We start from the raw sequence: 53,466 nt of genomic DNA, 5'->3' as shown, positions 1-53,466 counted from the left end.
TGTGCTCTTCCGATCTTGGCGTGATCGTGGTGGATGCCGAAGGCGTGGAAGAAGAGGAGCTAATGGAATTGGCTATTGAGGCTGGTGCGGAAGACGTGGTCGAAGAGGAAGGCAGCTTTCGAATCCTCACCACTCCCGAGGACTTCAACGATGTGGTTGATACCTTGGAAAAAGCCGAGATTAAGATGGATGAGGCATCCATCTCAATGGTACCGCAGAATACTGTGGAAGTGGCTGAAGAGAAACCGGCCAAGAATCTGCTGAACCTGCTGGATAATCTGGACGATCATGACGATGTCCAGAAGGTTCATGCCAACTTCGACATCCCGGATGAAATCATAGAGGCCCTGTCATAGACAATTTCCGGCCTCTTTATCGGCAAGGCGAGCCGGTACGGATTATCGGCATTGATCCCGGCTCCCGGATTACCGGCTACGGCATCATTGATAAGCAGGGGGCAGGGCTTGGCTTTGTCACCTGCGGCACCATCCGCACCGGCACAGAAAAAGATTTTTCCCGGCGCCTCCTCATCATCTTTCAAGGGATCTCTGAGGTTATGGAACAGTATAAGCCGGAGGTTGCAGCAGTGGAAGATCTGTTTTCTGCCCATAATGTGCGCTCAGCCCTTAAGCTGGGCCAGGCTAGAGGTGCTGCCGTGACAGCAGCCATGAACCAGGGTTTACCGGTGGATGATTACACGCCTCGGGTGGTCAAACAGGCCGTGGCTGGCTACGGGCATGCTGAGAAAGAGCAGGTGCAACACATGGTGCGCACCTTGCTCGGTCTCAGCGGCGCACCGAGTAGCGATGCTGCTGATGCCTTGGCTGTGGCTATCTGTCATGCCAATCATATGGATCGGTTGTAGTTCTTTCGAGTCAAGGAGGTGATTTATGGGTACTGTTCAGCGCAACCTGCTGGTTTATCTTCCATTGATCGGCGTAATCATTGCCCTTGGACTGCCTGCCCGTCTTGTTCCTCATTTCCTGCCCAACTGGTATGTCACCTATGCCGGTGATTTTCTCTGGGCCATGCTGGTCTTTTTTCTTTACGCACTCCTCTTTCGCTTTTCCACGAAAACATGCATCGTTGTTGCGCTGCTGACTGCCTACCTTATCGAACTTTCCCAGCTCTTTCATCCGGCCTGGCTGGACTCTCTCCGTTCCATCCGCCTCTTTGGTTTTATCCTTGGCTTTGGCTTTCTCTGGTCTGATCTTGTTGCCTACACCTTGGGGATCTCCTTGGCAGCCGGTATTGATTGGTTGTTGCTCAATACGGTATGCAAAGATGCTGATTATTAGTGTGGGAATACTGCGGGGGAAGAAAAAAGAATGTTTTCGGGGTGAGAGGGCAATGTGTTTTTTTTACATGGTAGGCGAGGCGGGATTCGAACCCGCGACCTTCGGCTTCGGAGGCCGACACTCTATCCAGCTGAGCTACCCGCCCGTACTCTGGGTAAGGAATGCCTGTACGATGAATAAGTATGAGAATCAATATCCAACCTCTGGCATTCGCTGACCCAATATAGTATTATTACTGTACGTCTGTAAATAAAAAAAAGCTCTATCCAATAAAGAAAATCCAGCGTTCTTGTTACTTGCCCCTCAAAAGAGGGGAAATCTGTTGACCCTTTTGTTTTTTATGCAGAAAAAAAGATTGACCGAGTTGGCAGCAGTGACTGTTGCCCTCCTGTTGGTGACCGCCGTTCTCTGGCTCACCGATGCTGATCGTTTTATCACCTCGCTTGTTCCCCGTGACCTTACTATTGCTGCTGTGCTTCCTGAGTGCAACAGGGCCTGGCCTGTGGGAAATCTTTTTCCCTGGAATATCCTGTATGAGGTTGCGCCGATCCCGGCAGTTATCCTTGCTGTTTCAGCCGTATTTGTTCTGTTGATGGGTTTTTTTCGTGAGCGCTTTGCCCATTGGCGTAAAAAGGCTCTTTTTATCCTGTTGTTGCTTGCCATAGGTCCAGGGCTGGTTATCAATGTCCTGCTTAAAGGAGAGCTTGGCAGACCCCGTCCCCGTCAGATCGTTGAATTTGGTGGAGAGCATCAGTTTACCCAGTGCTGGCAACCGGGCGGCGGAGGCAGCAATAGCTCGTTTCCTTCCGGTCATGCTGCGATTGCTTTTTTTCTCATGGCCCCTTGGTTTGTGTTACGGGATGGAAAGAAACGGTATGCAGAGGCCTTTTTGGTTACTGGCCTCCTGTTTGGCACCCTGGTTGGCGTTGCCCGGATTCTTCAGGGAGGGCATTTTGTCAGCGATATTCTATGGGCTGGAGGGATTTTATATCTTGTAGGCAGTCTGTTAGGGCTTGCCTTGGGAATGCATAAGGATGGTGTGGCTGATTAGGGATGCAAGTGAGGAGGCTTGTTGCTGCGGATTGAAACGATAATGCCTGGAAGTGATGCAGCCAGCGTGACCAGCCCGTAGAGCAGGGATAAGGTCAGTATCTGTGATTTTTCCGCTCCGATCAGGAGGAAAAAGGCCACCATCGCTCCTTCGCGGACTCCCCATCCAGCCAGTGATATGGGTAAAAGAGTCAGCAGGATGACTGGCGGAACCATGACAAAATAGGTCTGTATAGAGAACGTCAACCCTATCCCTTGACCGAGAAAGAAAAAGGTACTCATGGAGAAAAGATGAACCAGGAGGGAAAGACTCATTTGACTGGAGATGGCTGGCAGCGAAGAGTAAACTTGAAAATAACGCTCTGAAAGGCGACCCAGAAAGCCCAAGTATTTACCAACAGTAAAAAAGGAAAAATTACGCAGAAAAAAGAGGAGAAAGAGACCGGTTACCAAGATAATAAGAATGAGCAGGAGGGGATAGTAGACTTGTGTTGGTAACAGGTTGTGATTGAGCAGGATGGCAGCAATATTCAGAAGCAAGAGTCCGGCTAAGCCTATAATACGATCAATAAAGACACTAAAAAAGGCATCTTCAGTAGAGCTGGTGACTTGGGCGCAATCATAGATACGTACCCCATCTCCGCCAATACTGGTGGGAAGCCCTTGATTGAAAAAGGCCCCTTTAAAATAGCTGCCAAGGTAAAAACTCAAGGGAGCGTTGAAGCCCAGGCGATCAACGATGAGCTGCCAGCGATACGCAGCCACTGTGAGACTGGCCAGCTGGGTAAGCAGGGCAACAAGGAGATGGAGCGGAGAGATTGTTGTGACTGCTTTAAGAACCTTTTCTGGATGGATACTACGAAAGATCAGGAAGAGGAGCAGACCAGTGACCACGAGTTTCAGACTGTATTGCAGACTTGTCTTGGCCATTGATCAGGTATGGTATGTATCAACCTGGATTTTGCAGTATGGACAGGGGGCAAAACCAGCCTCATAGGCAACAAAGGTGCTGTTGAACTGAAGGGTGCAGTTTTTACAATGGTATTGTTCGCAACCCGGTAGGTGAAAGACCCGTTCCTGGGCATCAGCATGGACCAGCATTCCTTGCCAATCCGGCTCGTTTTCTGGTTTCTTATTCCCTTTACTCCGGCGTATGCTCAGGATCTGGTGGAATAAAGTGGAGAGTCTCTTTAGTGGGTTGAGGAAGAGGACATCAATAACATATTCTATCCACAGGGTCAGGCGTTCAGAGAAAATCGGGCGTTCCTGCTCAACCCTCCAGAAAATAATTCCTGTGATAATTGCAAAAATAACATTGGGCAACCACATGCCTGTCAGCAGGGACACGGCCATATCTTCTACCATGACTCTGAACAGGGTAAAAACAATATAATAGAGGACAAAGAATCCTAATCCCAGAGGGATGCCAACGGCCTTACGTCCTGGGCCAGCCTGCAGGCCTAAGGGTAATCCTAAGAGGCTGAGGATGAGGCAGCCCACGGGCAGGGCCAGGCGATGGTGGTACTCTGTCAGATAAATGATGCCAGCCGGGGTATCAACTCCGTACTTCTTGGCAGCGGCCTGGAGCTGTTCCTGTGACATGCTGCCCCGGCTCAGAAGGGTGACATCATCCCCATCAATACGGGTAGGCGGTTTTAAAGGGATATTGAGCTGGTACCGTTGGAAGCGGACGATCTGGCTATCCAGTGCATCGGTATTATGCAAGGTACCCCTGCTGAGCACGATGGTGACAGACATGGTACTGATATCTGCCTTCATCCGGCCTTTTTGGGCCATGATGATAATGGGTTGCTCCCGGCCACGCATGTCTGAGACATAGACACCGTTCCAGTGCTCGTTCTCATCAATATCATCAACATACACAACAAGGTCGCCCAAGGCCTCGGTGAATTTTTTTTCCTTGATTCCACTGTCTATCTTTTCCTTTGCCAGCTGGAACATAAGTTGGTGCATAGCAGTTTCACCAGCCGGAATAAGGCGGACTGAGAAATAGCCTGTCAGGGCTGCGATAAAGGTAGAGACAATAATAACAGGTGGAAGCATCTGCCGCAGGCTTATACCACAGGCCTTGAGCGCGAGAATTTCCCGTTCATTGGTGAGACGGGTAAAACCGATAATCACCCCGGCCATGCTGGCCATAGGAATAACATAGAGCAACATGTGCGGGAAAATATAAGAAAAAAGCCGGATGAAATCGGGAAAATTTATTCCCAGTTCAAGGACGACCTCAAGCAGCGGAATGAGTCGGATAAGGAAAAAGACCCCGTACAGGATAAGAAAGCTGGCAAAAAAGGGAGCAAGCAGTTCTGTTGCCAGATAGCTGTACAGAAGAAAAGGGATACCGTTGCGCTGCATGGTGTTTTATAAGATGTGAGTGGCTTTTTATTGGATAATATTGTTAATATTCACATCAATCCAGTGCTGATCCCACCATTCAACCGGGGTGACAAAGATGCCGTGGACCAGCATGGAAAAGTGAAGATGATCGCCTCCAGCCATGCCTGTGGTGCCTGAGTTGCCAATAACCTCTCCTTGTTCCACGAATTGCCCTGGTTCAACCCCAATTCGGCTGAGATGAGAGTACAGGCTGGTCAGGCCCTGGCCATGATCTATCATGATCATGTTACCGTAAATGCCAAGATAATTTGCAAAGATGACTTTTCCTCTGTTTGCAGCTTCAATAGGGGCCTTTGCTGTTGAAGCAATGTCCATGCCCAGGTGGGTTTGGTAATCAATGGCCTCTCCTTGGTAATAATAGGTCCGTTGATCAGCAAAACCAGCCTTGCCAGCTCCGGCCATGCGGAGGAAGCGACCCTGCCATAATTGTTCACTTGCGGTGTTTTTGCAGATGTCAGCAATTTTTTCCGCATTGCGAATGCGAACCTTCCTGTTGACAATAAGATATTTTTCCAGGTTGCTTCCTGTGAGTTCCGGGTAGCTGTTTTGGAATTCCGGAATTTTTTTATTGAGAAAACCGTCTGAAACGTAAATGCGGTCTTTCCTTTCTTTTGCAGCCTTTATATGCATGGAAAAGATACTGCTTCCTTCATTACCAGCCTGATCCACTCCTACAACCCGCATCTGTTCTGGTTTGCCACTATCCCAAGGCAGAGCAATGTATGCTATAAATCGTTTTTTGCTGCCTGCAAGAGGGTATCCCTGAAAAAAGCTGTCATCCAGCATAACCCCATGACGTTTTGAGGGCTCGGAGATGCTGTAGACCACAATGCCACTTCCACCTGGTGACATATATTGCTGAGCATGTTCAATATGAACCCGTGGAGGACTGGTGTCAATAGTTACCGGGAAAACATGGGTTGTCACATTACCCTGTAAATTGCCGTTCAAAGAAAAGTCATGGACAGAAACCTGAAGTTTGGCCTTGCCTTCTTGGGCCTCGGTCTTTTGAACATCCAGAGTAAAGGTTTCCTGAATTGTATCAGGACCTGCTTTTGTGAGCCAGGCCTGACGGGGAAAGCTTTTGCTGAAGAGCTGGAATTCTTTTTCGTTTTGTTGAAGAACAATAGAGACGTGTTGAATACCACTTCGTTGATCTGCTGCCTGTACCTGAATTTCCTGGGGGCTACCAAGAAAGAGCAGGTCTTTATTCAAGGTTATTGTTGGTTTTTCTGTCTCAAAGAGTATGAAACCGGCTGCCACACCAGCAAGAAGAATAAGGAGGATGAGGGTGATGAGGACGTTGCGACCCAGTCTTTTTTTGCTGGAACGGGAATTGCCTATTCTGCGTTTGTTTTTTGAGATCATGGTAGCAGGTAAGATAAGGAGTGATCGTTTGAGGGTTTAAGCTTTTCTTTGAAAAGATTATTCGTCCCAGATAATCTCATATTGTGGTTTATGAAGATTGTACTCTGGAGATACAGTAATTTTTTTACCAGTGGTTTTTTCAAGATGGTGAAGGTGATGCGCTTCCTTTTGGGACAGAGTGTTCGCAATATGAGGATGCACCTTAATCGTTATATTTTTGCCATCAGCATGACGGTTGTCTCGGTATATTTTACGAAAAATTTCATAACAAACAGTCTGTCGTGATTTGACAATACCTTCTCCGCCGCAATGATAACAGGGCTCGCACATCAGTTGGGACAGGCTTTCACAGGAGCGTTTCCGGGTCATCTGAACCAGGCCAAACTCTGAAACCTTGAGGATGTTTACCCGGTTTTTATCCTTGCGCATAGCCTCCTGAAAGGCATTATATAGTTCTTCTCTATGCTGTTCTGTTTCCATATCTATGAAATCAATGATAATAATTCCACCGATATTGCGAAGTCTAAGCTGGTAGGCAATCTCTTTGACTGCCTCCATGTTTGTTTTAAAGATAGTCTCGTTGAGATTATTTTTTCCAACATAACGGCCTGTATTGACATCGACCACTGTTAACGCTTCTGTGGTTTCAATAATAAGGTATCCACCAGAACGGAGCCAGACTTTTTTGTCAATAGCCCGGGCAATATCCACCTCAATGCCGTAGGCATCAAACAGGGGAACCTCACTGTCATAATAGACTATCCTGTTTTTCAGCTTGGGCGCAAAGGTAAGGACAAAGTTGAGAAGGCGCTCATGCATACTTTTTGAATCAACAACAAGCTCATTGACACTGTCTGTAAAGAGGTCTCGCACTGCCTTGAGAACCATGTCCAGATCTTTATAAATCAGGCAAGGTGCTTTGGCTCGTTGGGCCTTGGAGTGAATATCATCCCAAAGCAAGAGAAGAAACTCCATGTCTGCTTCAATTTCAGCCTTGGTAACATTTTCAGCAACAGTGCGGACAATAAATCCTGTTCCTTCTGGTCGCAGTTGCTCAATTTTTTGCCGGAGTTCCTTTCGAATACTTTCGTCTTCTATTTTACGTGAAATGCCGATATGATCGGTAAAGGGCATAAAAACCAGGTTGCGGCAGGGAAGGGTGATATGACAGGTCAGCCGGGCACCCTTGGAACCGATGGGCTCCTTTTCAATTTGCACTAAAATGGTTTGCCCTTTTTTGACCAGATCTTCAATAGCAGGATGAGATGAGGTGTTGGATTCCCCATTCTTTTCTGACCATGAAGAATGCTTTCCTGAATGTCTCTCTGAGGTGGAGAGCTGTGACATTGATGTGTCAATATCATCAACATATAGAAAGCCTGTACGATCAAGACCAATGTCAACAAACGCAGCCTGCATACCTGGCAGTACCCTGACTACTTTGCCCTGGTATATATTGCCCACCAACCCTTTTTCTGTCAGACGTTCAAGGTGGAACTCAAGCAGGTTGCCACGTTCCACCACCGCAATACGGTTTTCATAAGGTGTTGCGTTTATTACAATGTCTGTATACATATTGCGATATTGCGAGTACTGTCAGGATACTTTTTTCGGACAGGGTTTTTATTGTAAAGAGTCAGAGCAAAGTTTTAGCAGATGTAGAAACTTATTTCCTGAGCAAGCATCAGGGTACTTTTGTAAATGCGAAAAATGCTTTATGATACTCGACAACAAAGGAATTTCCCAGAAGAAATTTTTTACTGCATTGGCCAGTGAAGAATATAAGCAAGAATTGTTCTATAGTTACGTCTGGCTTGAAATTTTTGAAATGTATCCTATGCTGTGTTGTTGTCCCTTATCACCAGAGGGATGAAAGTTGGAGGTATTGCCATGCCTGTTTATGAAAGAAAAACACTGCCCACCCTTTTACAGCAGATCAAAAAAGGGGAGGTTGTTCCTGCTTATCTGTTGATCGGAGAACGTTATCTCTGCCAACAGGCCGCAGACCAGATAGCCACCTTGCTCTGTACTGCTGGAGGAACGGTCCATAGTATTGACGGTGATACAGAGGATAGCAACCTGACTCTTTCTAAGCTCAGAAGTTTTAGTTTGCTGGGAGGCCGGCAGATTTTCAGAGTGAATAATACAAGATTATTTCATTCTAAGAATGTTGCCCAGGCAATTTGGAAACGGGCCGTACAGGCCCATGAAGGTAACAAGCCTGAGAATGCCTTGAAGTATCTCCGGGCCATGATGGAAGCGGGCGGTTTAGAAGCCAATACAGCAGAAAATGATCCTGCCAGCCTGACTGCTGCCCAATGGAAAAAATGTTTTGGTTTTGCCAAGCCTGCTGAAAAATTAGAATGGACAGGAGAAATTCTTACCCGTTTTTCCGGTCAACAAGAAGCAGAATCAAGCAGGATCAATCTTTCCCAAAATAACGGAGAAATGGTGCTGGCAACCCTTGAAGGAGGAATACCAGAGAATAATATTTTGATGCTGTTGGCTGAAGAGGTTGATAAGCGTAAAAAACTGTTTAAATCCTTTAAGGAAAAATATGCAGTGATCAATCTGCATGTGGATACCGGAGCAAGTACACAGGCCAAAAAGGTGCAACAGGCAGTCCTGCAGGAACAAGTAGCTGCTGTGCTGGGGAAGATGAACAAGACAATGGCCCCAGGAGTGATGGAGCAATTACTTGAGCGGGTTGGCTTTCATCCAGTTGCTGCAGTCATGGAAACTGAAAAACTGGCCTTATCTGTGGGAGAGGCTGAAAAAATTACCATGCCAGACCTGGATCGTATGGTTGGCCGTACACGACAGGAGGCTTTTTTTGAGCTGACCCAGGCAATCAGTGAGAAAAAGCCAGAACAGGCCCTGCTTATTGCTTCACGGCTTCAGGAAAATGGTATTCATGCCCTGGCTCTTGTTGCAACCTTGCGTAACTTCACCAGGAGTTTATTGCTCTTTCGCATTCTTCTGGAACAGCGACAGTATCATTTTCGCCCTGGTATTTCAGCAAATGCGTTTCAGGAACAATGTTTGCCAGCCTTAAAAGAAAATGAGCGTTGGAAAGCAGAGCTTTCTGGTCATCCTTTTGCTGTGTACATGCGCTTTAAAGCAGCTGCTTGTTTTTCCATTCCTTTTCTTCGTTCCTGGTTGCAGGATATTTTGGCAGCAGATATGCGCCTGAAAGGGTCTTCTGTGGATACAGAGACTATTATCCAGCATTTGATTCTTTCTATGATGACTGCCTGATATTTGAAGTCAAGAAAGGAAGCTTGCAAAATCATCCTTGGGCATTACAATACAAGAAGGTAAGGAGAAGAATCTTTATGAGTAACGCCGGACATATCGGGCTGTTTTGTATTGACCCGAAAAGCATGTGTATGCTGAAGAATGGATGGCAAAAGATTGACATTTGAGATTTTAACAGCATATAATCAAGAAGATGGGAAAAACAGATTCAGGACATAAGGAAGAGATACTGACCAGGGATAAAAAAGATTTTCAAGAACCTCCCTTGTATAAGGTGCTTCTCCATAATGACGATTATACAACCATGGAGTTTGTGGTTATGGTGCTGGAAACGATCTTTGGTAAGGATACCTCAGAAGCAACCACGATTATGCTTAATGTCCATCATCAGGGGATGGGAGTAGCTGGAGTATACTCCCGGGAAATCGGAGAGACCAAGGTGTCTGAAGTGCATCAGACAGCCCGGAAAAATCAATTTCCGTTGAAATGTTCGTTAGAAAAGGCATAACTGACCTTTCTGCATTGAGACGGTGTACTTTACCCATAATACTGCTATGTTGAGTAGAGAATTAGAATTAGCCTTGATCAAGGCCATTAAAGAGGCTAAGGCAAAAAAGCATGAATATGTGACAGTTGAGCATATGCTCTGGGGGCTTTTGTATGATGATCTTGCCGCTCATATTATCAATAAATGCGGCGGTGACAATAATTCAATCAGAGAACGGCTCCAGTCCTTTCTTGCTGGTGGTGTGCCGCTCTTAGGTGCAGGCAAAGACGAGCCCTCTCAGACCGTTGCCTTTAACCGGGTTCTGCAGCGGGCTGTTAATCATGTCCAGAGTTGCGGAAAAAAAGAAGTGGATACCGGCGATGTCCTGGTTTCAATTTTTGCTGAGCCAGACTCTCACGCCGTTTATTTTCTGGGCAGTGAAGGTGTTGGCAGAATGGAGGTTGTGGAGTATATCTCTCATAATATTCCGGAAAAAATACAGAAAAAACCTGCTCCTCAACCAGATGACTCGGCGTCTGCTGCGAAAAAGCAAAAAGGCAAAGAGGATGTTCTGGAACAGTTCACAGTGAATTTTGCAGAACTGGCTGAGCAGGAGCGCATTGACCCCCTGATTGGGCGTAGCCGTGAACTTGAGCGGATGATGCAGGTGCTTTGTCGTCGACGAAAAAATAACCCCTTGCTGGTTGGTGAGCCAGGGGTGGGGAAAACAGCCATTGCTGAGGGCTTGGCCCTGCGTATCTATGAGGACGGCCTTGCCCGAAAAGGAGGAGAGGAAAAGGAAGAGCCAGACCCTGAAAAACTGGTACCGGATTTGCTGCAAGATACCACTATCTATATGTTGGATATGGGTGCCTTGGTTGCCGGAACAAAGTACCGCGGAGATTTTGAGAAAAGGCTCAAGGCTGTGGTGACAGCTGTGGAAGAGAAAGATAATGCTATCCTCTTTATTGACGAGATGCATACTATCATTGGAGCGGGTGCCACCAGCGGGGGGTCTATGGATGCCTCCAACCTTTTGAAGCCTGCTTTACAGGCCGGAACCATTCGCTGTATTGGCTCAACAACCTATGAAGAGCATAAAAATTATATTGAAAAAGACCGGGCCCTGTCCCGTCGGTTTCAAAAAATTGATATTGAAGAGCCTTCGATTGAAGATACCTGTGAGATCCTGAAAGGTTTGCAATCCCGTTACGAGGAGCATCATAATCTTTCCTATTCTGCGGAAGCAATCGAAATAACAGCTGAACTTGCTGAGCGATACATCAATGATCGTTTTCTCCCGGATAAGGCTATTGATGTTATGGATGAGGTCGGAGCCTCTTTGCGTCTGGCAGGGAAGATTGGTGAGACAGTAACTGTTGAAGATGTGGAGAAAATTGTCTCTAAGATGGCAAGGGTTCCTGTGGTATCTGCAAATAACGATGAAACCGATGGACTCCGTCATTTAGAGGATGAGCTCAAGTCTTTAATTTATGGTCAGGATGAGGCTGTGAGCGAAGTGGTACAAGCCGTGAAACGTTCTAAGGCTGGTTTGGGCAATCCGCTCTCACCCACAGGGTGTTTTCTTTTTGCCGGTCCTACTGGCGTGGGGAAAACCGAGGTGGCCAGACAGTTGGCCCAGTCTATGTCTATCCATTTTGAGCGTTTTGATATGAGTGAATACATGGAAAAACATGCTGTGGCACGGCTTATCGGTGCTCCTCCGGGCTATGTTGGTTTTGAGCAGGGTGGTTTGTTGACAGATGCCATCCGCAAGCATCCCCATACTGTGCTCTTGTTGGATGAAATTGAAAAAGCCCATCCTGATGTTTTTTCTATCTTGCTTCAGGTGATGGACCACTCAACCCTGACTGATAACAGTGGACGGCGGGCTGATTTTCGCAATGTCATCCTGATCATGACTACCAATGCCGGTGCCCGTGAAATGAGCGAGAGAAGCATTGGCTTTATCGGCGATTCCAAAGGAAGAGAGCAAAAAGCCCTGAAAAATCTTTTTACCCCGGAATTCAGAAACAGGCTTGATAGTGCCATCACCTTTCATGCCTTGGAAATGGGTGCGGTTGAGCGGATCGTTGATAAGATGGTGATTGAGCTTCAGGCCCAGCTGGCAGATAAAAATGTCGAGATCTCCCTGACCCCGGCAGCCCGGCGTGGTCTGGCAGAAGAGGGGTATGATCCGGCCTATGGTGCCCGTCCGTTGCGCCGGCTGATTATGAAGGAAATCGGCGATGTGCTGACAGAGGAGATTCTTTTTGGTAAACTCAGCAAGGGGGGCAAGGTACGTATTGGTCGTCGGAGGGGAAATATGACGTTTTCTTATCCTGAATAATTTATTTTTTCGTCATGAAGAAGAGGTGTTGGGGTCAGCCTATGGGATTCATAGTATCTACTTTAATATATCCTGTGCATTAACTGTGCATTAAGGATGAACCGAAAAGGGGAGAAAAATGGTTAAGAATATTATTTATATTGTTATTGTTGCGGTGATTGGAGTGCCATCCTGGCAGATTGGCACCGTGATGCTGGAAAAAAAGAAAACAGGCTATATGCTTCAGGAGCAGGCCAATAAGATTAAGAAATATGACAATCCAGAGCTTATAAAGAAAAAAGTGGAGGAGAATCTGGAGCTTATGGGGTTGCCGACCAAGTTTTCTTTGAAATCTCTTGAACGAAGGAAAATCCAACTTAATTACACCTATCATGGGGATGCCACGATTTTTGGCTATACCTATTATCAGGTAGAAGAAGAGATGGAGAAGATAACCGAAGATGGTGAGTTTGATCGGTAACAGGAGAGAGTAAATTCGAGTGATATCCGCATTACGGAATCCAGGGCAAACAGATCAGTCCTCCCCTGTTTGCCCTGTTTTTTTATCCCTCTCTTTTGGTAAATACTTCAGCCTCTCCAGCCCAGCTTTTTTAGCCAATTTTCCTTGCTTAACCCACCATGCCTGTCCGAATATTGAAATTTTTTATTATCTGCTGTTGGCTCGCCCTTCTTGTTACCTTGGTGAAACGGGATTTTTTGATTAATGCTCTGAAGAGTGATGAGCAGGAGGTCTTGATTCAAGCAAAACATCAGCAGTACTATGGTGTGCATCTTCATGATAAGCGCATAGGCTATGTCATGGAAGATATCCGCCCTGACGGAGAAGATCGTTTGCGTGTCCGTCAGGAGGCCTCACTGCGTCTTAAGGTACTTAACTCAGTGCAACCGATTCGGATGGATCTCACAGCGACAGTGGGCAAAAGTCTCCAGCTCCGTACCTTTGAATTTCTTTTTTCTTCACCATTTTATACGACCAAGGCAGAGGGAGAAGTTCAGGGTAATACGGTTCACTTTACCTTAGATACCGGGGCCACAGTTATTCAGGATACTATCACTCTGCAAGGCCCACCTGTGTTGCCTTTGAATCAACGGGGTTATCTCTTGGGAGCAATGGATGAAAAAGGAGATAAAGTAAAGATTCCCTTTTTTGACCCTTTTTCCCTTGCTGCCCGATCTTCTGTGGTCACCTATAATGGCCAGGGAAAGAAGCTGTTGAACGAACGAATATACCATCTGCATCATTTTACAGAATCGTATTCAGGGATGCAGGTTAATTTTTGGCTGGATGATCAGGGCAAGGTTATCCAGCAGCGCTCACCAGCTGGTTTTGTTTTTCAGGCAGAACCTAAATTTAAAGCAATGGATATTCGGGATAGTGGCGATGAACTTTTGTCCACGGTTGCTGTGCAATATACAGGCAAGCTTTTTCAAAAAGATGCCCGGAAGGCGGTATTTCAGTTGCATTTACCAGAGGGAGCAGGGGTTGCACTTAATGGTGGGCGACAGCGTTTTGCCGATGGTCGTCTTGTCTTGACGCAGGAAATTTTTCCTCCGCTTTCAGAAGATAAAACAGGTGAGTCTCTTGACCTGCAACAGAGCTGTGGAGGAGATGGCGCAAATATCCGTGCCAGCCGCTATGTTCAGGCTGATGACCCGGCTATTAAGAAAAAGGCCAGAGAGATTGTTGGAGGTGTGACTGAGCCTGCACGTCAGGTCGCCCTGCTGGCAGATTGGGTGTACAAAGAAATTGAAAAACGACCGGTTATTGGTTTGCCTGATGCCCTCACAACCCTGAAGAGCGGCAAAGGGGATTGTAATGAGCATGCCGCCCTTTTTGCAGCTTTGGCCCGGAGTCTTGATATTCCCACGGCTATTGCTGCTGGCGTTACGCTTCAAAATGATGCCTTTTATTATCATGCCTGGAATGAGGTCTGTCTGGATGGGCAATGGATCAGTCTGGATACCACCGTTAATCAGCTCCCAGCTGATTTGTATCATATCCGTTTTACCCGTGGGGATCTGGAAGGTCAGCTTGCTATTGGGGCCTTAATCGGCAAGTTAGAGATTGAGATTTTGCCGCCTCATGAGTAACAGGAGCCTTTCCTATCCCTCCTCAAAAGGATGATTGCGGAGAAAAGATTGTGCCTTTGGGGGAGGATATGCGTGTCTGCCCGGCATAAAAGAAGTGGTGAACACACAGGTTCGCCACTACGACATGCGAAATAATGGGCAAGGTGTTTCTTGTTGAGTCCCTTATATTTTAAATTTTAACTGCCTGTGTTAGTCACCTGCTTGAGGTGATTTTACTGAGGGAGGTTTTTGGGTGCCTCTCGACTAAAAAAGATCAAGTATTTTTCTAAGTTTATTTCTCTTTGAAATAAAAATTCTATTGCAAACTAAATTATCACTAAAGCAGAAAAAATCTCGTCGTGCAATCTCATCCTTCAAAATAAGAGGATTAGTGCTGTGAGTGGAAATGTCAGATTTTAGAGCTTTGTAGCTAGCTGTTTTCATAGCAATAAATTCAACCCCGATGCCGCTGTCAGTCTTTCTGGTTATTACTCCAACACTACGGATAGCAGAATCTGAATAGCCATTCGCAGTTCTGATTGCTATTTTACAAATATCGCCTTTTGCTTGTTCGAATGAACCGTTAATAAAAAGACCGCTGAGGCTGATATTTTCAAGAACGCCATGATATTTTTTTTTAGAAAAATCAATATGTACTGCCCGTTGAATTGCTATCCGGGAAAATTTACGCTTATTCCCATTCCTCATCTCTCTATACGAGTTTTCAATATCTTGGAGCTCTTGATTCAACCTTTCAAGATAATAAAAATTAGTCTGATAAAGAAATGGATGACTGTCCCTATACGTATCAAGTGTTGCTTCAGTACAGCCTATCTTTACTTTTAACTCTTTAAGACGATTAAGCTTTGTTTTTGGGTCATTCATGATGAACTCGTGTATAACTTGAGAGTTGTTATAATCGTGAAAAGCCCAACACGATTATGAGATGTTATTTGAGCGTTTTTTGTGAAGATAAATTTCAGTGACAGTGCAACGAGTAATTTACCACATTCCTGATTGATTGATAACAACTATAATGAACCCATATTTAGGACAGCTATTTAAGGTAGATTTTTTCTAAAAATGGTGATTGCGATTTTGATCACTCGGCAACGAGTTTACAAGTTATACCGGGAAGATACAGTGACTATCATTTCGTGCATGTTTCATGATAAAAAATGAGGTGATGTATGAACAGCCGAGAAATACTATCATGGGCTTTAGCCCTGGTAGCTTCCTGAATCCCAGCGATAAATCAATGGGCTATGAACAAATGTCCCTTCATGATTAAGAAGTCCCAGAGGGACGAACCGAACATAGCCCACCGTTTTAACGGTGGTTGTATTTTTCTTTCCCCGGCAAGATATTCCGACTGACTGATGTGTTGCTGCTCCTGTGCCTGCATCATTGTGTCTCCTTTCTTAATGGTTACTGTTCCAAGACAACACGAAAAAGCTGCACCAGGCCAGTTTGCTGCTCTCTGCTGAGAAACCACGGAGCACAACGCAGGTTTTCAAGGCTGTCTGGAAAATAACCGTCGCAATAAATGCGAAAGACCGAATCTGCACTGAAGTGTACGCTCTGGTCTTTCAGCCACTGGCAACAGCCTCCTGGTTATGGTAGGTGATCTGCGGGACAATGCCTTTGAGTTTTTCTGTGTTGTGTGTGTACACAGGAAAAAAGTACGTTGAAGTCCTTGCAGGATGAAAAGTTTTTTGTTTAGGTGTAACCTGATAATAAATACCCCAGACAGAAAAAAAACACAACAATTCATCAATTCCAATCTGATAGAATCAGATTTCGCCTTCAGATCGTGGTGAGATCAGATCAGGTGATTGAAGGGGGCAAACTTGATGGTGTCGTAAAAAGATCGTTTTTTTTTCGGAATCTTATTCCGTAGTTCGCTGAATTGCTGTTAGCAATTCGCCATTTTCTGACTTTTTACTAAATCATCAAACTCGAATTCAAATAAGAAGAGTAAGGGGAATGAGTATTAAAAAATTACTGCTTGATCCCAAAACAGTTCTTATCGGAGTCTGTGCAGGATTCATTATAGGGCTGTTTATGAAGCCATTGGGAGCTGCACTGTTTCCGTTCGGCAGCATTTATGTGTCGTTTCTCTCGATGTGTCTGGTGCCTATTTTAATTACAGCTATTATTGAAGGTATTGCCGGGCTGCTTCGGGATCCAGACACACGGCTGCTGTTCAGAACAATTGCAGTCTACTATATATTCGGACTGATTCTGCCGTGCGCCGGTGGTATTTTCACTGCTCTGCTGCTTGGTCCGGGGGTGGATCTGGGAGCAGAGGCAGAAAAAAGTATCGGCGCATTGATTATTCAGGCCCCTGTAGAATCAGGACAGGAACTCGGTGTGCTCGACTTTCTTGCCACCATAATTCCTACGAATATCTTCGAAGCACTCAGCACAAACCAGGTGATGAGCATTGTTTTTGTCAGCATCTGCACAGGACTGGCTATGGGAATAATTGAAAGCAAAGGGATCGACCGGGCACTTGAGCTGGTTGAAACCATAAACGAAACTTTTATGCAGCTCTTCCGCTGGGCTATTGTCCTTCTTGCTCCCGGTCTTTTATTTCTGGTCGCCGGAGTTGTATCCAGGATTGATCCTAATACGCTTATTGCACTTGTCAAATTTGTTGTTATGTTTTATGCAGGAGGAGCCGTACTCATGATGCTGTACCTCCTGCTCTTCTGGGCCGCTGTGCGCGGCCCTCTGATCCCTGTATTGGCAAAATTGAGTAATCCCAATATGCTCGCACTCATGACCAACAATCCCGTGCTCGCTCTTCCCGTCACCCTGGAAACACTGGAGCAATCTTTTAAAATTGACCGGCGTGTTCCTGATCTGATTATTCCTTTTGGCATTTTTGCAAATCAGCACGGTGCGGTATTTCTGCTTTCCTTTCTCACCGTCTTTCTATCGCAAATCTATGTTATCGACTTGGGATTACAAGAATATATTATTATCGCAATCGGTAGTATAATTGCTGGCTCTACAGCGGTTGGAGGCGGTGCAGTACTGATCCCTACAGTTGCACCGATTCTGGGTGCAATCGGGATACCGACACCTGTAGCGCTGGTTGTTCTGGCAACTACAGATAACATCATTGGTCCGGTACGAACTGTACTCACATTGCAGGCGAATATTACTCTGACCGCTCTGACGACACGCAGCAGCAAAGAGGTGTCCGAGCCAGAGTACTGTCCCGAAATAACAGAAGAAACATGAAGAAAATAAATATATTGACAGCAGTATATCTCCTGCTGTTTCTGGTACACAGCTCTGTATCTTCAGGAACTGAAGGCTCCTCTTTTTCTGATATTCAACGAATACTGGATAACGACAGATTGCTTGTGGCAATACTCGCCAAGGATGCTCCTCCTATGATCATGACAGACTCTCAGGGAGGAATGACCGGTTTTGAAGCGGATCTTGCGCGGGATATCGGGGAAAAAATAGGCGTACCGGTCGAATTCATCCGCACTGCGGAAACATACGATGAGGTAATTGATATTGTTGCTCAGAAAAAGGCGGATATCGCTGTATCCTTTCTGAGCAGTGATGTTCGCCGGGCAAAAAAAGTACTCTTCTCAAAGCCATATGTAAAACAAAACCATAAATTTTTTTTTAACAGGGAGCTGTTTGTTCAGCTCAAACGTAAATACGGAATAGAATCTGTAGAGGAGATAGCAGCGAAACCGGGTGCTGCAACAGTCACGTTTGGAGTTCTGCAAGGCAGCGTTTATCAGGCGGCACTGCAAAGAGAGTTTCCCAGGTTACAGATCCAGCTCTATCAAACTCTTCCAGAAATCATGCAGGCTGTCAGAACCGGAAAAATTCTGGCTGGTTTGCATGGTCAGCTTCAGCTGGAATTCTTTATGCGTATGCATCCTGAAACGGCAATCTATGTCGGGATTGATCCGAAAGTAAGACATCCGAGCGACATCAGTATCGCAGTACGTCCGGATGCTCCCCATCTGCTGCAATGGATCAATATTTACCTGACCAACCAGATAGGTACACTTGATGTCATGTCAGTCGTGAAAAAATATCAGCAAATTTTACCTTAACGCTACTAAGATTGTTCGTTTTCTGTATGCATTCATACAGTTAAGTGGATCGTACGTAATTTCTCAATAATTGGTAATATTGAACGATTTCAAGAGGTTGCATGTCATGTTTTACGGGCGGTTTTATACGATGCCATTAGACGTGAATGCTCAATTATTTGATATATCAACTTTGCTTTTTGGCTCGAATTTTGCTAAAAGTGAGTTTTGTCGCTAGTGTAACATCCTGATTTTATTTGCTACCACCACTTATTGAGAAGTTACTTATTAACACAGCAACCACCCGAAAGAAATTATTTTCTGCACCCGGAGTTTAGAAATTTTCTCTCAGCAACTCCCTCAACGCCGTCTGCCGCAACCCCGTATCCTGATTATGCACAGCCATAGCCAGGGCCTTTCTCGTCCCGACAAACACGGCCAGTTTCCGCGCCCTGGTCAGGCCAGTATAGACCAGGTTACGGAAGAGCATCCGAAAATGCTGGGTCAGGACAGGTATAATCACGACCTCGAACTCCGATCCCTGGGATTTATGAATGGTAATAGCGTAGGCCAGCTCCAGTTCAGTGATCTGCTCGCGTTGGTACTCCACCTCCCGCTGATCCGGGTGAAAGCAGACCCGCAGGGTCATGGCCTCATTATTGACTGCAATAATCCTGCCGATGTCGCCGTTAAATACCCCCAGATCATAATTATTGCGTCGGTGAATCACCCGATCCCCGACCCGAAAGACCCGTTCCCCCACCAAAATCTCCGCCTTGCCCTGCCCACCCGGATTGACCGCCTGCTGAAGCGTATTATTGAGCGCAGCTGTGCCCAGGCTGCCCCGGATCATAGGGGACAAGACCTGAATTTCGCAGTCAGGGCCGCAGTATTTGGGGATCCACTCGGTGTAGAGCCGCTGCACCACATCCACCGCTGTCATGCCGTAGTAGAGGGATGACCAGGGATGCACCTTCTTGGCCACCACAGCCAGTTCTCCGGCCGGGCCTTCTGCTGTGGTCAGGGCCTGAAGATTTACATGCTGAAACTGTTCAGGGATCTCAAAACCCTGGTACGAGTTGTTCGGCCTTATTGTATCAACGGTATCAACAGGATCAGCGGCAAAGGGATCATCTTTGCCTGCTGCTTCCCGAGCCTCAATGGTTTGCAGATGCTGCCTGGTGCGAGCAATAAAGCTCAACTGAGCCTTGGTGGCCTCGTCTGAATCAATAAAAAAGCAATCTGCTTCCTGCCAGATCTCCGGTTGTTTAAAAGGCGAGGCAATCCGTGGGGATGTCCCTTGGTTGATCTGATGGGCATAGGTGATAATCCTGGATTCCCTGGCCTGGCGGAAGATGGTCTTCAGGGTGTGGGTGGGGATAACCCCGGAGGCGATCATATCCCGCAGCACGTTGCCCGCCCCTACTGAGGGCAGCTGATCCGCATCGCCGATAAAGAGGATGGCGGTCTCGTCAGCCACGGCCCGGAGCAGGGAGGCCGTCAGGCTGATATCCAGCATGGAACATTCGTCCAGAATGAGCACATCGGTCTGGAGGGGATTCTCTTCATTGCGCTTAAAGCCGGTGCCCTGAAATTCCAGGAGACGGTGGATGGTCTTGGCCTCTATGCCAATGACCTCGCCCATACGCTGGGCTGCTCTACCAGTCGGCGCGGCCAGCAACACGGAACGGCCCATAGCCCGGAGCAGGGCCACCAGCACCTTGGTGGTGGTGGTCTTGCCGCAGCCCGGCCCGCCAGTGAGGATGGCGCATTGATATCCGGCAATGGAGCGAACCGCAGCAGCCTGTTCAGCAGAGAGTAAAACCCCGGTTTGTTCAGCGTAGCGTTCCAGCCAGGAGGTAATCCGGGCCGAATCATGTTCCAGCGGGTGTGTCAGCCTGCGCAGGCGTTTGGCAACGTAGTCTTCATCGTAATACAGGCTTTTGGAATAATAGCAACGTTCCGGCTCCTGCATCGCGTCAGGGTTGGGATAGGGAATCAGGAGGCGGACTCGCAGGGCGTCATCCTGTTCCATCTCGTGGAGAAACAAGGCGATCTGATCAGTCAGGTTCATCTCCAGCAGCTTATTGACCTGCTTGCCAATCTGCTCCTGGGTGAGATAGCAATGCCCCTGTTCCCGACTGGCGGACAGGACATGACGAATGGCCGCTGTGATGCGCAGGGGTGAGTCCGGGGCAAAGCCGATGGACAGGGCCACCTTGTCAGCAGAGAAGAAGCCGATCCCGTAAAAGTCCGCTGCCAGCCGGTAGGGATTTTCCGAGACCAAGGCGATGGAGTTGTCGCCGTATTGCTTATAGATGCGCACGGCAAACAGGGTGGAGATGCCGTGGGATTGGAGAAAAAGCATCACATCACGAACGGCCCGGTGCTCCTGCCAGGCCGCGCTGATAGAGGTGAGCTTCTTTTCGGCAATGCCGGGAACCTCGGTGAGGCGTTGGATTCGTTCTTCAAAGACCTCCAGGGTGTCTTTGCCAAAATGACGGACAATCTTCTGCGCTGTCTTGGGGCCGACCCCTTTGATCAGGCCGGAACCGAGATACTTCTCCAAGGCCCCGGCAGAGGCCGGTTTCAGCTCTGTGGCTTCGTTGGCCTTGAACTGACGACCGAACTTGGGATGGACAGTCCAGGAACCGGAGAACTCCATAGTGGCCCCGGCAAAGACCTGCATCTGATGCACGGTGACTGTGACGGTCTCGCCGTGGGCATCAAAGGGGTTGACCCGCAACACCGACCAGCCGTTATCCCGGTTATGGTAGGTGATCCGCTGGACAATGCCTCGGACTTTTTCGGCTATATGGGCGGGCAGGGAAGGGCGCATCAGTTATCTCGGGCTGTACAGAAGGTCTGTCGGGTTGCTCTTTCTTGTTTCTATTTTTTCGAGCACACGGTTTGCTTATCATAAATAAATCAATTAATTGAGTCAATGATATTTTTTGTGTGCAGATGAGGAATGATAACCGTTCATCTTTTTTAAACTTCAGTTATTGTCATTGCAATAAATCGATTTCAAACTTCCTTTTGACTTATTTTGTAAAACAAAAAAAGCAGGATTGTTTCCATCTTTTTCCCAAAAAAGACATAAAAGGTAATTATTTTTAATAAAATTATTTACTATGTAATATTAAATTTTTTATGAAATATAGACAATACTACAGGATGTCTACAGTATATATTGCATTAGGATTACTACTATCGTTTAAGCGCAATATGAATGGCAATGTAATATTACAGATTGACAATAAAAATAATATGATTAGTTTTTATCGGCAAGATGTTAATTCTAAAATGGCAGGCAATAATGCCTGTCGCTTATTCATTTAGAATTACAACCATCAGGACAAGGATTGTTATGAACGTATTCAAAACGCATTCCAACAAGTTGTTTATTGCCGCAGTACTCGCCATTTTCGCAACCGGAGTAGCGAACGCCAGCGGTCCGGCACCGGTCGATTTGGGCGATGCCGAGGGTTTCGCCATTCTGAGTAAGACCGGCATCACCAATGTGTATCAATCAGAAATTGTCGGTAATGTCGGAACAAGTCCCATCACCGGCACATCTCTTCTTCTCACCTGCGAGGAAGTAACAGGGAAGGTCTACACTGTTGACGCCGCCGATAATCTGCCCTGCGCAACAGTTGACGCCACTTCCCTGACCTCGGCTGTAGGAGATATGGGGCTTGCTTACGACAATGCGGCAGGAAGGGTTTCTCCCGACTTCACTGAAATGGGTGCTGGTGAAATCGGTGGAATGACCCTCGTGCCCGGTCTCTACAGATGGAGTTCGGATCTTAAGATCAGCACGGATGTTACCTTGGCGGGTGGCCCGAACGATGTCTGGATCTTCCAGGTGGCGGGAAATCTGGAGCAGAGCAACTCGACGCAGGTGACGCTGGCTGGTGGTGCCTTGGCCAAGAATGTTTTCTGGCAGGTGGCTGGCTCGGTAACGCTGGGAACCGATGCCCACTTTGCAGGCATCGTCCTTGGTAAAACGCTGATCGCCGTGAACACGGGAACATCGGTTACCGGTCGATTACTGGCGCAGACCGCTGTTACCTTGCAGAAGAATGCAATTACAGCACCGTAAGGTTTGTGCGGTGTGTTGTATGGCAGTTGCTCTCTCGCCTGCTTTGGCTTGAAGGATTCAGTGGAAGAGTCGGTGATGGCAGGTGCGTTTGCCTGGAGAGACTGTGAAGTTCGGTTATTTTCTGATAAATAAAAATGGAGAAAAAGAGGGCAGGATGGAAAAAAAATATACGTTGTTCCAAGCAGCGGATCGGGCGAAACGGATGATGACAGGTCTGCTGGGACTACTCTTCGCGCTTGTTGTCCTGTTCTCCTCGGACTCATTTGCCGTTCCGGTCTCGACCACGATTACCAGCGCTGCTTCCGACCCGACGGTCTCCCGAGTTTCTCCGGTACCTTGGCTGTACTTGTTATTACTGAACAGCAACAGTACTCATCGCGGCCCCTCTCCGGTCGATCTGGGTGACGCAGGAACGTTCGCTATTCTGAGTAAGACCGGGATTACCAACGTGCCTCAATCCAGCATTGTCGGTAATGTCGGAACAAGTCCCATTACCGGCAAATCTCTTCTTCTCACCTGCGAGGAAGTAACGGGAAAGATATATACCGTTGACGCAGCTGGCCCTTCGCCCTGCTCGATAACTGATGCCACCTTTCTGACCTCGGCTGTGGGCGATATGGAACTCGCCTACAACGATGCCGCAGGGCGTATTCTGCCCGATTATACCGAGCTGAATGCCGGTGAAATCGGCGGATTGACCCTTGTGCCCGGTCTCTACAACTGGAGTTCGGATCTTAAGGTCAGCACGGATGTTACCTTGGCGGGCGGCCCGAACGATGTCTGGATCTTCCAGGTGGCGGGAAATCTGGAGCAGAGCAACTCGACGCTGGTGACGCTGGCTGGTGGTGCCTTGGCCAAGAATGTTTTCTGGCAGGTGGCTGGCTCGGTAACGCTGGGAACCGATGCCCACTTTGCAGGCATCGTCCTTGGTAAAACGCTGATCGCCGTGAACACGGGAACATCGGTTACCGGCAGACTGTTGGCACAAACCGAAGTCACCTTGCAGAAGAATGCAATTACAGCACCGTAAGGTTCGTGCGGTGTGTTGTATGGCGGTTGCTCTCTCGCCTGCTTTGGCTCGAAGGATTCAGTGGAAGAGTCAGTGATGGCAGGTGCGTTTGCCTGGAGAGACTGTGAAGTTCGGTTGTTTTCTGATAAATAAAAATGGAGAAAAAGGAGTGCTCACCCAATTTCGTCGTATTGGACCAAAGGGATAGAGGAGTGTTCGGTGCCCATCAATCGCATTGCCGGGCATGCTTTTTTCGAGACAGCAGTTTTTGCATCATGGGAAAAAGCTGTTCAACATCAACTGGTTTTTGAAGAGATGTATCTGCGCCTGCTTCAAGACATTTTTTTTGGTCGCCCTTTGAAGACTTTTCTGACAGGATAATAATCGGCAGGCTGGAAATAGATTTATTTTCTCTGATCTTCCCAATGGTTGTATGAGCATCTATTTCCGGCATAATGCAGTTTATCAGCATAATATCCACCTTTGGATCCTGAGCAAGCATATCCAAGGCCATGCCACCGTGTTCTGCAACGCTGACCTCCATGCCTTTGGTCTGCAAAGCAGCGGAAAGGGAAAAGACGTTCCGCATATCATCATCCACCAGCAGTACCTGTTTATCCTGCAAGACAGAATCCTCATTAGCCTCTTTTTCAGGCATTTCCGTAGTGGTACCTGACTCCTGTTCCTGCGTTGGTTCTTGCGCCCATTCCTGCTGTTGCGCCAGCTCTGCCTCATCTTGAAGCTGTTCTCTGGAGCAAAATTTGTTAAGGATAATGGGGGTTGAATATTTGTTTAGTTTTTCTTCCTCCTTCCAGGTCAGGTTGCGACCTGAGAAGATAATAACCGGTGGCACAGAGACATCTGGATCTTCTGATAACTCTCTGAGCAGCTCAATTCCGTTGTAATCAGGCAGATCCACATCCAGAACCATGCAGTCAATACTCTGTGTTCTGAGGATATTCCAGGCTTGCAAGTCGGTATTTGCCTCCAGTATCTCAATATTTCTGCTTTCAGCAAAATCAACCAGTATGCTGTGTATCCTGGTATCTTCTGTCATCATCAACAGCTTTTTGATCGGACCCTGATTCTGGTTTTCAGCACGACAGAATGCTGTAATAATGTCTCTCTGTTCCACAGGGATATTGACACCGATGGAGTCATTTTTTGAGTTATTCTCTGTATTTCTCGAATCAGTAGCCAGCTCAGCTGATTTTTGTTGAGTTGAGTATTGCTGATTTTCAAGGGGATTGGCTTCGCTGTCTTCCTGCTCTGCTGGTTCACGGGCGCAGGTACAGTTTTTCTTTGGCTGTTTTTTCTCTGCCTGCAGAGGGAGGAACAGGGAAAAGACGGCCCCTGCTTCGGGTTCACTACGGAGATGGATTTCACCGCCCAGTACGGTGGCAAGCTGTTTTGCTATGGAAAGCCCAAGCCCCATGCCTCCGTATTTACGGCCAGTTGAGCCGTCTGCCTGTTGAAATGCCTCAAAGACAGCCTCCTGTTTTTCCGCAGGAATGCCAATGCCGGTATCTGCAACGCTGACAGCAAGGGTCTTTGCAGGAACAAGGGTCTCTGAATGGAAACGAACATCTTCTGAAGCCTGGGTAAAAGCAAGGCTTATCTTGCCCTGTTCCGTGAATTTCAGGCTGTTGTCAATAAGATTTTTCAGGATTTGTTCCAGACGTCTCTGGTCGGTGAACAGAGTCGGAGGCAAGCCTGGATCAACAGAGACACGGAAGGCAAGTCCTTTGGCTGCTGCTGCATGGAGGAAAAGATTCTCCATATTGTCGGCCAGATCAGCCAATGCAACCTCTTGGACCTGTTTTTTTTACTATCCTGTGCGAAGAAAGAAAGTCAGGCACTTACTTGTATAAATACATATCATATCGGAAAACTTAGCGCAAAGAAATAAAAAAAATTATACTTATCTACTCCCTTTTTTTACTCCTGTACCTGTAACTATATTCTTAAAATTATGATTCAAGAATTCACTTTCCGCCGGAGTCAGGTCAAAACGGAGCTGAGCCTCAGTGATTACCTGATTACGTTGCTTGTTCGGTTTTTTTTGTGTAATCTCCCCAATCCATAGTACAGCTTTTTGTAAATTGGTTGACAGGGCTGCTGTGGGACGTTGTGTCATAGATCGTCTCCGTTCTTCCTTTTTGTATATTGTTTAACATACATTGTTTTATTTTGGTGCTTTTTTTTGTTCGCTCTATCTTACAAGTTCCCTCTTGACTGTCAATCATAAGCAATGCTAACATAAAGATATATAAAGAACCTTGGAGGAGAGCCAAATGGAAGATTTGAGCGGACATTTCATCATATCAACACCGCAGATGCCAGATCCACGATTTCAGGAACAGGTTATTTTACTGTGTGCGCATAATAAAGACGGCGCAATGGGAGTGGTTATTAATAAGCCGAATGAGGAGATTTCCATGATGGAGGTGCTGCTCAGCACCAATATTTCTTTGCCTGAAGGTCCATTGCCGCCAGTGTATAATGGAGGACCTGTGGAAATGGAGGCAGGTTTTATCCTGTACAGTTCGGATGATGAGGCAGGCAATGCGCTCAAAGTCAGTCCGGGTGTGTATCTTTCCCGGGAATCAAGGCTGCTGGAAAAAATATCCAGAGGTGAGGGGCCTGAAAAGTATATGTTTCTTCTGGGTTATGCAGGTTGGGGCCCAGGACAGCTGGAGGAAGAGTTAATGGATAATTCCTGGTTGACCGTGCCTGGTGATATGAATGTGCTGTTCAACACACCAGATGATATGAAGTGGAAACAGGCAGCCCTTCGTTATGGCATTAATATTTCTATATTCAGCAATATTGTTGGTAATGCCTGATGAGCCTGCCGTATCCAGTCGGTACCTGACGTTTTCTTTTTTCCCATCTTGTTATAACCTCTGGGCCTTGCACAGAGGTTCTTTCTGAATTTTTCTAAAGTAGAAGGAGGTATGTGCTGTGAAGAAATTTTTTTTCTTGCTGGTCGGTTTGGTCCTGCTTTTTGGTCATCCTGCTGCAGCAAAGAACATCAGCGTGGAAGTGGTTGCTGATCAGGGAGGTATCTTGCCGACATATCCTGTCAGCTCCTCGCAGGGGAATTACCGGGCCTATGTGCAGGCGGAACGCAATGCCCGGTATGGCGTGCGGATCAGGAATCATACCAACAGGCGGATCGGTCTGGTGGTGACAGTGGATGGCCGCAATATCATTTCCGGGAAAAAATCCCACCTGCGCAACACAGAAAGGATGTATGTTCTTGCCCCCTATGGTGTTGGGGTCTATCGCGGCTGGCGGACCGGAAGGGATAGAGTCAATCGCTTCTACTTCACTGAGCCGAGTGATTCCTATGCCGGTGCCTGGGGCGATCAAAGTGCAATGGGCGTGATAGCTGTTGCCGTGTATGCAGAAAAGCCGCGCCCTGTTTTTCGTCCCTCAGCCCGACCGCGTCTCTATTCAGCCCCCTCCCGCTCCCGTGCCCGTGAATCTGTTGGAGCTGATTCTGCTGCCGGAACCGGATACGGTGAGGGAGAGCATTCTTCTTCTGTTCAGGTGGAATTCCGTCCAGAAGCTTATGCCCTGGAAAAACATTTTTATAAATATGAGTGGCGCGAGACCTTATGTCGCAAGCAGATCATTTCCTGTGCGCCGAGCTATCCCCGGCAACCACGGAATCGTTTCTGGCCAGATGATGGTTATGCGCCACCTCCGCCGAGGCGTTATTAAGCACCCTCTCTCCATGCCTGCTGTCCCTTCGTATCCCTGTCTTGAAGGGGCAGAAGGTTCATGTACCGACTTGTACCGATTTAGTAAGCCAGTAGAGGGCCAGCTTTAAATTGGCTTGTGCCCATTGAAGCGGGACATGGTCATTAGGGACAAGCCGCCCTTTCTCGTAGAAATAAGACTCTGGGCAAAGAAGACCTGAGTCTTCCTTTTGTTTCTTTGGCTTCAGCCACCCAAAAAGAGTGCTCAGAATGCCTGTGTTCTTCTTGGCTGTCAACTGTCCAAGGCTACGGTTCAGGTACCTGATCTGCTCATTCCACTCCTCTGTTCCACCTTTGCGATGAAGTACCCGCATCCCGTGAATACAGGAAATAATGGAATCAAAGATGCACCACTGGGCCTTCATGCCCTCCTGATGGTACTTGTCACGGTGCAACAAATTGTTGCTGAAATCAGTACTGCGAACACCCTTTATAAAAAGTTCTCTATAATCTGGGCACCAGTACGAATCTTTGAGATAGCGTCGAATACCAATCTCTCCTTGAAGAGCAGATTTAACATCTGTCAATATTTGCACGGCTTGATCCTGAGAAACCACTTCCAGAGGATAGATTAAAAAAAGTAATGCGGCGTCATATCGTCGTTTCGTTTCAGCACCTCTTGATTCATAGGGCAGTATTTTGTTCAGGGCCTCTGTCCCTTTTGTTTCGAGATTATTCAAGAACTGCTCGTTGACTCCATGATTGGAAAGCGGTTGCCGCTCGTACAGACCTTGATCCGAACAAAGCTTCCTCATCTGGCGTAGTCCTGCGACAACTGCACCAATTGAGGATGCACCTATTCTGCGATACTCCTCCCAGTGACCACTATCACAATCTTCCCAATAGGATATAGCCTGGAGATATACTGCGAGAAGCGCAAGGGTCTCCAGTGAACTATCATTAATTCCAGCTGGTCGTTGTGCTGCTGTCTTGCAATAGAACCAAATAAAATAGCCAAGCGCATCATTTTGAGCATGAGCCCACTTTTCCTCCAACATCTCTAAAGTCTGCCCGTTAAATCGTATATGGGGCCTATTCATAGGGTCTTCAGCAAGAGAAGGATCATTGATGACCTGCCGAATGCGGTCTTGCTGCGTCGCAAAAAACTTCATAAGAGCATCGGCTGTCGTCAAGGCTGTCTGTGTTGCTCCCCAGACGAAGTGGGCATAGGCAATATGCACATTATCTCTTACCCAAGCGTGTTGATAACCGCTTATATCATCCTCCTCTGCTTGTCCGACAGCCGGAAAAAGACCATTCTCCAGGCAGGTGAATTCGAACGTACCAGCTTCCGTGAGATATGTTTCCAAGCGTGCAATATCTTCATTTCGATATTGTTCTTGTACGTACCGCTGCTGGATATCTGCATTCTGCATCAGAACAGGTGTATTCCTTTTTATTATGCTTGACGCTTTGTTTTGATTCATTTTAGTACGTTGCGTAATAATGTTTGCTCTGTATTTTTCCCGGAACCGGCTTGGTACCTTCATATACTGTAAATATATTGCCGGACAAAGGCAATGATTATCCGGTTTGCTGTGGGGGGCTTTTTGTTCACCCTGTGGGAGGATTCCGGGACTGGAAAGAATGGGGTTGAAGGTTGGGGGATGTGGTGGTAAACAAAGTGGATTAGTGAACAGAGGCTTGCCCCAATTTTCTTCAAACAACAAAAGAGATACAAAATGAATGATACAGGCACCGTTGAGGTTTATTATCAGATAAAAAATATTCCATACACTGAAACAAAACGGGATTGGGAAGATGCTTATTTATCGTATCATTTTGTGATAAATGAGACTGGAGACGGTGAACTAAAAATCAGCAAAAATAAAATTTTGCCGGATGAGATAGAAGATGCAATTTCTTCTATAGAGGAACAAACCAACTCTTGGTTCATGTTTTATAAATTCAAATCATCACATTACAATGTATCTTTTGAGAAAAAAGAACAAAAATATAGCGTAGAAAATTTAGGATGCCTTCCTCTTAACGAGAGAATTACGGTTGACATGATAAAGTGTTGGATGTCGGGCGGTAACTCTTTAGATGTGGATATTACTGTACCAGTCTTTAATTCTGATGGTGAATCATCAAGAGGTGAATTCCCCGATCTAAGTAGATTTAATAATATTGACGAGATATTAAAACGTTCTTTGTTCACTTACATTCAAACGAAAGAGCTGAGTCTATTATCTGAAAACTATCCTGATGATATGTTAAAAAGGTGGTTTTTGATTCTTGAGGAAATAGAAGAAAATACCGGGAATATAGATTATCAAAATATAAAACGAGCAAGACATTTCGTTTCTCATAGTATGTGTGATACGAAAAGCGGAAGAAAAGTTATAGATTTTCTTAAAAGAGAACTGGCTGAGGCAGTTTATACCAATTCAGAAAATAATGAAGAAGCCCGTTTTGACAGAGGCAACCAGAAACATATTGAATTTGTCCAAAAATATGCAGTGAAGGCCGAAGAAAGAGCGAGGCAACTCTTGATGCAGCAATTAGAGCAACACCATGATTGATGCCTACTCCTTCGGCTGCATGGAAATCAACAGCAGGCCCTACCGCAAAGACCTGATGATCCTGCCGGACGGCACAATCCTGCATCCCTGGTGGCGCAAAACCGGACACACCCTTTCCCTGACCGACATTCAGGAAATTATTATACCGCCGCCCCGGATATTCTTGTCATCGGAACCGGCAGCCCCGGCATGATGCAGCCGGAACAAACTCTATCCAACGAACTCGAAAGCAGAGGCATTGCAACCAAGGCCATGCCCACCAAAGAAGCCGTACAGGAATATAACGCTCTGCATGAGCAGGGCAGGAAGGTTGCGGCTTGTTTTCATCTCACCTGTTGAGCATCCCCCCACCTCATCCCAACAAATTCACTCCACATTCCCTCAAAATTCTGTTAAAATGATAAATCAGACTACCCCGGAGCAATTGGAGCCAGTCCGTTATTGACCACTATGAACTACCAAGCACACGCGCTGCACAGCGACTTTGAACGGGGCCGGAAAAGCGGCTTCATTACCGTTGATACCGATGCCCTCACCTTCCAGACCGGGGACACCTCTGTCACCCTGCCTGTACAGGGCCTGGAGATCAGCCTGGGCGGTGCAGGCAACCGCCTGATCTATTTCCGCCATCCTGCCCATCCTGACTGGACCCTGTACTCGGCTGACCAAAAGATTTTGGAGGACCGCTTTCTGGTCAGGAACCCGGCCTGCGTTGAAGCGGTTAGAGCCATCAAAAAGAGGCGGCTGTTCAGCATAAGCTCGGTGGCGGTTTTTTTCTTTTGCATCGCGCTCTGCGCAGTCGGGGCCTATTTCGGTCTGCACCTGCTGGCCAGGGTGGCCGCAAACAGTGTTCCGCCGCAATATGAAGCAAAGATCGGCAAGAAGCTGTTCAGTCTGGTCACAGCGGACAAGCGTTTTCTGGATATGCCGGAGCAGCTTACCACGATTACCGGCCCGCTGACCCAGGCGGTTGCGGACAAAGACTTCAGCTTTGATTTTTATCTGATTGAGGATTCTTCCATCAATGCCTTTGCCCTGCCCGGCGGCAGGGTGGTGATCCACTCGGGCCTGCTGCTCAATGCGGCCTCGGCAGAAGAGGTTGCAGGCGTACTGGCCCATGAGATCAGCCATGTGACCCTGCGCCACCATATCCGGGGACTGGTCAGCCGGGCCGGGACGGTCCTGCTCGTGCAGGCGGTTTTCGGGGATGCCTCGGCCCTGCTTGCCACCCTGAGCGAATTGGGCGGCAATCTTTCCAGCCTGAAAAACAGCCGCGCCTTTGAGCTGGAGGCGGACCGCAGGGGCTGGGAGCTTCTGAAACGGGCCAAAATTAATCCGCACGGCATGATCAGTTTTTTTCAGACCCTGAAGAAGGAGCAGAATGTCCTGCAAAAACAGATTGAAGACAATTTCAGCTTTCTGAGCACTCATCCGGGCACGAATGAGCGGATTCAGGTGCTGAACAGACTCTGGCAGGAGGAGGTCCAAACGCTCCAGAGGCACAGGCTACAGATTGATTATCAGCAGGTACAACAGGAAGTGGAGGCAGCAGTCAGGGAGGCGCACCGCAAGGAGCAGGACAACAAGGGCAGCGGTGGCCCGAATCCATAAAACCAGCAACAAGGAGGCGGCATGAAAACAGAACTTGCAGGAAAACCGGTCTTTGCCTACGGGCATGTGGATCTTGAGCCGGGAGAGAGCATTATTGCGGAATCAGACGCCATGGTCAGCATGGATGCGGACCTGGACATGAAGGCCGGGCTGAACGGGAATGTCTTTTCTGCCCTGTGTAAGAGATTTCTCGGCGGGGAAAGCCTGTTCGTCAATACCTTTACCAATCTCGGCGGGGAAAGCCTGTTCGTCAATACCTTTACCAATAATACCAAAGGAGTGAAACGGGTGACCCTGACCCAGGCCACCCCAGGAGACATCCGAACACTGGAGCTGAACAATGAAAGCTACTGTCTCCAGCCCGGTGCCTATATCTGCTCCACACCGGGAGTCAAACTGGGGGTCAAATGGGCCGGGTTCGCCTCTTTTATTGGCCGCGAAGGGCTGTTCAAGCTCCAGGTCTCCGGGACCGGCACGGTCTGGTTCGGGGCCTATGGCGGTCTGCTGGAACGGGAGATCAACGGGGAATACATCGTGGATACCAGTCATCTGGTGGGCTATGAACCGCAGATGAAACTCAAGGTTCAGCTGGCTGGTGGTCTTTTCTCCAGTTTTTTCAGCGGCGAAGGCCTGGTCACACGGGTCACGGGCACAGGCAAAATTGTTGTCCAGACCCGCAGTATCTCCGGGCTGGCTGGCTGGGTGAACCGAAGTCTTTAACAGGGGGAAGAAACATGGATATCAAGATACATTACAGGCCCGGCTCTTCAGCGGCCCTTGTCAGCATGCAGCCGGGAGAAGTCCTGACCGCAGAGGGCGGTGCCATGATCACCATGAGCGGCGATATGGATATCAGCACCACGACGCATAAGAAAGGTGGTGGCGGCATTGCCAAGGCACTCAAGCGCATGCTTTCCGGAGAGAACTTTTTTCTTAACCATTTTACTGCCGGCGAAAAGGGTGGCAAGGTCTTTCTCGGCACGGCCCTGCCCGGTGATATGATGGACTATGAGCTGGACAACGAACGCCTGATTGTCCAGGGCGGCTCCTATGTGGCCTCGTCTGAAGAGGTGGAGGTTGATTTCGGCTGGCAGGGCTTCAAGTCCATGCTCTCCGGCGAAGGCATGTTCTGGCTCAATATCAGCGGCAAAGGCAAGGTGCTGATCAACTCCTTTGGCGCAATCTATCCGGTCAAGGTCAAAGGCGAATACATTGTGGATACCGGTCATATTGTGGCCTTTAATGAAACCCTGGATTTCACCCTGATCAAGGCCGGAAAGAGCTGGGTTTCTTCCTTTCTTGGCGGCGAAGGACTGGTCTGCAAATTCAAAGGCCACGGCACGGTCTGGTGCCAGTCCCATAATCCAGGCTCGTTCGGTCATGCCCTCGGCCCTTCCCTCAAACCCCGTTAAGACTTGTCAGGAGATTATCATGGAGACAAAACGAACAGATTTTCCCTTCAAACTCGAATGTCAGCCTGACTTCGCCTTTCTGACCGTGACCATTCCCGGCGGCCAGACCCTGAAGGTGGAGGCGTCAGCCATGGCAACCATGGATACCAATATTGCCATGAAGACCAAGTTTAAAGGCGGATTCAGCCGCTTTCTTACCGGCGAATCCCTGTTTATCAATGAGTTTACAGCAGAACACGCTGACGGCGAGATATCCATTGCCCCGCCTGCACCGGGGGACATGGCCCATGTCTATCTGGACAACGAGTCCATCTTTCTCCAGAATTCCGCTTATGTGGCCTCTTCCATGAGCATTGAGGTTGAGAGCAAATGGCAGGGCCTGGTCAAGGGCTTCTTTTCCGGTGAAAATATGTTTCTGATCAAATGTTCCGGCACTGGTGACCTCTGGTTCAACAGCTATGGCGGTATTATCGCCCAGAATGTGAACGGGGAGTTTGTGGTGGACACCGGCCATATTGTCGCCTTTACCCAAGGGCTTGAGTATACGGTTTCCAGTGTGGGCGGTTATAAATCCCTGTTCTTTTCCGGTGAAGGACTGGTTTGCCGGTTTCGCGGCCAGGGAAAGGTCTGGATGCAAACCCGGCAGCTCCCGGCCTTTCTCAGCTGGGTCTGGCCGTTCCGACCAACAAAGAATAACAATTAGCGAGCAGGCGCAGGGCTGAGTCCGGCTGATACTTGCCAGAACCGTTGCATTGTGTAATAATGTACCTCTAACGACAGATAAGGGGTAAGATATGACGCACATACTTCTCTCTTCAGGAAAGCGGAAAGTACGAGAAAGCAATGATAACCCTTATCACCGGCGGCAGCCGCTCCGGCAAGTCCGCCTTTGCCCAGCAGGAGGCTGAGAAAATCAACGCCCCCCGCCTCTTTATCGCCACCTGCCCCCGCATCGACCCGGAAATGGACGGGCGCATTCTCCGGCATCAGCAGGACCGGGAAGGGTTGGGCTGGCAGACCGCAGAGGTGCCGGTCCGCCTTACTGAAGAGCTGGACCGCACCCCTGCCGGAACCACAGTCCTCATTGACTGCCTCACCCTCTGGATCAATAACCTGATGTACCAGGCAGAGCAGAAGGAAAAAGAGATCAGTGAAGATCAAATAACCGCTCTTGCAGAAGAACTGGCCCGTGCTGTTCGTCAACACCAAGGGCAGGTCTTTCTGGTCACCAATGAGGTGGGTCTGGGCATTGTCCCGGATAATCCGTTGGTTCGGCGTTATCGTGATCTGGTGGGACGCTGCAATCAGGTCATTGCCGCTTTTGCGGATCAGGTCTTTCTGGTGAGCTGCGGAATTCCGATGCGGATCAAATAACCTGCGTTTGCAGAGGTGCCCCGTATGCCTGCCCTCGTACCGCCACCCCGGTGTAAAATCGGGCGACCAACCGGTCGCCCCTACGCCTTACCTGCAATCATTTCAGAATTCCCGCCTCTTTCCTGCTTGCCGATCCTGACGGATATCTGTTATATTCATCATGTGAGTTCTGTAACCAATCCACACGACCATGTTTTTCGGCAGACCTTCGGGCAGCCCGAGGTGGCGGCAGGCTATTTCCGTCATAATCTTCCGGAAGAACTGCTGGAGCATATTGATCTGGAAACGCTGGAGCGGATTCCAGATACCTTTGTTGATCCCGAGCTGCACCCTTCGGCATCCGACCTGCTCTACACCGTGGATTACACGCCCGTACAGGGCGGCGAGACAAAAAAACTCCTGCTCTATCTGCTCCTTGAGCACAAGAGCTATGCCGACCCCATGACCGTGTTTCAGGTTCTGCGTTATATGGTGCGTATCTGGGAAGAATACTGTGCAGCACATCCCAAGGCAACAACGCTACCGCCTGTGTATCCGATGATCATCTATCACGGGCCACGACCCTGGCAACATCCGGTGAATTTTCATTCTCTGTTCACGGTTCAGGAACCGGCTCTGCTGTCGCATCTGCCGGAATTTTCTCCGGTGCTTCAGGATTTTTCCCGGCTGGACGACCGGGATATCCGGGGCGGGGTGTCGGCCCGGACTGTGCTGCTGACCCTGAAACATGTTTTTCGTGACGATTTGCCGGAGCGGCTGCCGGAAATACTGGCCCAGGCTCAGGAAATGCTGAAAAATGAAAACGGACGCGAGATTATATTCACCCTGCTCTATTATCTCACCGAGGGCACGGGCAAACTGGACGAAGAAACACTTGAAACAGTTCTGGAAGATTCTGTTCACGGAGGTGGTATCATGCAGTCTTTTTTAAAGAAATATTATGATCAGGGGCTTGAAAAGGGTATGCAGCAGGGTGTGCAGCAAGGAATGCAGCAGGGAGAACAGCTACTCCTTTCACGTCAGCTAAGGAAACGCTTCGGAGACCTCCCTGAATGGGCAGAGCAGATGCTGAAAGAGGCGTCAGGCAGGATGCTTGAGGTTTGGTCCGAGCGCATTCTCATCGCTACCACCCTTGAGGATGTCTTTGCCGAATAGCGGGACAGGAGGAGGTTTTGATTTTTGTTTGAAACAAGGCCTCAGTCTTTATGCCTGTGGCCTTGGAGGGGAAGGGGAACCGGCTGTATCAGAGACCGGAGAGCGTTATACAATTTTCAATGTGTTTAATAGGATAATTGCAAGACGATGTGTTGTATTGGCTACATCGCAATAAATATATTCATTGAATATTGTCCAATGCTCTGATTTTTGTATCTCTCTTTGATCGGCAAATATGATAATAGGGACGGATGGTTTTGCCGACTCAAAAAGTTCTTTATATCTAGTATAGTCAGTATCGTAGCCAACGATATAAACAGCATTTTTATTTATCGGTTGCAATATTTTTGTGGACATTGAGATGTCTTTAACTTCTCCAGCTATATTAAATACATTCAAATCAATCAGTTTCTTTCGTTCAGCTTGCAGGTCATGTTTGCCTGATGTTTTCAGAAAGTATACTTCTCTTTTTAGATTTTTTCTAAACCGCCATTGGACTTTTATATACCTTCTGAAATAAAAGAAAAAACCACCTAGTAAAACGGTTGCTATCCAGTGCAGGAGAGCAATGCTCCCCAATGTGCTCCAGATCGTTTGAAAGAAGTTATTCATGTTCTGTTCCTCGTACAGGTGATGATTAATCAGCTTTTAATCTAGCACGTTACCCTTATCTTTTTAAATATAATCCTTTCGGTATAGCCGGGGTTATTCGTCGTCTTTTGTTTTCAGCAATGCCTTTGCTGCGTTCAGTCTCTTTTGCCTGATTTTTTTGTCCAATAATGGGACAGCACGTTCAATGCTCCTCAGTGCCTCCTGTCTATCAGCGACCTCTGCGTCGGGCCACTTATTGTGTTTCAAAATTTTTTTAAGTTGTCCCTGAAGGTCACTCCTGATATTTTTTGCAGCTGGCCCCATCTTGTTGGTAAGATTGTCATGCTGATCTAATAACGTATTGAGTTCATGGGTAAGTTGTTTCTCTGGAGTCAAGCTTGAAAGCCACGCAGCCTCTTTTTCGGCAGCAATTTTTTCCTGCTCTGCTTTTTCATCGGCTACCCGCTGGGCCTCCTTTTTTGCCTCTTCAGCGGCAATTTTATCACGCTCCTCCTTTTCTCGTGCTTCTCTTTCTTTTCGTCGCTCTTCCTCCTCAACAAAATACCCATACCCGGCAGCAACCTTCCCGCCGATACCATCCGCTTCCAGGGCTAACGTGAGAAACTTCATACCCAGTTCCGCCCATTGCTGCGCACCTTCCACGACAAAATAAAAGCTCCCCTGTACCGCTAATTGCTGATTGGGATTAGGTGATTCCATATCAGGATGGGGAGCAATTTCTCCTTGATTTTTATAGTATTCCACTGCATGGACAGTGACGATTTCCGGGGCATAAGGCTTATCTTCGCAACCGCCTTCCTGTTTGGGAATCCACCAGGCATCGTGGAAGATCAGGTAGCCGGTATCGGCTTCAGTTTCCGGGTGTTTGGGATCATTGCAGTCCGGCCCGAACAGAACATTGACGATATCCTGACTCATACCGTATTCACCTTTATCGGCATACTGTTTTGCCTTGGCGCGGGCCAGTCCCTTCAGAGCCGAGCCGGGAATATAGGGCATCCCATACACCGGGTGGCGGCAGACCTGGGTTTCCAGGACATGGGCCATGCCCAAACCGATGAACAGGCGGGTTCCGTCAAGTTGGCCAAACCAGCGGGCGAAGCGATTTTTATCCGCAGTTTTTCCAAGCCAGCGGCGGTAAGCTGCTTTGTAAACATCTGAGACCGGGATGTCGCAGACAATTCTGATGTGATCGCCTATGTCTTCGCCCCGTTCTCCATCTTTTTCAGCATTCCATTCCTCAAATCCCTTATCAAAGAACAGGCCGGGATTGTCCCACTTTTTCCCTTCCTTTATCAACTCAGGAAGGACTTGCCGTCGCATTTTAATCGCCGTCATGGTTTCCTCTGTCCGTTGTTTCTTCTATGGAAGTCCCTGTGGCATCGATCTTTAATACGCTCTCAACAAAGCGTCGGTACCAGAGAGCCACTTCCAGGCAACGACGGGTATGGCGCATGTAGCTTTGCAGATCAGCTCTTGCAAGATCCTTTAGGATGTTAACCTGATCCGGTTCACTGTTTAAGTTTAATGTCGCTAAGATATGGTCAAGAAACAGCCCTTCAGCCGTGTCTCTCGTGTTCTGTCCAGTTTCCGCCTTTGCATGCGCCTTGCCCGCATAAAAAGCAAGGGTCTGCTGGAGGCCATTCTGTCGGATCAAAAAAGGAAAACGATGGACAGCGGTGGCGTAGCTCTTCTTAAACTCTTCTTCTTGTTCCAGGACGTTCTGAACATCTTCCAACGCCTGCAAAGCATCCTGCTGTTGTCGTGTCTGCATGGCTCATTCCCCCTTTTGTCCGGGAATCCAGCGCACCCGGCCCCGACCGACTGTGGCATTACCGCCGATTTGTAACGAGATTGCGGCGTCTTTTCCTTTTCGCCCCTCCAGGTCGGATCTGAAATACTCCATGAGATCAGGAGATTCTTTTTCTTCACCTTCTTCCTTTGGTCTTCGGGAGCGATCACATCCCAGAAGCCCCCACAGCAGGGTCTCGGCGGGTAGATTTTCTTCGTACCACAAAGCACCATCTTCCACTGTCCGAGTACCTTCCTTGAGTTTGATCCTCGCTCGAACCTCAGTGGCGGTTTCAGCCAGAAAGCTGAACACGTTATCTGGGATAATCAGAAAGCGTTTTTGGAAAAAATCTTGCCAGTTATCGTCTGGAGCAGAAGCAGTTGGGAATATGGCCTGGGCAATTTCTCCTGCAATGAGGTCCGCAGATTGCCTGTCTTCAGTCGTCTGAAAATCTAAGTCTTCAAGGAAAACAGATTGTCCGTCGCTTGAACAGAGCTGGCTGCCCGTGGTCACCAGCACCATGGTTTTCCCCTCTGTGTTTGATTTCCCGTCCAGAGAAGGAATTACAGGCAAGTTCGGGCGGTCTTCTTTGACCTGCGTATACACTTCATCCAGATCCCGCTTATATCTCTGCAAAATAAAAGGACAGGTCACCCAGGCAAAGACCCCGTACACCGAGCGCACGGGCAGGCAGAGCAGCTGGGCATCCTGAATGTTCAGGGCACCGGCAAAGATTTTTCGTTCTTCCTCTTTATCATTATCAACCTCTTTGGCATCCGGTCCGAACAGGGTTGTCCATTTCTTTGTTGCTTTGTTATACTCCTGTTCATCTTGTTGAGCCTGTTCAGGAGTGGTTTCTTTAAAATCTGACTCCTCGTCTTTTATGGGCCGCAACTCCTCCCGCAAAACCCCCTTGATCCCGCTGCCCGGCACAATGGGCAGGCCGGTTGATTTTTCCCTGGCAATGGGCAGATCAATAACCCCGACGCCTTGGCCTGTTCCCGCATGGAGGGCGGTGAGGGTATGGATGTAATAGCACATGGTCTTCATTTCTCTTTCTCCTCTGCGGTGTTTGTTTGCTTCTCGTCTTGTTTCCAGATACCCGGCAGAACCAGGCCGTAGCCGTCGTTCCGGTCCTGGGGCAAATCACTGATCGGTCGGAGCCAGAGTTCAGGGAGATGTTCGTGGCCTTGTTCGACTTCAAACCAGTACACAGCCCCGGCAGGCACCATCCGACGGACAGCGCGGGCAGCACCTGATCCTTTTTTTTCCGGTTTATCTCCGGGTTGAGGATTTCTCACCAGATCCCAGCCGGAAACCGGCTCCCAGCGCGGAGTGATAAAGGCCCGTAGGCGAAGGCGGATACGGGGTTCCGAATCTTTAGCAAAGCCCGGAGGACAGCCTGTCATATCATCTTGGATCCAGCCTGGTCGCCAACCATTGGCGAACAGGGCCGGAGTGGCAAGGATGAGGCGGATGCCTCGGATTTCTTTATCCTGCTCCAGTTTGCCCAGCGCAGAGGTCAGTGCTTCCGGGATTCCCGGCCAAGCTTCCGGTCGTCGTTCAACCCGGGCAATTCGTCCTTCTCCACCGAGGCGGCGAAAAAATTCTGGTATGTCTTTCAGATTATCATCCGGTAGCCGGGCAAGAAGTCCGTATTGCTCTGTATTCCATCCATCTTTTTCTTCTCGTTGTCTGGGGGAAAAAGAAAGGTTGTTGGTTTGAAAGAGTTGGCCGGTTGCAGCGGCCAGGGTTTCTGATTCCAGCTGGACATGGGTGCGCAGTTCCTGCTCGGGGCCGGACCAACCCAGACTTTCAGGGGTAATATCCTTGAGTTTATGGTTATTCAATAACCAGTCAGTGAGCCGAGCTTGGCACCACCATCTGGCATTGTCTTTATTTTTATATGGTTTACCCGTAAGTTCCTTTTCCGGGTAGATTGGCAGCAATCCTTCAGGCAGGTCGGCCCAGGTGTCGGTCCCGGCATATTCAGGGGTGAGTTGCAGGACTTCAGTTTCTCTATTATTCCTTTCCCGGCCTTCCTTCTTGCTATCCTTCCGCATATAGACAGCATCTTCCGGTTTGGGAAAGAGCGGCTCTGCCCCGTCTTGGGTAATCAGGGCGGCCAGCGGGCCATGTACCGGGATATTTTTCAGTGTATGGCCGTCTTTGCTGAAATCCATATTATCTGCATCGCCGATGGCGGTGCGACAGGCCCCGGCAATGGTCGAGGGCAGAGGGAAATCCAGAGAAACCGGGTCACCTGCCTGATCAAAGGGTCTGCCGGTGCGGAAGACCAAGGGGGATTTGGGTTCAAAAAGATAGGCGGTGCTGCTTTTTGTTTCGTTGCTCATTCTCTTTCCTCCCCGTGTGCGCCCAGCCAACGGGCGATGAGATGTTCTTTATACACGGACTCAATATCAAAATTTTTCTGCCCGGCATGGGCAAGGACTGCCTTTGTGGTTGTTTTTTTTAATTTTTTCTCCCCCGCCGCCCTGATTTTTGCGTTTTAAAATTCGATCGAGTTCCAGTTTGGCAATCTTTTTTGCCTCCTCGTCACTCATCCCTTTGACCAAGCGGGCCGTTTCCCGTAACTCATAACCAAAGCCAGCTGGTAGGTCTTCATCTCGGTACAAATCAGCAAGGTCATGTAGCTCTTCTACCGGACTTCTCTGTTCGTTCTGTTCAATATCATCTTGTTTTTTGGATGGTTCTCTTTCCCATTTTGCCCGGAAGCTCATATCTGCCCCGGAGCGGGGGGCAACAATAATCGCCAAGGCGTTGCGGGGATCATCTGTGTCTGAACCTTTTGCCAAATCCTCTGCCCGATGAACCAGTTTGCGCACCCGACCCACAGGTGCCTGCATGTGAGCGATGACAATGCCGACGCTGAAGGTGGGAGCATCTTTCTCTAATTCACCGGCAATGCCCTCTAATGTTGTCGTAAAGGCTTTGCGTAGTTCGTCAGCCAGCAGGAGCACGGTGTCCAGGGGGGCCATGAGCAGGACATCATCACCGCCTGCGTAGATGCAATGGGCACAATAATCTCTTGCGATTTTTGGTACGAATTGGGCAAATGCGGACAGGCATTGTGAGATTTCTTTATGATGACCTTTGTCCTGTGCAGCTTTAATCAGGCGACCCATGTGGTCACCGTCTGCCAGGAGCAGGGCATAGTATGGGCAGGGTTGGCGATATTCTTTCCATGCCTTTTTAAGGACTTCACTTTTACGTAGCTCTGATAAAATCCTCTGAACAGAGGAGCGTTGCGGGAATTCTTTGTCGTGTTTTACCTTGGCGATCACCGCATCCAGAACACTCCGGTAGAGCAGGCCCGCATCAAAAGGCATATCGCCGTATATTCCTTGGTTGCCCTGAACCTTGGTCATCAGGCCGGTATCAAGCAGAATCTTTTCATATTCACGACTCTCCAGCTTGTCCTGAATTTTTTCCAAGTCGGCCAGCCCATTTTCAGCTTCTTTAATCTTCCGTATCCACGGATCAATAGCAATGCGGGTGGTGGGAGTAAATTGGAGGGAGGAGCGACCAGAATTTTTTTCATCATTTGGATCGCCACCAGCTAATCGCTTGACCAGCCCCAGCACATCCAGCTGCTCGCCTTCGCCCATGCGCAGTTTGCGCCGGATTTTTTTGTCCAGGCCTTCCGGCAACACGGTTTCCCGCCGTCCGTCCAGAGAGGATTTGGGCAGACCGTACAGCCCTGCTTCATTGGGTGCTTGTGCAGATTGACGGAAATCACGGCTGTTCTTGCGGGCTGAATTGAGTTGGCTGAGACGTTGCCATGCCTCCGGGTACGTTCCGTTGATGCGGGCGGCTGTGCCGTAAAGTTCAAGGAGGTCTTCAGGTTTGGCCTGTATCTCCCAGATTTCATCACGCAAGGTGATCTTCTGCTCATCCGGCTTTTTGTCTCTGTTGATGATCCTTTCTGCCTCTTTCTTTGCCTTTTGGATAAACTCTTCCAATAACCATTTCCTGGCGGCATTTTTTCCGGTGTTGATGACATCTTTTACAGTATCTTCATCTCCTGAAACCTGAGCCACAATCCGGTTGGCGACGTTGATCTCTACTGGTTTGAGCTTGTCGCTCTCTTCTTCAGCAGGAAAAATCAGTTCGGTGTGTATGTTTTGTTGATTGTAGTCATTGATGGCGATGGCAGCGGCTTTGCTCACTTCCGAGAGCATGTGGGAGCCGAACCAGAGGTCGCGGGTGCGGAGGGCGGCGGAGATGAAGTCCTGGACCGGGCCTATGGAGAGGCTGATGAGCCAGATTTCCTGGTTGCTCATGGCTTTTTGCCTCCGTTTTCAAAGAAGGTCATGAAGGCGGTGAGGGCGTCGGTGCCGTCATTGTCTCTGATTGGATCTACGAGTGTCGCCTTGCTTGCTTTCCACCAGTTTTTCGACCACTTCGCAGGTGGTCCTGATATATATATTTCACCTTTTTTGAGAGCCAATGTCATTGCTTTAATATGATCTTGATTTTTCATCAACAACGCAGCGGGTACATACCGGGTGATTCCGTTTTCTCGTACCGGATAAGCTGTCAAAATTAATGGACTGGCCAAGCGTTCAAGGTTTGGATCAGCTGGAACTAGATGAGTTGTTTCGGGATCGTTCTTCTTTTCATCTCTGGATTGAGTATCTTTGGGGCTAAATTTGAATTCAATAGGTAGACCAAAAGCGGCTCTCGGGAAAGCAGGCATTGCTTTATGCGTTGGCTTATGTGTAAAAGGTCTACCTTTATGATATCCTTTAAAATAACTGTTGGTTATTTTTCGGATGCTGTCCGGTTCCGGCCATTTTGATCTGCCGAACCTGTTATTTCTTCCATGATTACGAGCTATATTTGGTGCTTGGCGGAATTTATAAAGGATATCAATCGCTCGCTTCCAAGACGGAATGGGGTTCCTTGGAGTCTCTCCTTTCGGAAAAACTAATTCGCAGCCTACAGCTTTTGCTTCTTTTCTGGTTACAGGAGGAAGATTTCCAAGTTCATTAGTGCAGTATACACTGCCGCAGCCGCGACGAGTACGTGCCCCTATGCCGCCAAATGTTACCCACCAGCGCAATGCGCATTTGATCTCTTTTCTTTTGTTGTTATCTAAAATGCGTAGCTGCAAATTAAAGGTCATTCTTTCTCGTATCAATTTTTTAGGATGGTCTTCATCCGCCTCCTTACGTGCTGGGAAGAGTGCGTAGCCAGCTTCTTTCTCATCATAATATTTAATGTTTTTGTTCTGGATGTCGCAAATTTTAATCCGCACCTTACTGCTATGATCTTCCCCATCCTCAGCCATACCACCCCAAATATCGCGCTCATCCCGAAATAGCCTTTTCTGCTCTTTGCGATCTGTGAGATCTCGGTTGGCACTCTCCAAAAATCTCCACCAATACCGCAACTGCCCCCGAATAGCCGAGGCCCGGATCGGCATCTTCGTGTCCGGCTCACCAGCCTTGACCCCGCCACCGAATATTGGGGTAATGACCTCAATTTTGTATTTATGCCATTTTTTCTCTTCCTGCTTTGCAGCCTGTTGATCAAGATCTTGTAAGGTTTGCTCCAGACTGAATTGTGGTTTCAGCTGTGCAATTTTATCCTTTGGGTCACGCAATCTCATAGTCCTGCTCCTTGAAGATGAAGGATGCCTGTTGCTATTTATATAAATTCTCTCATATCTAACTCTACGGGGCGAAATGTCAAGAGAATTCTTGGGTACATCTTGACAAGGCAGTATCAGGTTGCTACTCTCTGAATCAGGTCGCCTGGAAGACAGGGAGGTTACCAAGAAAAGAGCAGAGGCTCGAAAATGAAAAAACAGGATCAGCAGGGAAATTATTAAAAAACTGAAAAAGGACGGCTGGATTCTGCATCATACCAAGGGCGACCATCATCAGTTCAAACACCCTGTCAAATGCGGGAAAGTCACTGTTCCGCATCCGAAAAAGGATTTTCCTGTCGGAACGTTACGAAATATTTACCGGCAGGCGGGCTGGGATTGGAGGTAAGTTATGAACTACCCGGTTGCAATTCATAAAGATGAGGACTCCGGTTACGGGGTGACGTTTCCCGACATCCCCGGCTGCTTTTCCGCAGGCGATTCTATCGAAGAAGCTCTTGCTATGGCACGGGAGGCTGCGGAATGCCATATCGAAGGTCTGTTGTTGGATGCAGAGCCGATTCCCGTGGCTCGTCCCGTGGAAGATCATCGGAACAACAAGGAGTACCAGGATGCTCTCTGGGCCTTGATTGACATCGACCTCAGCAAACTCTCCCTGAAGTCGAAACGGATCAACATATCAATTCCAGAAAGACTGTTGAATGTTGTGGATCATTTTGCCGGAAAGCACGGAGAAACCCGCTCAGGGCTGCTGGCTCAGGCCGTGACCGAATACATGGCCGCTCGTCAATAAACACTCGTCCCTCCCCTCCGAGGTGGGAGAACAAAAATCCAACATGCAAAACTGCACACCCAATCTCCTCCTTGCTTCCGGGTGCTTAAGGATTGCGCTGCCCAATCCGAGCTTATCAGCATTAATCTGCGCCCGCATACAACCACCTGCTGGTCAGCTCGACCGGGCAAGGTGGTCGAGTTCAGGGGGTTTCTGGGAACGGTGGATTTTGCCCCCACGGAACCTGAGCTGTTCTGGCCTTTTCTTTTGCTCGGACAGCGGTTGCATATCGGTAAGCAGGCCAGTAAGGGGTTTGGGCGGTATCAGTTGTTGAGCCGGTGATAGCCCTTCCCGCAACCCTGCGACCCAGGCGTTTCTTCACAAAACCGGGTACCATAACGGCGAAATTGCAACCCACCGATTCACCACGTACCCGGAGCCCGAACCATGCTGCAACCCCACGAATATCCCCGCCGCATCCTCCTTGCCGTCATCGGCATGACTCCACAAATCCTTACGGAAACCCTGTACAAACTGGCCGTGGACAGCAGCCCGGCCTTTGTGCCCACGGAAGTCCACCTGATCAGCACGGCCCAGGGTGCGAACTCTGCCCGGAACGCCCTGCTCGGGGTTGGAGGCGACAAAGGGGAATTTCATCGTTTTTGTGAGGATTACTGTCTGGAAGGTATCTGCTTTGCATCCGACCATGTTCATACAATAGCAGGCCCGGACGGTCCTTTTGTCGATGATACTGAATCGGCGGAGCATAACACCATGACAGCGGATTTTATCACCGAGCAGGTCAGACACTTTACTGAAGACAATCAAGCTGCGCTCCACCTTTCCCTGGCCGGAGGTCGTAAAACCATGTCCTATTATGCGGGCTATGCCCTGAGCCTGTACGGACGGATGCAGGACCGCCTTTCCCATGTCCTGGTGGCGAAACCCTTTCAGGAAAACAAGGATTTTTTCTACCCTCCGCCCCGACCGCAACGCATTGCGGTCAACAATACCTGGTACTCCACTGAAGAGTCCCGGATTATCCTCTCCGATATTCCCTTTGTCCGGATGCGGTATCAGATCCCGGAGGCCCTGCTTACAGGCAGTGCCGGATTTCAGGAAACCGTGGAAACCATCCAGCGTTTTTCCAGCCCTGAAACCATAGAAATTGATATTCGTTGCAAGCAGGTACGATTGAATGCTCTGAAGGTGCGCATGGGGGATGCAGATCTGGCACTTTATCTCTGGATGTGCCAACGCCGTAAAAACGGAGAACCGCCCTTTATCCCGGATGAAGATGCCTTTGTTGATGAGTATATTGCTGTTTATAGCAAAATTGTCGGAGAATGGAGCGGTAGGATCGACCGGGTGGAGGAGGTGGCCCGGGGTCGGGATGCTGCTCAGCAGAAAGAGTGGTTTCTTCAGCGGAAATCCAAGCTGAAAAAGGCTGTTGTGTCAGTGCTCGGGGAACGGGCGGCCCGTCCTTTTCTTATTCAGACCGTGGAGGTTGACGGGCAGGCAGGTTATCTTGTTGAAATGGAACCAAGGGATATATTAATCAGCTGACTTGTGGCCTTGTCATTGCTGTCTGTGTTTTTTTTCGTGTTATCTCTTCGTAATGGTGTTATATTGCCTTTTGTTGACATGAGTTAATTTCAGGGGAGGATGAAAATATTCCGGGTGTATTTTTGGAGAAAACCGGTCAGACATCAATTTTTTTGGTGCTGAAAATTTTTATTGTCATAATCTATCATGATTGAAAAATCATATTTATTGCTTTGAATTTTCAGGAGAAAATTTTTAAAAAATGATTAGAAATACAACTTTTGATACTGACTATGACAAAGTGGTCACGATGTTGCGCATCTCTTTGTGTAGGCGTTTATAATGACGGTTCAAATTTCACAACTTTCAAAATCCGATTCCATGTCACTTTTTTACTTGCTTAATTCGCTGAATCTATTATTGTTAAAAGCAAGGCTGCTGTCGTAGCACCTACCCTATGAAGAGGGTATTAAGACGGAATTTTATTTTCTGAAAAACAAAAAGAACACACTGTCGTAGCACCTACCCTATGAAGAGGGTATTAAGACCCTCCCTTGAGACAATTTAATAACTAACTCTAGTCGTAGCACCTACCCTATGAAGAGGGTATTAAGACATAGCTTGTTCTTCTGTAAATCCACATATCATCGTCGTAGCTACCCTATGAAGAGGGTATTAAGACCCCCTCGGCAATAAAGCCTCAGAAAAATTAACTGTGATGTCGTAGCACCTACCCTATGAAGAGGGTATTAAGACTATAAAAAAAGATCCTCTAAAAGTTATTGCTAGTCGTAGCACCTACCCTATGAAGAGGGTGTTAAGACCCATAAGGGCGACCGCCGGTCGCCCCTACGCCACACCCACAATCATTTCAAAACGCCCACCTTCTCCGCAGTTGCCAAAATAAGCGAACATCGGTTATATTCCTCGTATGAGCACGGTAACTTCTCAGCAGTGCTTCAGGATTTTTCCCAGCTGGACGACCGGGATATCCGGGGCGGGGTGTCGGCACGGACTGTGCTCATCCGCAATCGTTTCGAAATTTCTGCCTTTTCCATAGTTGCCAAACCCACCTGAAATCGGTACAATATGTACGTAACATTTTTCAATGTCCATTTAACGGGCTGTGGTTATTTCATGAGAGGGCCTATGGAAAAGAACAATATTTTGCAACTGTTGAAAAAGAAAAAGCCGCATATTGAGCACCGGTTTTCGGTGAACAGTATTGGACTGTTTGGCTCATGCGCTCGTAATAGCATGCATAGTAGAAGTGATATAGATATCCTGGTTTCTTTCTCTGAACCATCCTTTGATCACTACATGGATCTGAAATTTTACCTGGAAGACCTCTTTGGCTGGCCAGTTGATCTGGTTATGCAGCAAACCGTAAAAAGACGTTTACAAAAGGTTATTCAGCAGGACACGCTGTATGTATAGAGACTGGAAAGTCTATATTGAAGATATTATTACTGCTATTGAAAAGATAGAAAGATACACCTGTACTCAGAACCAGGAACTTTTTCTAAACAATGAAGAGAAACAGGATGCTGTTATCCGAAATCTTGAAATTATCGGTGAAGCTGCCGGTAAGGTGCCCGATTCAATCCGGGAAAAGGCCCCTGAAGTGGAATGGAGGAAAATTATCGGATTGCGCAATATCCTGATCCATGAATATTTTGGTGTGAGTATTCCTATGGTGTGGGATATTGTGCAAAGCAAGCTTCGACCTTTGAAGGTTTCCTGTCAAAAACTCCTGATTAATGAATCTTGAACACCTCTTTACCATGCTGAATATATCGCTGTTTTAAATAGTTCTGCTGCCGAAAACCTGCCCTGTGAAGAGGGTGGCGTAATGTAGGGGCGACCGGTGGTCGCCCTTTTTTGTTTCAGCTCCTCTCCTCTTATTGCACTCTTATTTCATCCCGCAACCTTGCCGGACAGGCAGGGACGAATACAGAGGGGTGCCCTGGCAGCTCCCGCCTCGACCGTCTGAAAAACAGCATAGGTTTTGCCTTTCAAAATACATGTATTTTGACTTGTGGAATACCTGTATTTCGTGAATCAAAATATAGGTATTTTGATATACAGAATATGGGTATTCGTGATTCACGAAAATACAAAAACTCGTAGATTTCGGGTGAGCGGAGCGAATCCCGACATATTGTAGCCAGGCCGGGGTAACACCCCGGACGAAGCTCACCCGCAATTCTTTCCGCCCCCCTCTCTACGCCATTGCCAAAACCGGCGCATATCGGTTATATTGACGGCATGAGCACGGTAACCAATCCCCACGATCATGTTTTTCGGCAGACCTTCGGGCAACCCGAGCTGCACCCTTCGGCATCCGACCTGCTGTGAGTTTTGCGGTATTGCGTTTTTCCTGTTCCCGGCTATGATCCTCTCCGTCCTTTAATTGACACTATGAAACGACGAGTTCTCTACAGCGAGGCCAACTATCCCGTTATTGTGCGCAACAGGGGATATTTTGTCGATAAGACCCAGTACCTCGAACGGTTGGAGACCGTGGCCAATCCGGTTTTTCTCCGTCCCCGGCGTTTCGGCAAGACTCTGCTTTGTTCCATCCTGCGCCATTATTACGATCTGAATACTGCGGATGAGTTTGAGGAGCTGTTCGGTCATACCTGGATAGGAAGGCACCCGACCGGCAATCAGAACAGCTGTATCATTCTGTCACTGAACTTCTCTCTGGTTGAGCTGGGCAGAGATATCCGAAGGATTGAACGGAATTTCCAGCAGTACTGCAACGGTGAGCTTGCTGATCTGCGGGATTTTTATCCTTCCCTGCTGGCGGAGCAGCCGGAAGTCATTATGGATGCTCCGGTGGCGGAAAACCTGACCAAGATACTGCGCTATCTGAAAAAGAATCGTTTGCCGCCCCTGTACATCATTATTGACGAATACGACAATTTCGCCAATCAGCTGGTGGTTGCCCATCAGGATCGGCTCTATCGGGAGCTGACTGCGGATGACGGCTTTATGAAGACCTTTTTCAAGGCCATGAAGGCGGGCCGGGAAAACAGCACCATCCGTAATATCTTCATCACCGGGGTGCTGCCCATCACCATGGATGATATGGCCTCTGGCTTTAATGTGGCCAACTTCATCACCCTGCATCCTCGATTCGAGCATATGCTGGGCTTTACCCAGGCGGAACTGGACGAGCTCCTGGATGCGGTCTATCAGGATTACGAGATTGATCCTGCCACCCGCAAAGAAGTCGGGGCGGTGATGAAAAATCAGTACAATGGTTATTCCTTTGTTCAGATGGGCGGAGAGGGTGTTTATAACTCCACCTCGGTGATGTATTTTCTCAACTGGTTTCAGGATTATCAGACCATTCCCAAACACCTGACCGACCTGAACCTGAAGACCGACATCTCCTGGGTCCGCCGCCTGACCGCCTCCAATCCGCGACTGACCGAAGAATTTGTCAACCGGCTGGCTGTCCATGGCACTATCCGCTATGATGATGTGATGCTGGTGGAGAAGTTCAACATGCACCAGTTTTTTGAAAAGGGCTTTTTCCCGATCTCGTTTTTTTATCTGGGTATGCTGACCCGAAAGGACGAGTATTTTCTGCAGCTGCCCAATCTGAACATGCGGCGGATATTCACCGAGTATTTCAACGAGATTCACCGGATTGACGTATCCACACGCTACACCGAATTCATGCAGGCCTTTTCCGATAACCCGGAACTGGAGCCGCTCTTTGCGGGGTACTGGCAGGAGTATGTCTCCCAGTTGCCCGAGGCGATCTTTCAGCAGGTCAACGAGAATTTCTACCGCACCACCTTTTACGAGCTGTGCAGCCGTTATCTGTCGCGCTGGTTCACCTGGCATGTGGAGCGTTCCTATCCGCAGGGGCGGAGCGACCTGGAGTTTGTGGGCAAGTATAACGAGATCTATGCCGGTCTGCGCTGGGTGATTGAGTTCAAGTATGTTTCCAATGCGGAACTGGGGCGATTGAAGACAGGCATTGCCGATTTTCAGCTCCGACCCGAGGATACGGAGCAGATAGCGGGGTATGCGGAAGGATTGCGGGAGGAATATCCAGAGGCGCGTATCTCCCTGTTCGTGATCTACTGCTTCGGTAATCAGGGGTTTTCTGTATTTCAGGTACCGTAGGGGCGAATCCCTGTGTTCGCCCGTAATGATCACTCTGATTTTTCAGGCAGGCTCAGGGGCCTGCCCCTGCAAATCCTACTCATCTGAAAACCTCTGACATGAAAGACTGCACCCCCAACCTCATCATCGCTGAATACCGCTTCACCTTTACGGCCCGTGATCATCTCACCCTGCCGCTTTTTTCCGACCCGCTCCGTCGCAGTGTGTTCGGACTGGCCCTGCATCAGCAGAGCTGTATTACCCCGGATGCTGATTGCGCCGACTGCATGCTCGGACATCAATGCGATTTTGCTTTTTTCATCAAAGGGCTGAGACCGCCGGAAGCCAGGATGATGCGCAAGGTGGGTACAGTGCCGCTGCCCCATATCTTTCACAGTGACCAATGCGGTGCGGCGAGCATTGCTCCGGGTGGGTTATTTACTCACGGATTGGTGTTGGCCGGTGCAGCCTGCAAACGCCTGTCTGCGGTGATCCGGGCTATGGAAAAATCAGGGCAGCTGGGCTTTGGTTCGGATCGGGCAAAGGCGGAGTTGATCCAGGTCAGTCAGGTTTTGCCTGGTAGTCAGCGGCTGCTCCGGGACCGGCAGGGGGAGGTTCAGGAGGGTGTTATGGAGCCAATGCCGGTGCCGCCTGCACCTGCTGCTCTGCGCCTCCAGTTTGTTACGCCCTACCTGCCTTCGGATACATCCTTTCGGCCAGAGACCCTTGAGATCAGTCGCCTGCTCATGGCTGTGATCCGGCGTGTCTCTCTGCTTCAGTATTTTTATATGGGTTGTCCCCTGGAGGCCGACTTCCGGGCACTCAAGGAATGTGCTGCCCAGTCCGAGGTCATTGGTATTGCGCTGCGTTTGCACAAAACCACCTGCTGGTCAGCACGACAAGGCAGGGCGGTGGAGTTCAGGGGCTTTCTCGGGACAGTGGATTTTACGCCTGCGGAACCGGAGCTGTTCTGGCCTTTTCTCTATCTCGGCCAGTGGCTGCATATCGGAAAACAGGCCAGTAAGGGGTTTGGGCGGTATCAGTTGCTGGAAAGGTGATTTTCGGCTGTTTCAGTGCCCTGATTCATCAGATCAATATACGCAGTATAGCTGTACAGCCGGTTGCGCTGCTGCCCGCTGATTTCCGTGACCACACCCAGCTGTTCCAGGCGCAGCAGGACAGAATTGACCGTTGCCGGTGACAGGGCGGTTTTTTCTGCCAGCTGTCCGGACGAGACGATGGGCTGTTCCAGGAGCACCTGCTGTATCCGTAAAGCGGATCCCGCTGTCCTGCCAAGCGCATTGATCCGCTGTCGATCCGTTTCAGCAAGTTGGGCCAGATTGCGGGCCGTCTCCACAGCCAGACCAGCTGTTGCAATGATCGCATCGGCAAAGAATTCCAACCAGCTTTCCCAATCTCCGGTCAGGCGAACATGATTTAGCAGGCTATAATACTGCTGTCGGTGGCTTTTGAAATACAGACTGAGATAGAGCAGAGGCTCGTGCAGTATCCCTTCCGAGGAGAGCAGCAGGGTGATCAGCAAACGGCCCAGCCTGCCGTTGCCGTCCAGGAAGGGATGAATAGTTTCAAACTGGACATGGGCCAGAGCCGCCTTAACCAGGGATGGTGTTTTTTCCGGTTGATCATGGAGGAAATATTCCAGTGCGCCCATGCATTGTATGAGTCGGTCAGCAGGGGGCGGGACAAAACAGGCATTTCCTGGCCTGGTTCCGCCGATCCAGTTTTGACTGCGTCGGAATTCTCCCGGTGTTTGCTGACTTCCTCTCCCCTTGCTCAGCAGGACGGCATGCATCTCTTTAAGCAGACGGAGCGAGAGGGGAAAACCTTCTTCTATCCTGAGCAGCCCGTGCTGCAGGGCTGCCACGTAATTGCTCACCTCTTGTACGTCATTCAGGGGGACGCCCGGCTGTCGATTGACTTCATGCAGAAGAAGGTCGGAAAGGGAGGATTGGGTTCCCTCAATCTGCGACGAAAGTACAGCCTCTTTGCGCACGTACATATAGAGGAACAAACCGGTGTCCGGGACCAGCACGGAAACAGCGTCCAGACGGCCCAGGGCCACCAGGGCGCGGTCGAACTTGTCGCGCAGCTCTGCATTCCAGACCAGAGGCGGGTCTGGCGGCAGTGGCGCTGGAATAAAGGCCTGGACTGCTTCTCCCACCGTGCTTACGGTGGTGTAACTCCCTTGCAGATCGCGTTTCATCGTTTTTTGTTGTCCCACCCCGAGGGGCGGATGGAAGGTTATTTTATTTTTTGAAATAAGCAGTGTTGTTATTTTAAGTTCAGCTTCATTTTAAAATAACGTTTTTTGAGCGGGTGAGCTACGATTTTTTGCTGGTACCCAAGCTCTGCTTGGGTACTTTGAATACAGAAGCTCCGGCTTCGGAAAATGAAGCGGAGCTTCGGAAAAAGCGGTTCCCAAGCCGGAGCTTGGGAACCAGACAAAAAAGCGGCTACTGCTGGTAAGCAGCGGTCGCAAGACGTTATTTGAATAATTAGTTCGCGTGCAGCCACGAAACATGAGCAGAGGGATTATGAAGAAAACAGCTAATCATTCAGAGAGTGACGACCTGAAACCTGAATATAACTTCGATTACAGCAAGGCACGCCCCAATCGGTTTGCCGAACGGGTTACCGAGGATAACGTGGTGGTTGTGCTTGACTCGGATGTGGCTCAAGTCTTTTCTTCTGCCGAGGACGTAAACGCTGTCCTGCGTGCGCTCATTCAAAATATGCCTAAAATTTCCTCCCCGGCGGCAAAGGCATCTTAACAGTTGGAACACCTACCCTATGAAGAGGGTATTAAGACAAGGGGCGGATCTATGTGTCCGCCCCTTCCTGTTTCCACTGCGAGAGTGTGAACATGCAGAATACTCAGGGTGTTACCCTGAGCTGAAGAGATATAGCCCCTTCGGGGCAATGCCCTGAAAGGGCAATATGTAGCCAGGCCGGGGTAACACCCCGGACGAAGCAGAGTCTCACCCGCAATTCTTTCAGCCCCCCTCCCTACGCCATTGCCAAAACCGGCGCATATCGGTTATATTGACGGCATGAGCACGGTAACCAATCCCCACGACCATGTTTTTCGGCAGACCTTCGGGCAGCCCGAGGTGGCGGCAGGCTATTTCCGTCATAATCTTCCGGAAGAACTGCTGGAGCATATTGATCTGGAAACGCTGGAGCGGATTCCAGATACCTTTGTTGATCCCGAGCTGCACCCTTCGGCATCCGACCTGCTCTACACCGTGGATTACACGCCCGTACAGGGCGGCGAGACAAAAAAACTCCTGCTCTATCTGCTCCTTGAGCACAAGAGCTATGCCGACCCCATGACCGTGTTTCAGGTTCTGCGTTATATGGTGCGTATCTGGGAAGAATACTGTGCAGCACATCCCAAGGCAACAACGCTACCGCCTGTGTATCCGATGATCATCTATCACGGGCCACGACCCTGGCAACATCCGGTGAATTTTCATTCTCTGTTCACGGTTCAGGAACCGGCTCTGCTGTCGCGTCTGCCGGAATTCGCTCCGGTGCTTCAGGATTTTTCCCGGCTGGACGACCGGGATATTCGGGGCGGAGTTTCGGCCCGGACTGTGCTACTGACACTGAAACATGTTTTTCGTGACGATTT

General features: G+C 48.7%; 54 protein-coding genes and 1 tRNA gene. 35 read left to right on the top strand and 20 right to left on the bottom strand.

All coding sequences use genetic code 11. The features are described from left to right. Window positions 1–356, top strand: a 356-nt coding sequence (locus L2082_RS03270) for a YebC/PmpR family DNA-binding transcriptional regulator (RefSeq protein WP_446011447.1), incomplete at its 5' end; no start/stop codon positions are given. Here the strand turns inward: L2082_RS03270 and L2082_RS03265 are convergent. Then, window positions 308–541, bottom strand: coding sequence for a hypothetical protein (locus L2082_RS03265; RefSeq protein WP_446008608.1), 234 nt, complete (start codon window positions 539–541; stop codon window positions 308–310). The genes L2082_RS03270 and L2082_RS03265 overlap by 49 nt on opposite strands. Here L2082_RS03265 and ruvC point away from each other — a divergent pair. Together ruvC and L2082_RS03255 are read left to right on the top strand one after the other, a co-directional pair. After that, entirely contained in the window at window positions 440–865 is a 426-nt protein-coding gene (gene ruvC / locus L2082_RS03260; protein ID WP_446008613.1) for a crossover junction endodeoxyribonuclease RuvC, read from the top strand. The genes L2082_RS03265 and ruvC overlap by 102 nt on opposite strands. 25 nt (window positions 866–890) lie before the next feature. Beyond that, window positions 891–1,298: a ribosomal maturation YjgA family protein gene (locus L2082_RS03255; protein WP_446008607.1), complete on the top strand. Its 408-nt coding sequence runs from the start codon at window positions 891–893 to the stop codon at window positions 1,296–1,298. Between the two features lie 68 nt (window positions 1,299–1,366). On the opposite strand, the gene L2082_RS03250 is transcribed toward L2082_RS03255, so the two are convergent. Continuing rightward, a tRNA-Arg gene (locus L2082_RS03250) sits at window positions 1,367–1,443 on the bottom strand. Between the two features lie 177 nt (window positions 1,444–1,620). Between L2082_RS03250 and L2082_RS03245 the strand changes: the two genes are divergently transcribed. After that, window positions 1,621–2,349 carry a phosphatase PAP2 family protein gene (locus L2082_RS03245; protein ID WP_446008606.1) on the top strand — a complete coding sequence of 243 codons (729 nt, stop codon included), beginning with the start codon at window positions 1,621–1,623 and terminating at the stop codon, window positions 2,347–2,349. Here L2082_RS03245 and L2082_RS03240 read toward each other — a convergent pair. The 4 genes from L2082_RS03240 to L2082_RS03225 are packed head-to-tail and all read right to left on the bottom strand — an operon-like array spanning window position 2,346 to window position 7,709. Then, window positions 2,346–3,278, bottom strand: coding sequence for a lysylphosphatidylglycerol synthase transmembrane domain-containing protein (locus tag L2082_RS03240; RefSeq protein WP_446008605.1), 933 nt, complete (start codon window positions 3,276–3,278; stop codon window positions 2,346–2,348). The genes L2082_RS03245 and L2082_RS03240 overlap by 4 nt on opposite strands. Before the next feature lie 3 nt (window positions 3,279–3,281). Next, complete coding sequence (locus L2082_RS03235) at window positions 3,282–4,724, bottom strand: LptF/LptG family permease (protein WP_446008604.1); 1,443 nt, start codon at window positions 4,722–4,724, stop codon at window positions 3,282–3,284. Between the two features lie 27 nt (window positions 4,725–4,751). Further along, a complete protein-coding gene (locus tag L2082_RS03230; protein WP_446008603.1) occupies window positions 4,752–6,134 on the bottom strand; it encodes a M23 family metallopeptidase in 1,383 nt (460 codons plus the stop codon). Between the two features lie 57 nt (window positions 6,135–6,191). After that, window positions 6,192–7,709, bottom strand: a complete 1,518-nt coding sequence (locus L2082_RS03225) for an Rne/Rng family ribonuclease (RefSeq protein WP_446008602.1) — start codon at window positions 7,707–7,709, stop codon at window positions 6,192–6,194. A 315-nt stretch (window positions 7,710–8,024) separates the two neighbouring features. Here L2082_RS03225 and holA point away from each other — a divergent pair, with 315 nt between their 5' ends. The 5 genes from holA to L2082_RS03200 all read left to right on the top strand — a co-directional run bounded on the left by holA (window position 8,025) and on the right by L2082_RS03200 (window position 14,320). Then, window positions 8,025–9,392, top strand: coding sequence for a DNA polymerase III subunit delta (holA, locus tag L2082_RS03220; protein WP_446008601.1), 1,368 nt, complete (start codon window positions 8,025–8,027; stop codon window positions 9,390–9,392). A 193-nt stretch (window positions 9,393–9,585) separates the two neighbouring features. Beyond that, a complete protein-coding gene (gene clpS / locus L2082_RS03215; protein ID WP_446008600.1) occupies window positions 9,586–9,900 on the top strand; it encodes an ATP-dependent Clp protease adapter ClpS in 315 nt (104 codons plus the stop codon). A gap of 46 nt (window positions 9,901–9,946) precedes the next feature. Further along, entirely contained in the window at window positions 9,947–12,229 is a 2,283-nt protein-coding gene (clpA, locus tag L2082_RS03210) for an ATP-dependent Clp protease ATP-binding subunit ClpA (protein ID WP_446008599.1), read from the top strand. Between the two features lie 118 nt (window positions 12,230–12,347). Continuing rightward, window positions 12,348–12,689, top strand: coding sequence for a hypothetical protein (locus tag L2082_RS03205; RefSeq protein ID WP_446008598.1), 342 nt, complete (start codon window positions 12,348–12,350; stop codon window positions 12,687–12,689). Between the two features lie 158 nt (window positions 12,690–12,847). Further along, on the top strand, window positions 12,848–14,320 hold the full coding sequence (locus tag L2082_RS03200; protein ID WP_446008597.1) for a transglutaminase-like domain-containing protein: 1,473 nt from the start codon (window positions 12,848–12,850) through the stop codon (window positions 14,318–14,320). A gap of 243 nt (window positions 14,321–14,563) precedes the next feature. Here L2082_RS03200 and L2082_RS03195 read toward each other — a convergent pair whose 3' ends face one another. Next, a complete protein-coding gene (locus tag L2082_RS03195; protein WP_446008596.1) occupies window positions 14,564–15,184 on the bottom strand; it encodes a PilZ domain-containing protein in 621 nt (206 codons plus the stop codon). A gap of 370 nt (window positions 15,185–15,554) precedes the next feature. Further along, on the bottom strand, window positions 15,555–15,707 hold the full coding sequence (locus tag L2082_RS03190) for a hypothetical protein (protein WP_446008595.1): 153 nt from the start codon (window positions 15,705–15,707) through the stop codon (window positions 15,555–15,557). A gap of 578 nt (window positions 15,708–16,285) precedes the next feature. Between L2082_RS03190 and L2082_RS03185 the strand changes: the two genes are divergently transcribed. Beyond that, window positions 16,286–17,551 (top strand): dicarboxylate/amino acid:cation symporter, encoded by a 1,266-nt coding sequence (locus L2082_RS03185; protein ID WP_446010409.1) that lies wholly within the window; start codon window positions 16,286–16,288, stop codon window positions 17,549–17,551. Then, window positions 17,548–18,393, top strand: a complete 846-nt coding sequence (locus tag L2082_RS03180) for a substrate-binding periplasmic protein (protein ID WP_446010408.1) — start codon at window positions 17,548–17,550, stop codon at window positions 18,391–18,393. The genes L2082_RS03185 and L2082_RS03180 overlap by 4 nt, the downstream gene beginning before the upstream one ends. Window positions 18,394–18,706: 313 nt before the next feature. Here the strand turns inward: L2082_RS03180 and recD2 are convergent, their stop codons facing one another. Further along, entirely contained in the window at window positions 18,707–21,211 is a 2,505-nt protein-coding gene (gene recD2 / locus L2082_RS03175; RefSeq protein ID WP_446010407.1) for an SF1B family DNA helicase RecD2, read from the bottom strand. A 453-nt stretch (window positions 21,212–21,664) separates the two neighbouring features. Here recD2 and L2082_RS03170 point away from each other — a divergent pair, with 453 nt between their 5' ends. Further along, on the top strand, window positions 21,665–22,477 hold the full coding sequence (locus L2082_RS03170) for an ice-binding family protein (RefSeq protein WP_446011446.1): 813 nt from the start codon (window positions 21,665–21,667) through the stop codon (window positions 22,475–22,477). 82 nt (window positions 22,478–22,559) lie between these two features. After that, the gene (locus L2082_RS03165) at window positions 22,560–23,507 is read left to right on the top strand and encodes an ice-binding family protein (RefSeq protein WP_446011445.1); all 948 of its coding nucleotides are present in this window, start codon (window positions 22,560–22,562) and stop codon (window positions 23,505–23,507) included. 205 nt (window positions 23,508–23,712) lie between these two features. On the opposite strand, the gene L2082_RS03160 is transcribed toward L2082_RS03165, so the two are convergent. Beyond that, complete coding sequence (locus L2082_RS03160; protein WP_446010226.1) at window positions 23,713–25,287, bottom strand: response regulator; 1,575 nt, start codon at window positions 25,285–25,287, stop codon at window positions 23,713–23,715. A 120-nt stretch (window positions 25,288–25,407) separates the two neighbouring features. Continuing rightward, window positions 25,408–25,623: a hypothetical protein gene (locus L2082_RS03155; RefSeq protein WP_446010225.1), complete on the bottom strand. Its 216-nt coding sequence runs from the start codon at window positions 25,621–25,623 to the stop codon at window positions 25,408–25,410. Window positions 25,624–25,780: 157 nt separating this feature from the next. Here L2082_RS03155 and L2082_RS03150 point away from each other — a divergent pair, with 157 nt between their 5' ends. Both L2082_RS03150 and L2082_RS03145 read left to right on the top strand, forming a co-directional pair. Further along, the gene (locus tag L2082_RS03150; RefSeq protein ID WP_446010224.1) at window positions 25,781–26,332 is read left to right on the top strand and encodes a YqgE/AlgH family protein; all 552 of its coding nucleotides are present in this window, start codon (window positions 25,781–25,783) and stop codon (window positions 26,330–26,332) included. A 118-nt stretch (window positions 26,333–26,450) separates the two neighbouring features. Continuing rightward, window positions 26,451–27,215 carry a hypothetical protein gene (locus L2082_RS03145; protein WP_446011444.1) on the top strand — a complete coding sequence of 255 codons (765 nt, stop codon included), beginning with the start codon at window positions 26,451–26,453 and terminating at the stop codon, window positions 27,213–27,215. Window positions 27,216–27,273: 58 nt separating this feature from the next. Here L2082_RS03145 and L2082_RS03140 read toward each other — a convergent pair whose 3' ends face one another. Beyond that, window positions 27,274–28,629, bottom strand: coding sequence for a glycoside hydrolase family 15 protein (locus L2082_RS03140; RefSeq protein WP_446010222.1), 1,356 nt, complete (start codon window positions 28,627–28,629; stop codon window positions 27,274–27,276). A gap of 306 nt (window positions 28,630–28,935) precedes the next feature. Between L2082_RS03140 and L2082_RS03135 the strand changes: the two genes are divergently transcribed. From L2082_RS03135 to L2082_RS03095, 9 genes are all read left to right on the top strand, one after another. Further along, a complete protein-coding gene (locus L2082_RS03135) occupies window positions 28,936–29,778 on the top strand; it encodes a hypothetical protein (RefSeq protein WP_446010221.1) in 843 nt (280 codons plus the stop codon). Further along, window positions 29,771–29,971: a hypothetical protein gene (locus L2082_RS03130; protein ID WP_446010220.1), complete on the top strand. Its 201-nt coding sequence runs from the start codon at window positions 29,771–29,773 to the stop codon at window positions 29,969–29,971. Before L2082_RS03135 ends, L2082_RS03130 begins: the two co-directional genes overlap by 8 nt. Beyond that, a complete protein-coding gene (locus L2082_RS03125) occupies window positions 29,968–30,117 on the top strand; it encodes an MTH938/NDUFAF3 family protein (RefSeq protein ID WP_446010219.1) in 150 nt (49 codons plus the stop codon). Before L2082_RS03130 ends, L2082_RS03125 begins: the two co-directional genes overlap by 4 nt. A gap of 111 nt (window positions 30,118–30,228) precedes the next feature. Next, window positions 30,229–31,389, top strand: coding sequence for a M48 family metallopeptidase (locus L2082_RS03120; RefSeq protein WP_446011443.1), 1,161 nt, complete (start codon window positions 30,229–30,231; stop codon window positions 31,387–31,389). Window positions 31,390–31,410: 21 nt separating this feature from the next. Beyond that, a complete protein-coding gene (locus tag L2082_RS03115; protein WP_446008862.1) occupies window positions 31,411–32,109 on the top strand; it encodes a TIGR00266 family protein in 699 nt (232 codons plus the stop codon). A 14-nt stretch (window positions 32,110–32,123) separates the two neighbouring features. Further along, window positions 32,124–32,801 (top strand): TIGR00266 family protein, encoded by a 678-nt coding sequence (locus tag L2082_RS03110; RefSeq protein WP_446008863.1) that lies wholly within the window; start codon window positions 32,124–32,126, stop codon window positions 32,799–32,801. A gap of 19 nt (window positions 32,802–32,820) precedes the next feature. Beyond that, window positions 32,821–33,504 (top strand): TIGR00266 family protein, encoded by a 684-nt coding sequence (locus tag L2082_RS03105; RefSeq protein ID WP_446008864.1) that lies wholly within the window; start codon window positions 32,821–32,823, stop codon window positions 33,502–33,504. Window positions 33,505–33,644: 140 nt separating this feature from the next. After that, window positions 33,645–34,175: a bifunctional adenosylcobinamide kinase/adenosylcobinamide-phosphate guanylyltransferase gene (gene cobU / locus L2082_RS03100; protein WP_446008865.1), complete on the top strand. Its 531-nt coding sequence runs from the start codon at window positions 33,645–33,647 to the stop codon at window positions 34,173–34,175. Window positions 34,176–34,199: 24 nt separating this feature from the next. Beyond that, window positions 34,200–35,330 carry an Rpn family recombination-promoting nuclease/putative transposase gene (locus L2082_RS03095; RefSeq protein WP_446008866.1) on the top strand — a complete coding sequence of 377 codons (1,131 nt, stop codon included), beginning with the start codon at window positions 34,200–34,202 and terminating at the stop codon, window positions 35,328–35,330. Window positions 35,331–35,435: 105 nt separating this feature from the next. Here L2082_RS03095 and L2082_RS03090 read toward each other — a convergent pair whose 3' ends face one another. The 7 genes from L2082_RS03090 to cmr1 all read right to left on the bottom strand — a co-directional run bounded on the left by L2082_RS03090 (window position 35,436) and on the right by cmr1 (window position 43,369). After that, window positions 35,436–35,942 (bottom strand): hypothetical protein, encoded by a 507-nt coding sequence (locus tag L2082_RS03090; protein WP_446011442.1) that lies wholly within the window; start codon window positions 35,940–35,942, stop codon window positions 35,436–35,438. 93 nt (window positions 35,943–36,035) lie between these two features. Then, a complete protein-coding gene (gene cmr6, locus L2082_RS03085; protein ID WP_446008868.1) occupies window positions 36,036–37,280 on the bottom strand; it encodes a type III-B CRISPR module RAMP protein Cmr6 in 1,245 nt (414 codons plus the stop codon). Next, a complete protein-coding gene (cmr5, locus tag L2082_RS03080; protein ID WP_446008869.1) occupies window positions 37,267–37,716 on the bottom strand; it encodes a type III-B CRISPR module-associated protein Cmr5 in 450 nt (149 codons plus the stop codon). Before cmr5 ends, cmr6 begins: the two co-directional genes overlap by 14 nt. Window positions 37,717–37,719: 3 nt before the next feature. Then, window positions 37,720–38,784: a type III-B CRISPR module RAMP protein Cmr4 gene (gene cmr4, locus L2082_RS03075; protein WP_446008870.1), complete on the bottom strand. Its 1,065-nt coding sequence runs from the start codon at window positions 38,782–38,784 to the stop codon at window positions 37,720–37,722. Continuing rightward, the gene (locus L2082_RS03070; protein WP_446008871.1) at window positions 38,781–40,088 is read right to left on the bottom strand and encodes a type III-B CRISPR module-associated Cmr3 family protein; all 1,308 of its coding nucleotides are present in this window, start codon (window positions 40,086–40,088) and stop codon (window positions 38,781–38,783) included. The genes cmr4 and L2082_RS03070 overlap by 4 nt, the downstream gene beginning before the upstream one ends. 66 nt (window positions 40,089–40,154) lie before the next feature. Further along, complete coding sequence (cas10, locus tag L2082_RS03065; protein WP_446008872.1) at window positions 40,155–42,038, bottom strand: type III-B CRISPR-associated protein Cas10/Cmr2; 1,884 nt, start codon at window positions 42,036–42,038, stop codon at window positions 40,155–40,157. Then, complete coding sequence (cmr1, locus tag L2082_RS03060) at window positions 42,035–43,369, bottom strand: type III-B CRISPR module RAMP protein Cmr1 (protein ID WP_446008873.1); 1,335 nt, start codon at window positions 43,367–43,369, stop codon at window positions 42,035–42,037. The genes cas10 and cmr1 overlap by 4 nt, the downstream gene beginning before the upstream one ends. Before the next feature lie 202 nt (window positions 43,370–43,571). Between cmr1 and L2082_RS03055 the strand changes: the two genes are divergently transcribed. The 9 genes from L2082_RS03055 to cas6 (L2082_RS03015) all read left to right on the top strand — a co-directional run bounded on the left by L2082_RS03055 (window position 43,572) and on the right by cas6 (L2082_RS03015) (window position 50,869). Continuing rightward, a complete protein-coding gene (locus tag L2082_RS03055; RefSeq protein WP_446008878.1) occupies window positions 43,572–43,757 on the top strand; it encodes a type II toxin-antitoxin system HicA family toxin in 186 nt (61 codons plus the stop codon). Window positions 43,758–43,760: 3 nt separating this feature from the next. Further along, the gene (locus L2082_RS03050; RefSeq protein WP_446008874.1) at window positions 43,761–44,162 is read left to right on the top strand and encodes a type II toxin-antitoxin system HicB family antitoxin; all 402 of its coding nucleotides are present in this window, start codon (window positions 43,761–43,763) and stop codon (window positions 44,160–44,162) included. A gap of 81 nt (window positions 44,163–44,243) precedes the next feature. Beyond that, entirely contained in the window at window positions 44,244–44,483 is a 240-nt protein-coding gene (gene cas6 / locus L2082_RS03045) for a CRISPR system precrRNA processing endoribonuclease RAMP protein Cas6 (protein WP_446008875.1), read from the top strand. Window positions 44,484–44,588: 105 nt separating this feature from the next. Then, window positions 44,589–45,707, top strand: coding sequence for a CRISPR-associated ring nuclease Csm6 (csm6, locus tag L2082_RS03040; RefSeq protein WP_446008876.1), 1,119 nt, complete (start codon window positions 44,589–44,591; stop codon window positions 45,705–45,707). 933 nt (window positions 45,708–46,640) lie between these two features. Further along, complete coding sequence (locus L2082_RS03035) at window positions 46,641–46,763, top strand: hypothetical protein (RefSeq protein ID WP_446008877.1); 123 nt, start codon at window positions 46,641–46,643, stop codon at window positions 46,761–46,763. Window positions 46,764–46,835: 72 nt separating this feature from the next. Then, the gene (locus L2082_RS03030) at window positions 46,836–47,123 is read left to right on the top strand and encodes a nucleotidyltransferase family protein (RefSeq protein WP_446011441.1); all 288 of its coding nucleotides are present in this window, start codon (window positions 46,836–46,838) and stop codon (window positions 47,121–47,123) included. Continuing rightward, on the top strand, window positions 47,116–47,457 hold the full coding sequence (locus L2082_RS03025) for a HepT-like ribonuclease domain-containing protein (protein WP_446010458.1): 342 nt from the start codon (window positions 47,116–47,118) through the stop codon (window positions 47,455–47,457). The genes L2082_RS03030 and L2082_RS03025 overlap by 8 nt, the downstream gene beginning before the upstream one ends. Before the next feature lie 650 nt (window positions 47,458–48,107). Continuing rightward, window positions 48,108–49,832, top strand: coding sequence for an AAA family ATPase (locus L2082_RS03020; RefSeq protein WP_446010459.1), 1,725 nt, complete (start codon window positions 48,108–48,110; stop codon window positions 49,830–49,832). A gap of 98 nt (window positions 49,833–49,930) precedes the next feature. Further along, window positions 49,931–50,869 (top strand): CRISPR system precrRNA processing endoribonuclease RAMP protein Cas6, encoded by a 939-nt coding sequence (gene cas6 / locus L2082_RS03015; RefSeq protein WP_446010460.1) that lies wholly within the window; start codon window positions 49,931–49,933, stop codon window positions 50,867–50,869. Here cas6 (L2082_RS03015) and L2082_RS03010 read toward each other — a convergent pair. Then, complete coding sequence (locus tag L2082_RS03010; RefSeq protein ID WP_446010461.1) at window positions 50,851–52,035, bottom strand: Fic family protein; 1,185 nt, start codon at window positions 52,033–52,035, stop codon at window positions 50,851–50,853. The genes cas6 (L2082_RS03015) and L2082_RS03010 overlap by 19 nt on opposite strands. Window positions 52,036–52,366: 331 nt before the next feature. On the opposite strand from L2082_RS03010, the gene L2082_RS03005 reads away from it, so the two are divergent. Together L2082_RS03005 and L2082_RS03000 are read left to right on the top strand one after the other, a co-directional pair. Continuing rightward, window positions 52,367–52,603, top strand: a complete 237-nt coding sequence (locus L2082_RS03005; RefSeq protein WP_446010462.1) for a hypothetical protein — start codon at window positions 52,367–52,369, stop codon at window positions 52,601–52,603. A 279-nt stretch (window positions 52,604–52,882) separates the two neighbouring features. After that, window positions 52,883–53,466: Rpn family recombination-promoting nuclease/putative transposase (locus tag L2082_RS03000; protein ID WP_446011440.1), on the top strand; the 584-nt coding region annotated here is incomplete at its 3' end.

Source organism: Candidatus Electrothrix sp., from assembly GCF_052785085.1.
This window is presented reverse-complemented; position numbering and strand designations above follow the sequence as displayed.

Excerpts from the sequence above, each read along its gene's own strand:
- L2082_RS03255 (WP_446008607.1), top strand. The coding sequence starts at position 891 with ATGGGTACTGTTCAGCGCAACCTGCTGGTTTATCTTCCATTGATCGGC.
- L2082_RS03240 (WP_446008605.1), bottom strand. The coding sequence starts at position 3,278 with ATGGCCAAGACAAGTCTGCAATACAGTCTGAAACTCGTGGTCACTGGT.
- L2082_RS03235 (WP_446008604.1), bottom strand. The coding sequence starts at position 4,724 with ATGCAGCGCAACGGTATCCCTTTTCTTCTGTACAGCTATCTGGCAACA.
- L2082_RS03230 (WP_446008603.1), bottom strand. The coding sequence starts at position 6,134 with ATGATCTCAAAAAACAAACGCAGAATAGGCAATTCCCGTTCCAGCAAA.
- L2082_RS03225 (WP_446008602.1), bottom strand. The coding sequence starts at position 7,709 with ATGTATACAGACATTGTAATAAACGCAACACCTTATGAAAACCGTATT.
- holA (WP_446008601.1), top strand. The coding sequence starts at position 8,025 with ATGCCTGTTTATGAAAGAAAAACACTGCCCACCCTTTTACAGCAGATC.
- clpS (WP_446008600.1), top strand. The coding sequence starts at position 9,586 with ATGGGAAAAACAGATTCAGGACATAAGGAAGAGATACTGACCAGGGAT.
- clpA (WP_446008599.1), top strand. The coding sequence starts at position 9,947 with ATGTTGAGTAGAGAATTAGAATTAGCCTTGATCAAGGCCATTAAAGAG.
- L2082_RS03205 (WP_446008598.1), top strand. The coding sequence starts at position 12,348 with ATGGTTAAGAATATTATTTATATTGTTATTGTTGCGGTGATTGGAGTG.
- L2082_RS03200 (WP_446008597.1), top strand. The coding sequence starts at position 12,848 with ATGCCTGTCCGAATATTGAAATTTTTTATTATCTGCTGTTGGCTCGCC.
- L2082_RS03195 (WP_446008596.1), bottom strand. The coding sequence starts at position 15,184 with ATGAATGACCCAAAAACAAAGCTTAATCGTCTTAAAGAGTTAAAAGTA.
- L2082_RS03190 (WP_446008595.1), bottom strand. The coding sequence starts at position 15,707 with ATGATGCAGGCACAGGAGCAGCAACACATCAGTCAGTCGGAATATCTT.
- L2082_RS03185 (WP_446010409.1), top strand. The coding sequence starts at position 16,286 with ATGAGTATTAAAAAATTACTGCTTGATCCCAAAACAGTTCTTATCGGA.
- L2082_RS03180 (WP_446010408.1), top strand. The coding sequence starts at position 17,548 with ATGAAGAAAATAAATATATTGACAGCAGTATATCTCCTGCTGTTTCTG.
- recD2 (WP_446010407.1), bottom strand. The coding sequence starts at position 21,211 with ATGCGCCCTTCCCTGCCCGCCCATATAGCCGAAAAAGTCCGAGGCATT.
- L2082_RS03170 (WP_446011446.1), top strand. The coding sequence starts at position 21,665 with ATGTTAATTCTAAAATGGCAGGCAATAATGCCTGTCGCTTATTCATTT.
- L2082_RS03155 (WP_446010225.1), bottom strand. The coding sequence starts at position 25,623 with ATGACACAACGTCCCACAGCAGCCCTGTCAACCAATTTACAAAAAGCT.
- L2082_RS03150 (WP_446010224.1), top strand. The coding sequence starts at position 25,781 with ATGGAAGATTTGAGCGGACATTTCATCATATCAACACCGCAGATGCCA.
- L2082_RS03140 (WP_446010222.1), bottom strand. The coding sequence starts at position 28,629 with ATGCAGAATGCAGATATCCAGCAGCGGTACGTACAAGAACAATATCGA.
- L2082_RS03135 (WP_446010221.1), top strand. The coding sequence starts at position 28,936 with ATGAATGATACAGGCACCGTTGAGGTTTATTATCAGATAAAAAATATT.
- L2082_RS03130 (WP_446010220.1), top strand. The coding sequence starts at position 29,771 with ATGATTGATGCCTACTCCTTCGGCTGCATGGAAATCAACAGCAGGCCC.
- L2082_RS03125 (WP_446010219.1), top strand. The coding sequence starts at position 29,968 with ATGATGCAGCCGGAACAAACTCTATCCAACGAACTCGAAAGCAGAGGC.
- L2082_RS03120 (WP_446011443.1), top strand. The coding sequence starts at position 30,229 with ATGAACTACCAAGCACACGCGCTGCACAGCGACTTTGAACGGGGCCGG.
- L2082_RS03115 (WP_446008862.1), top strand. The coding sequence starts at position 31,411 with ATGAAAACAGAACTTGCAGGAAAACCGGTCTTTGCCTACGGGCATGTG.
- L2082_RS03110 (WP_446008863.1), top strand. The coding sequence starts at position 32,124 with ATGGATATCAAGATACATTACAGGCCCGGCTCTTCAGCGGCCCTTGTC.
- L2082_RS03105 (WP_446008864.1), top strand. The coding sequence starts at position 32,821 with ATGGAGACAAAACGAACAGATTTTCCCTTCAAACTCGAATGTCAGCCT.
- cobU (WP_446008865.1), top strand. The coding sequence starts at position 33,645 with ATGATAACCCTTATCACCGGCGGCAGCCGCTCCGGCAAGTCCGCCTTT.
- L2082_RS03095 (WP_446008866.1), top strand. The coding sequence starts at position 34,200 with ATGCCTGCCCTCGTACCGCCACCCCGGTGTAAAATCGGGCGACCAACC.
- L2082_RS03090 (WP_446011442.1), bottom strand. The coding sequence starts at position 35,942 with ATGAATAACTTCTTTCAAACGATCTGGAGCACATTGGGGAGCATTGCT.
- cmr6 (WP_446008868.1), bottom strand. The coding sequence starts at position 37,280 with ATGACGGCGATTAAAATGCGACGGCAAGTCCTTCCTGAGTTGATAAAG.
- cmr5 (WP_446008869.1), bottom strand. The coding sequence starts at position 37,716 with ATGCAGACACGACAACAGCAGGATGCTTTGCAGGCGTTGGAAGATGTT.
- cmr4 (WP_446008870.1), bottom strand. The coding sequence starts at position 38,784 with ATGAAGACCATGTGCTATTACATCCATACCCTCACCGCCCTCCATGCG.
- L2082_RS03070 (WP_446008871.1), bottom strand. The coding sequence starts at position 40,088 with ATGAGCAACGAAACAAAAAGCAGCACCGCCTATCTTTTTGAACCCAAA.
- cas10 (WP_446008872.1), bottom strand. The coding sequence starts at position 42,038 with ATGAGCAACCAGGAAATCTGGCTCATCAGCCTCTCCATAGGCCCGGTC.
- cmr1 (WP_446008873.1), bottom strand. The coding sequence starts at position 43,369 with ATGAGATTGCGTGACCCAAAGGATAAAATTGCACAGCTGAAACCACAA.
- L2082_RS03050 (WP_446008874.1), top strand. The coding sequence starts at position 43,761 with ATGAACTACCCGGTTGCAATTCATAAAGATGAGGACTCCGGTTACGGG.
- csm6 (WP_446008876.1), top strand. The coding sequence starts at position 44,589 with ATGCTGCAACCCCACGAATATCCCCGCCGCATCCTCCTTGCCGTCATC.
- L2082_RS03030 (WP_446011441.1), top strand. The coding sequence starts at position 46,836 with ATGGAAAAGAACAATATTTTGCAACTGTTGAAAAAGAAAAAGCCGCAT.
- L2082_RS03025 (WP_446010458.1), top strand. The coding sequence starts at position 47,116 with ATGTATAGAGACTGGAAAGTCTATATTGAAGATATTATTACTGCTATT.
- L2082_RS03020 (WP_446010459.1), top strand. The coding sequence starts at position 48,108 with ATGAAACGACGAGTTCTCTACAGCGAGGCCAACTATCCCGTTATTGTG.
- cas6 (WP_446010460.1), top strand. The coding sequence starts at position 49,931 with ATGAAAGACTGCACCCCCAACCTCATCATCGCTGAATACCGCTTCACC.
- L2082_RS03010 (WP_446010461.1), bottom strand. The coding sequence starts at position 52,035 with ATGAAACGCGATCTGCAAGGGAGTTACACCACCGTAAGCACGGTGGGA.
- L2082_RS03005 (WP_446010462.1), top strand. The coding sequence starts at position 52,367 with ATGAAGAAAACAGCTAATCATTCAGAGAGTGACGACCTGAAACCTGAA.